This window comes from Maridesulfovibrio pacificus (SeqCode) (assembly GCF_048612815.1).
Classification (GTDB): domain Bacteria; phylum Desulfobacterota; class Desulfovibrionia; order Desulfovibrionales; family Desulfovibrionaceae; genus Maridesulfovibrio; species Maridesulfovibrio pacificus.
Window position 1 is genome coordinate 800,108 of the sequence record NZ_JBLZNE010000001.1, and the last position, 57,671, is coordinate 857,778.

Below are 57,671 nucleotides of genomic sequence, written 5' to 3' on the forward strand. Positions count from 1 at the left end.
GGAAAGCTATAAGCAGGGGTTCGAAAAGACTTTGGCTGAGGGGATGTTCCATGAAGAAGCTTCAAGGTCGGAAGAGTCGCTCTGGAGTAATTTTTGCCGGGCTGATGAGCTTTTGGACGAGCATTTTGATATCTGTGATGCTGCTGATTAGTCTGTCTATATGATGTGAGGAGTATTGTTGGATGTATTTAAAATTAAATTGGGAATTGATAATTAAGTTTGTTTTGGGAGCAGTTGCAGGAGTTGTCGTTGGATATATTGTGTATGCGTTGCCAGCAGGAGCAGGCGGTGCGATGAGTTTCAAGTCATGGCTTAAGTATCCTGTCAGCAAAGGAATTATATGGTGGGCTGTCGGCGGTGGGGGATATTTTGTGTTGTGTGCTAAATCTCGTAGGGATGTGTAATTTAGAAGATTAAATATGGGAAAAAACATAATATAGCTACCTTATTTATTAAGAAATAAATCGGCTGAGATTATAAAGTTGGTAAAATATGAATAGTAAGTATGCTCCTATAAATCCTGAAGGCGTTTTGCCGGTTTCTTTGACTTATAAGCTCGTAAAGAAAGTATATGTTAATGCTGGTTTTAATATGGCATTTGTTTTTAAAAAACTGGGTATGAAGAAGCCAACAATGAGCCCTGAGAAGAAATTGCGAGACCTTCTAGATGATTGTCGTCTTCGGGAAAAATTGTATTTGGCAACAGGGAAAAAGGTAGATGGTGGAGTTGGACTTCATGATGTTATATATCATTATTTCAAAAAGAAAAATGCCGAAGTCTTTTCAAAGTACATTGCACCATGTTTAGAAGAAGTTGTAATAGATGGCCATAGTTTATTATTTTTAGATACCGAATTGTTTAGAAAAAACATTCGAATAGATGAGTTTGACTTATCCCAGTCTATACAAGATGGCTCGAAGGAACAGGCTTTAGGCTTTTTTGCTATGTCTTTTGGTTTACTCCAGCCGGAAGATGCCCAGGAGATTCTCCTTCCACTTGTAAAGTTAGGCAAGCCCTTCGAAGACTTCTTTGAAGTCCAACTAGTTCATTTTGGTTTGCATGGAAGCTTCGAAGATTGTGTTGAAGCTATGCCTGATAAGTGTGTCTGGAATAATGAAGATATGACACCATCTTCGGTTTTAGAATATTCCTGTGAAAGGGGATGTTCAACTGATGTGTCTAAAAAAAAGATTATACAAAATGAAGCTTCTATGGCTCTACATTATAGTGAGTTTTTAGGAGAAAGAGTAAAGCTTTATTTTAAGCTTTTAGAATTAAAGGAAAATGCGAAAGCCCAGAGGATAAGTATAGGAGGGAACTCAGAGTCTTCTATACGAGTTGTGCGAAAAGTTCTTCAGGATGAAGAGAAGGCCGAAAAAGATTTGTTGTCTTTTACCGATGATATGAAGGGGCAGATAGCTTTAGTTCGTAATGAAGTGAATCAACTTGAGTCTTTTTTTAATATAACTATTGATGTTGAAGGACTTAAGATCGGAGATGTTTCTGATTTTGTTCATGTCCTTGATAAGTATGAATATTTAAATTTAAACTGTACTGATTGGTTTAAACTAGTAGAGAAAGAGATGCTTTCATGCGACGAGCGTTGGGGGAGTGTCCATGTGCTCGAAGGTCCGAAGAAAGTAACAAGTCTTAGTGTATTGAAAAATATGATGGATAACTATTTGGAAGCATGTAGGGCATATTCAAATAAGTGTAGTGAGAATATCTCTATTTATTCTGAAATAAGAGAAAGCTTAAAAGACTGTTTATTGCCTACTCCTTCTTCGGGGTTATTCCAATTGAAGGTAACTCAAGTAGAGCTACTTCTAAGTCGCCTGCAATGGGAAAAGAGGCACTATAAAGTTGTGCCTTTGTTATTTCGTCTTGCGGATGAAAATTTTGATAACGCCAGCTTTGATATGGTTAAATGGTTGTCATCTTGGTATGCGACTTTGAGCCCTGTGAAAAGTGAAATTTCAAGCTCGATTTTATTATCATTTCTTCCTCTCCAGACGATACAACGATGCCTCAAGGAAGAATCTCCTTTTTTAGAAAGAAATATTGTTAATTCTGTCTTTACCAATTCAATGCTGGCTGAGGATGCTTTGTTCTTTAATAGTGTCTGGTGTTATCCTGAGTGGAGTAGTCGCAAAGAATCAGTTGGTACACATTTGTTTAACTTTTTTGGAAAGTTATATGAAGTCTACCAAGCTAAAGGTGATAAGCTTTTTTTTAATTATATGCGGAATCTTCCGACTTTCACCGAGTCAAAGGATGTTAGTGAAGTTGTATCAATTGACCTCTCTAATTTGGTTGATAAACTTAGTTTTTGTAAAGCCAAAATGTTGGGTTTTTTTGCTAGATTGCGTAAACAAGCACATAAATTGTATTTGAGGGACGTAGCTAAGCTAATACAAATGGGGAAATTAGCAGAAGCCGAAAGTTTGTGTAAAAGAATTGAGAAAGAGAATCGTTCTGGTGTACTTTATAATAATTTAATAAATGATTTTCCAGACAAGAGTAATTTAGAGCAGGTGCATAAAAATAGCGTGACTAATTATGTAAATGATCTGATGGCGGAAACTAACAGTTTTTTTAAAAGCGAAGCAGTCCGGCATAATAATAAGGGTGCGGATGAGTTTTTGAGGGCAGAGCAGGAAGGGTATGAGTTATTTTTACTTTTAAGTGATGGCTGGGATGTTCTTGGTGAAGTTGACTGGCTTGAAAGTCAAGTTAAAGAGGCAATCATAGATTTTTCAAATGGGAAAATTAGCAATTCGCATTTATTGTTTCAGAATAGACTGCAAGTCTTTTTACAAAAATCTCAAAGCGGTGTGTTTCAACAATTTTCAGCTAAGTCTCTTGATTCATTGTATGGACCGATAGAACCTTTCTCTCCGAGAATGTGGTTGTCATCTATTGATGACAACCTTATGTGGAGAGATGTTCTTCAAGATGTGCTCGCGGATGTTTTGTTTGATGCAAGACCAACTTTGGTTGACGTTTTGAAGTCTTTTCTTGATATAGAACGCCCTGATGCCGTTGTAAAAACTATAGAGTATTGTGAAGACGTTGAGTGTAGTACAGGTGTTAAAGTTGTCTTGGATCAAGCTAGAGAAAGACTTCACAATGTTAATGAATTTAAGGCGCGTTTGCATGAAGTCAATAGTCTGCTGAATAAATATAATGATATCATCTCTAGCTATTCTAGTGATAGTTTTGAGTATCAGGAGTTTTATCGAATTTTTGAAAGTTACGCTGTAATTCCAGAATCGGCTACTTATCATGATGTTCTCGAATATGGTGATATGCTTATGTCTATAGAAGAGAGACTAACAGATCTGTCTTCCCAACTGTATTCAGATGAGCATGAATTAAACAAACTTATTTCTTGGATTGAGTTTGCAGGTGGGACCGTCCCTGCAACGCTTACCATAGATAATCTTAAGCAGCAGATCGAAATTTTAAAATCAAATAATTTAGAGCGTAGGAAGCATATCACCGTCTTAAGAAAAATATCTCAAGATAAAAATGTTCCTGAACGTCTTTCTTCGTTATGCGCAGGGTTAGTCGATAAATTTGACAAACCCGAAAGTTGGCCTTCTGAATATGTCTCTGATGATGTTGCATCATATCTTGAAATGTTTAACGAAATAACTAATAAATGGTGGGTGTTATTTAGTCTTTCTAATAGAGATATTCCTGAGCGGCATAAGTTAGAAATTGTTTTAAAGCTAATAGTTGATAAATTAGAAACTGAAATTTTTTCACTACTTTGGGATAAGTCGATTGATGAAGATAAAATAGTTTTGCTACTTATTTTGGAACATAATTGTGATGAAATTAATGTTTTTTATGATGTTTTGCTCGAGAGGAATATTATTAGTGGGAAAAGTGGTGTAAATAATAAGGTTGCAGATGGTGCAGGGATTGAGTCTACAGATGGTACAGGGGGCGCGTTTGCAGATGGTATAGAGACCAAGTCTAAGGTTATACAGCCTGTCCATGCAATGCTTATGGATGATTTGCGGGTGAAGGTTAAGCGAGAACTTGAATACAGTGTTAAGCATAAGGTTGCAGTGTGCAATGGAAAAAAAATAAGGGAGTTATATGTATCCTCAGATTATGAGGGGGTGTATGCTTATTCAATTCATAATTATAATTCTGAACATCATTTGGACTCTGAAGAGGCCGATTTTATTTTAGCTTTGTTTGCATGGAGTTCAGTAAAATGTGGCTTAGGCAAGAGTATCACAACTAGAGACGCCCTCGGTTATCTTTTGCGTTTTAGGCATAATTTAGTTGATCGGTTTGATGTTGATATCAAAAAGACTTTAGCACTTGTTTCAGATTATTTTAATTTAGGTGGTGTTGTAAGTGGGGATTCTGTCGAAAAGTTAGGAACAACTATCCGGGAGATACTTAAAACAGGTAAGTCTGCTTATTGTGAAGATTTTGCATATATTTTACATATTGCAGGTGCAAACGATTTTGGTATTGATTTATGGGAATCTTTTACAGGAAAAAAGGATAAAGGGGTTCAGTTTAGAGTAGATACTCTCTTTCTTTTATATAGAGCAAATTTAACCGACGCATTGAAAGAAGTTTTTAGAAAATTTGCATATGATAATTCAAAGTACCTTAATGCCTTATGTGATTTAGTCTCCAGGGCTGCAGTCGACCATTCTGCAACGTTAAGCAACGCCATTCGCCAAAATTTAAATTTTATACGGTCACAAAGTATTCCTAAGCCAATAAAATTATTTGCTGAAAAGCTTGTCAGTGATTTAGATTTTGGTATTGCAGAAGTCTCTTTGTCTGTTTCAAAAGAGCTTGTACCTGCGGTCAAACCTAATACATATCGTATTAATATTGTTGTTGAACCAGATAGAAGTGACCCTCCGTTAACATTGTCAATTCAATTGGAAAAATGTGATTTTGAGTTTGTTGGTGTTGAAAAGCCATCAATTCAAGTTTGCAATTCTTTGCTATTCACAACATGGGAAAAGACTCTGGAAGTTAAAGCTCGTGACCCTCAGTCTGCTCAGGTTGTTTCCTTGAGTGCTTTCGGTGAGACTTCAAGTGGACAAAAAATTTCAAAATCACTTCGTGAAGAAGTGCTCCTTAATAACGAAGTAATTAGATCTCCTAGCCTTGATGAGCTTTGTGATATCTATCAGGGCTATGATGGTCGTCCTGTCAAAGGAGATCTGTTTGTAGGGAGATCAAAGGAACTTGCTCAGCTAGAAAGAGCGTTAGCATTGAAGTCCCCGGGAGGAGTTCTTCTTTATGGAATAAGACGCCTCGGTAAAACTTCTTTGCTTGAAGAGATGAAAAGACTTTTTTGCCGTACGAGTCGTCAGAACTCACATACATTTTTTATTTTTGTTCCTGTTGATGGACTTGAAATATCTGGTGATAAGCCACTTTCTTTGGATTTTTTTAATTTTATCCTGGCTTCTTTTAGGAGAGATCCTAAGAATAAGGCGTTGAGAGAGTTGATTTTTAATAATGGTTTAGAAAAAAAAGATTTTAAAGAAAAATTTAGTAGGGTGAAGTTGTCGGAAAAATGTTCTTTTATGTATATGCTTGCAGATTTTGTAAGCAACATAGAGAAGCTTTGTGGACCTGATTCTTACAATTTTATATTTGTATTTGATGAATTCGATAAGCTTATGGAAGTCTACCGCAGTGAGCAACAAAATGCAGTTCATGAACTGGTTAATCAATTGAGAAAATTGGCGACAGAGGTTGATCATATAGGAGTAGTTTTATCGGGGTCTGACCTAATGAAACCATTGGTGTCTAGGTATAGAAGTGCTTTTTATGCATCAGCTGTTACCATAGAATTAGACTGTTTTTCTAAGGAAGATGAATTTCATGATGCTCGAAAGGTTGTCGTTCCTGATAGGATTTTATCCTACAGAAAATTTTCAGATGAGGTTGTGAGAGAGATTATTCGCATAACGGGAGGGCATCCCCTTTATTTAAGGGTATTGGGGATGGCTTGTGCTCATTTTTCAAAATTACGAGTACTTAGTGTCGGGGCGGTAAGGCAGGCTGTTGCTCAGCTTTTCTATCCAGGAGGTGTGGGAGATTATATTCCTATTCCTTCGATTGAGGATATTGCTTTACAGCCAACTCATGCTCTGAATTGTTTAGGTGAAAGGGAAAAGTTGCTTGGAGAGGTTGTGCTTTACCAGTTGAGCAATGAAACTCAACTAGAGCGTCCCTTTACTTCATGGAATAGTGTAGAAAGCAACTTAAAACAGATTATTTCAGGTGCTGAATGGTCTAATGTCAGAAGTTTTTTACATGAAGCTAATTTAATTGTTGAAGATAGAAAGCTTTGGGGGGCAAAATTTCCACTCATGGCTGAAGCAATGCGTAAAAGGTATCATTCTGAAATTGAAAATTTGTATCGGAAACTTGAAATAGTTTTGAGTGAGAGTGAAAATGGTGAAATTTAATACCCGAAAGGATCTAATTGATTTTATTATTGAGCAAAAAAGTAAGCGTTTTAACTCTAGCTTCTTAATTAGAACGATACCTGGGGCCGACGATGGACGAAGTGTTTTAAAGAAAATTATTATAGGATTAAAACATCGTGCTTTTCCAAATAAGTTGTATTCATTAATTTCGGCTGACAGTATTGAAGATGAGCTGGATTTAGTCGAAGAAGCTATTAGAGGTTGGTGCCTTGAAGACCGTGCATTGACTATGATTTGGGAGAGAGAAAAAAAAGATGGAGTTCCAGACAAAGCTGTTCAACTTTTACAAGAATTTTGTTCTGTAGCAAGTGAAGAAGGCTTTTCCTTATGTTTATTTATTGATAAATTTCATAAGATATTTACTTATATGTCTAAGTCACTACTTGGTATGATGCGTAATTTAGATAGTGATGAAGTTTTGACATTTATAAACGCAAGTGATGCTGGCTATGCTGGTCTTTATCGTATCCGCTCGACTTCAGAGCCTTCTTTTACTTCTGATTATGGCTTGGCACATTCACAGCATGATCTACTTCCTCTTTCTGAGGAAGAGGCTTGTCGCTTGTGGGAGGAGTATCATAAGCAGAGTCAATGTGGTTCCCACGAGACGAAAGTTTTTTTCCAAATTGCTTACGAAGAATCTGGAGGGTATCCATCTCCTTTTAAAAAATCATACAATTTATACATTGGACGTCAAGGTCTTACTCCAGATAGATATGCAGGAATTCTTAGATCTGAGTTGAGTTGTTTGTTCGTAAAGATGATTAAACAGGCTGAGCGTTATGAAGGCAAGGTCTTTATCGAATTGCTGGCAGCTATTGCTGTGAAGGAATTTCATCAAAAGCATGCTCGTCAATTAATTTCTTTTGACATGGCCCATTTATATACTGTTCATGATGGCCCAGAACCTAGTCTTTTGTGCAATGGTTTGGGTGTTGCTGCAATGCTGGAAGTTGATTCACGGAGACTAGACTACGGCTCTGTTGAAAAATTATACCGTAGTGAGTATTTTGATCTTTGCTACGAGATTACAGCAAATGAGCCTGCTTTGGATGTTTTGAGACTTGGCTCAAAATTGATGAAAGAGGTTTATGGTGTATCTTCACATGGGAGGCTTTTCAAGCCTTCAGTTGATTGGTGCTTGGTTGCAAAAATTGCTGAAGAGGCAAGTGCAAAGTGTGAGAATCCAGAGAAAGCTGTCGATTTTATTAATTGGCTAGTTCTCGCTAATTCTTTCAAAAAATATTCTATAAATTCACCCAAAGATACTTCGGATTTTTTTTGTTCTCTCAAGGACAAAAGTCAGGCAGAGATAATTGATGCTGTATATTTATTAGGAGCTCGTTACTGCGCTGCAAAAAGTGTAGACCATCCTACGCAAGCAGCTTATCTTGCTTTACCCTTGTTAGAAGGGATTGTCGTCTGTAGCCTAGCTCTTTATGTTGAACAATTGGGGGGAGAAGCGAATGCGTTGAATTGTATTTCTGAGCAGATGATTCAATGTTGGAAACTTCCAAGTTGGAAAGATAAAAAAGTTACAAAGAGTATTGATAAGCTGGGAGCATCAAAATTATGTTTCATTTTAGCAATGCTTTCTGATTTTGTTCATGATCCTGTTTTTAATGATGTGCAGGATCTCCATAAAACTATTGAGTTCTTTGGCGATACTAGAAACCCATTGGCCCACAATGTGATAGAGGTTGAAATGGATACTGCAATAGCAATAATGGATACAGTAGAGCATCTATGGGAAAGAAGCATTGAGAAAAAGTTAGCTATTAGTACTTCTCAAATTGTGGTTATGTTTAACCCTCCTAGCTCATTTTTGTAAAGCGATGTGTCTTTGGTGAGGTGTGGGCATTAACCCGTTTTAGTTGATTATAAAGTGGATTAAAATAAATACACCTAGAAAGACATTACGTTAAAACAAACATTGTACATAGCCCATTTTTTTCATGCACAAGGTACGTTGTTTCTCCAATTTTGATTTTAGTTCCTGGGGTCTTTTGGGGCTTGCGGTCTAATACCAAATATGTCCCTGGTTTAACATTTTCTGGAAGATTGCCATTTGAGACTAAAAGAACTTTACTATTTGGCATTGAGTATTCATATATGCCTTGCCCTAGAGATCTTGCAGGAATACCACACATTTGTTCCAGAGAGGCCGCGTGGCCGCTGATATCCCCGCTGACAACAACTATTTGAGTAGGCTCTTTAGAAGGAGGCATCAGTTCTTCCTTTTCAAGCTGTTCTCTAAGTTGTGTAGCTTTTATGGAATCCATCTGTTTTGAATCACCATAACCATGGGTTGGTGATTCCATTAGGACTAAGTGTTTGCGCCGTTTGTATTTGAGCCACTCAATATATGGAAGATTTGCTATAATTGTTTCAGGCTGATTTCTGCTGCTTCCACTTCCTCCCAGTGCGCTGTCAACATGGACAGCCGTTTGACTAATTAGTGCTCGCCATATTTTTCTTATTTCATCAAAAGATCTGGATTTTTTTTTATCTTGCGCGAAGGAGTATAGTACAATTTTTTTTCTTTTCGTGTCGATTTCTTCGATACGTATGTCAGCTCCGGATTTAATGCTCTCGAGTCTTAATCCACAAAGTTTTTCAATGTCTTGCATTAATTCTTTGAATGTCATTGCTAAGCTCCTTCAATATGAGGTGGGAATTTGAGTACAGCAGCATCTTCATCTGCATTTTCGATGGCGGCAACATCGTTAAGCCATTGCCGCAAAAAAGATTCAGTTTTAGGATCTTCTCCTCCAACACGGCAAAAGGATACTTTATTAGGAAGTCTTATTGTGATTGGTTTCCCGTCGGTATAAGGATTGTTGTCAACGAGAGAGTCTTTCAGGTCAATTCCTGCTGCAAAGCGCCTTATATCTGATACGAAATCGAGAACTAATACTTTTTCTTTTCCTTCGCTTAATCTTAAGCCTCTTCCCAGTTGTTGAATGAAGATTCTCCGGCTGTGTGTCACTCTTTGAAAGACAACAATATTTACGTCAGGAACATCTACACCCTCATTGAAAATATCTACCGCGCATACGACATGGACCGCTCCGTCGTGAAAATCACATAAAATTCTATTTCTTTCTGCCGGGTCTTGATTCGCGCCTGACTTTGTTTTTGAATAGACTGCTTCAGCTCTGCAAAAACTTAATGCATTGATTCTGTCTCTCATTGTGAGTGCGTGGTCAATGGTTCCACAGAAAACAATAGCCCGTGGATTTTGCTGCTCAGACCAGGCCTTTTGCAGTTCCAATACAACTGCATCATCCCAGTTAGAGATGAAAAGAGTTCTATTAATTTTTTTGGGAGAGAATTGTTTTCCCTTCAGTTTGTGTAGAGATTGCCAGTCAATATTGTCAGTGTACATCCGGTAGTCGACATTAGTGAGAAAACCCTTTTTTAGTCCTGTGATCAGGTCTACACAGATGACTGGATTTCCAAAGTAATCCCGTAAATCAGATTCGTCAGGGCGCCATGGAGTCGCAGTAACACCGACCAAAAAAGGTCCGCCAGGTTTTCCCGCGGACATTTTTTTCAAAATTTCTGAGTACATTCCATCATCCCCAACATGGTGACATTCATCGACAAGAACTATATCAAATTGATCAAGTTCATTGGATTTTTGAAAAAAGCTGGCAACGGTGTTAAGGCAGGCAAAAACGTAGGGAGCTCGGTTGACTTCTTCTGGTGCTTGAGGTTCATATCCATTCCATACAAGAGTTTCATGAGAAGCTTTAAGATATTTCCAGAATGATTTTTCAAGCTGGTACACAAGTGTGTTTGTGTGGGCTAGAACTAATACACGAATAGGGCGGATATTTTCAATGCGTCTAATAAACTCACATGCCACATGGGTTTTCCCCAGCCCAGTGGCCATTACAACTAAAGCCCGGTTAATCTCGTGGGTGTAAAAAGCATTCAAAAGTTGCTGAATGGCTTCTTCTTGATAAGTTCTTTTTTCTAAATAGCTGGAAGGATCGCCTTTTGGGTATTCGTCGGGAAGTTTGGAAGCTCGACTAACCAGATCATATCCATTCCATAGCTGAAGAGGGATTTGCTGTGCCATTAATTGCTGCTGTTGTCTGAGTACTATGTCTTGAAAACCATTTAGGGTTACAATTACGGGTATTTCTGCCCGGTAGTATTTTAATGCCCGAAGGGTTTCGTCAACCACATCGCAGCCAATTTTATTTTTCCATCTTTTGGCCTGTACAAGCCAGCGTCGGCCTGCTTTATGAGTAATAATGTCTGCCCCTTTATCTCCTTTTTGGCCGACCAGTCTGGTTCCCGAGAAACCAGCATGAGTCAAGTATCGGCAAATAAGCCGTTCAAATGCTTGCCAGGAGCCCCTTATGCTAGCGTCATTTAGGAACATGACTAAAAGCTCATTTTTTGTTTAAGAAATTCAATACTGTTTATAGCGCGTTGAACTCTTATGTGAGCTGGTTTTTGTGCTGCTAAAAAGCTGCAGCAATCCTCAAGGCAGTTCAGGTAGGTCCGTTTCAGCTCAGTTTGGATCATCTCCATAACTTCCCCTGGCACGTCTGCAACGGTTGAATATGATTCGTCCCATATCTCACCGTCAAAAAAGCGTGGTGAGTTTTGACGGAAAATATCAACGATAGTTGAAGGGGAAATGAATAAAAGGAATTTACCATTTTCTTTGAATTCTGAAAGGGCTGCAATGTCTTCGCCCTCTTCAACGATATTAATCGCAAGATTTTTTTTATCAGTCTCGGTAAGATTGTTGAATATATCAGGGCTATCTTTGTGGAAAATACGTGCAAGCTGAATTTTTATTTCAGTAAAAAAATCTGAAACGTCTTCTCTAACACTTTCAGGCGTTTTGGAGAGAGTCTCAGCCCAGTATTTGTTTAAAATATTCCATTTGATATTACTAAGAGAGTGCTGAGCATTAAAGGTCCCGCTTGAAAGGCGTGTCGTTGACGCATGAATATAGTGAGCAACCTCCCCTGTGACTATCTCTTCAGGTTTTATGCCTAGCGATTTAAATAAAGGGTGTTTGCTGTCTAAGAAAACTTGAATTTTATCACTTTTAAAGGTCACAGCAGGAATAGCTGTAGAAGAGAAAGGTATCATTTGTTTGTTTGAGAGATAACATTCAACATCAATAGGTATGCTTTGAGATCCGTCTGCCAGTTTAACTGAACATTCTGAAATGCATAGGCGTTCAAGCTTGCTAGAATTTTTTTGCAGATAGTCCAATGAAAGAGTGTTCACTGTCCCGCGTACAGATTCACAGCACGTGCATGTTTCAGTTGCAGCTCTATTTTTTGTTCCGCAGACGTTGCATGACCATGGTTCCTGCACTTCGGGGACTTGTGATTTCCCACAGTGGTGGCAAGTGAGTGCTGAAATCGCGATGTTTTCATTGCATTCAAGACATGGTTTACCGATTAGGATTTCTTGGCAAACTGTACATGTGTCTTCGGAAGGTAAATTTTGAGCTTCACAGGTTGGGCACACTGTAAGCTCTTGAATCGGCTTTGCATCGGCCTGTTCAACTAGTTTCCACCATTCTGTATCGTCATAATATCCAGGCTGACGTTTATTAAATCTTTCAAGGAATTCTGATTCTGTCTTTCTATCTATGCGTTGGGGCTTTCCTTTATCTTCGTCCCAGATACCCATATACATATCTTTTCTTCCAGGCTCTCTTACTTTTCTATACCCCTGATATAGCTTATAAACTGGACTGATGTTTTGGTCTGCTCCAGGTTTGGTTGGCTGCAGGGAGCTCTCTCCTCTAAGAAAGGTCATAGCGCGAAGCCATTCTTGACTGCTTGTTTGAAAATGCTGTTTTAAAAAATCTACTGGAACATGGTCTAAGTGGATTTCCCCTACAATCCTGCCGTATTGGCTATCAATAGGGTAATCTTTAATTGCTCCGCCAAATTCGTCTGTAAATTCAAAAAATGCTGATTTTTCAAACTTTCGGATAGTGCGTCCGTTTCTGATGAGGTCAATTCCAAAATCAGAGGTGTGATCATATCGCTGAATCCCAATCCAGCCATGAATTTTTTCTTCTATTGATCTGTGCGATGCAGAACCGCAGGTCTGACATTCATTTTTGTCAGAAGGAATCAACGCATAGCACTGAGTGCAACGAGTTTGCTGTCTTATGGTTTCTGAAAGTTTTTGGACCGCATAAATTTTGCCATGTTTTTGTCTTTCAACAAAGCGGTTGTCACTCCAGACGCAGTGTTCAAAAGGGGTACATTCTTCTTCATCTACAGTTAAACGGACTGGGCTATCCCTTAAAATTGTAGCATACCTACGTCCAAGTTCTTTCCGTATTTTTGGGCGTCCATAGCTAATGAGTTTTTTAATAAATCCGCAATTAGGGTTTCCCTCCGGCCACCAGTTGCTTATCTCAATAATAGTGCCGTTGGTGAAATCTGCTGGTTTATCGATAGAGATTGGAGTTACTTCAAAAGTTTGTTTCTCCTGTATGTCTAAAAGGTCCACAATCACTTCAATGGCATATTGGTCTTGTTTCCTTGCAGTAATTAACCGTGTAGTACACCCCAGCTTTCCTGTTGCGATGTTGAGTCCCATACCAAATAGTCCTAAGCTATCGTATGGGTTATTTCCCGAAAAACCTGCTTTTAGAGCCAGTTCTGTCATTTCAGGGCTCATTCCTAGTCCGTTATCGCGAATTCTAAGAATTCCTTTTTTTTCTTTGATCTCTGCTCCAGAGGGGAGGTCCAGGAAAATATATGGATTAGTTATCTCTTCGCCGGCATTACGGGCGAGTTTTATTGAATCTATAGAATTATCAATTAATTCTGATAAAGCATCAAGAGGCTTTAGAGGTGTGTGGGTAAGTGCAATTAAAACTCTTGGATCAGGAGTTAAGTCAAATGTTTTCATCGCATCCTCTTTGGATAAAATTTGAAATGGACGAAGCTAAAGCTTCTGCTAGTTTTACCGGGACACCGTTGCCAATTGTCTTAAATTTATTAGATAGAGTCATTTCAGGAGGAAGAGCATATTCTGTTGGAACGCTTTGAATCATCATTGCTTCACGGACAGTGAGTCGTCGTGGAAGAAATGGATGAAGATGTACTTCATTGTTTCCGTATGCCGCAGCAGGGCTGTATCTGTGTCTGTGGAGTCTCTTAAAACTTTTCCTTGAGACATCTCCTTCCAGTATTGTATGAAACTTAGGACTCTTAGGTTTAAAATGCTCTCCGCTGTTTGCATATCCAGAAAGATCGCGGTCACATATATGAGTTCCTACCATTAACTCCGTAGGGCAGGTTGGATGATTTGAAGTAGCTTCAGCCCCTTTCTTGCTGGGCCATTCAAAACGTTTTTTGGCATTTTTAAATTTGAGGTTTTCTGGCCAGGGGAACCAGTGGTTGTGCTTTTTGAAAAAATCTTTAGATGAAAGTTCTTCTAGCTGTAATAGATGTGAGGACGACTTGGTGATTTTTTGAATTTGTTCATGTGAGCAATTGTTTCGAAGCCATTTAAGGTTAAAGCCCACAATAAAGACTCGCTCTCTGTCTTGAGGAACACCGAATTCCAGTGCATTAAGTATTTTAATATCAAGGGCATATCTGTTGTTTAGTTTGCGCAGAAGGCTTGCTAAAAAATTGCGGTGTTTTTCTGTTCTGAGCAAACCTGGAACATTCTCAAATATGAAAAATGCGGGGTTTAATTCAAGCACTCTGTTAACGTATACTTCAGACAGTCGGCCATGGTCTCCTTCATGACCTCTGTTTTTCCCTCCAACTGAAAAGTCAGGACAGGGAGGTCCACCGATTATACCAAACAGTTTGGGTGGTTTTGCCCCATTAAATGCTTCGTCAATTATTTCGTTGGGCCCAATGTCGATTATTGATCTTGTGTTTTGAATTTTTGCTGAAGTTCCTTTGTGGCCCATGGCGGACATACCAAATTCAAACCCTTCCACAAATGGCTTATGGTATTCGTTGTGCCATATTGTGTTGAAATTATTATTTAAAAAACCAATATCTAAAAAGCCAGCTCCAGTAAAAAAGGATAGCAGGGGACAAATCGGTTTTTCATTGTTCTTGTTGCTCATAAAAAATCTACTCTCGAGAAATGGTAAGACACTCATTTGAGGTCGGAAATGCTGGGAAGTTTTGCAAAAATATTAAGAAATAACATGCATCAACTTGAACCTAATACACTGAGGGCGAGATACGTACTTAGTTAGCAGTGTTGTGTCTGTCCACTATATCTTAAGAGTTGAAAAATATGGTTTGAATGTAAATCTTCCCTATTCAAACTAAGCATAAGGCAAATCATTAAAACCATGTAGGCACATGCCAGTTCGGGGGCTCCCGGTGTCATTTTCTGTAGCCATGAAAAAATGAGTGATTAATCCATTATCTCTTGTAGTTAGTGATCTACAAAAAACAGCACGATTATGCAAGAACTAACAAGAGTTAGCATGACTTGTTGGTGTAATATGTCTTCTTTATCAGTATAGCATTACATATCCATAATTTCCTCAAACAGAGAGCCTGCAAGTCTGTCTAAATCTTTGGTCTCACAGGCCCAGACAGTGATTACATGCCAACCAGCTCCTTCAAGCTTTTCAACAGCAATCTTATCTCGTTCTGCATTGTTGTTGAATTTATTAATCCAGTATTCGGAGTTTGATTTGGGTATTTTGGAATCTTTACACCCTGGGTGCTGGTGCCAGAAACACCCATGAACAAATATTATGGTTTTATATTTGGGGAGGACAATATCAGGCTTTCCGGGCAGGTCTTTTCGGTGAAGTCGGAACCTAAATCCCATATTGTGCAAAAGAGATCTCACTATTCGCTCAGGCTTCGTATTTTTTGATTTGATCCTGCTCATATTCCAACTTCGTTTTTTTGGTGTGAGCTTGTCCATTTATATTTTCCCGCTGGATTGAATCAGCCGTTATATTCTTTTGAGTTCTGTTATTATCTCTGTCTTTAATCTTTTGCGAAATATAACGAGAATTAATAAGAGCTTTCAAGACTTAACGAGAATGAACAATAATCATCAAGAACTAGCAGTAATAATTAAATAAATTGATATTTTTTCGCTAAATCGCGTATACTCCTGCGGAGTCCGAAGGCAGGACAGGTAAGGTAGGCCCACTTTTTCAAAGTGGTCTCCCTTACGTCCTGCTCAGCCATGGGGCTGAGGTTGGCTTATTCACCTTCGGCTCAACGCAAGTTGCTGACGGAATTCAGTACTCCTGAATTTTGGACTGGCATTAATCGTTAAACTATGGAGTATATGAGATGAACAAAAAGACTTGTAAAAACAATGAAGTATCTACTGTTGTCGAATTAGTTATGGAGAAAAATCAGCCAATGGCTTCTTCATTGTTAGTGGCTGAACTGTTTGAAAAGCAGCATAAGCATGTGCTCAGGGATATTCGTGAATTGGAAATTCCTCAGAGTTTTAACGAGTCCAATTTTGAGCCCGTTGAATATGTAGATTCAAAAGGAGAAAAACGTCCTTCATTCAACATGACCCGCGATGGCTTTTCCCTGCTTGCCATGGGGTTTACCGGCAAGAAGGCTATGGAGTGGAAAATCAAGTTTCTTGAGGCCTTCAATGCCATGGAGGCCAAGCTGACGGTCCCGCCGGTAGAGGGAAAGATTCAGTATAAAAAGGCGACACCGGAAGCCGTAAAGTCATTTGAGGGAATGGCTCGGTACTGGTGCTATCTTGAGGGTTTTAGCTGGGAGCAGGGCAAACGGCAGATCGAGGGCGCAATCAGAGTCTCGGATATTTATGAAATAGATGTGCAGGCTTTAGAAAGTGCATGGATGTATCTCAACATCAGCATGAGTGTTGTTCCTCCTAAATTGCGTGGCGTGGATGTCTGCTCGGTGGAGGAGTTGGCCCCGGTTTATGGGCTGTTCGATTACTGGGCTCATTGCGGCCAACGCACTCGTGAAGAGTTACTTGCTGATACATGCGGAAAAATGTGCATTGAATCGCTGGAAGATTTGCCAAAATCCTATCTCCCCCATGCTGTAAGTCTTGTTTGGCAAGGTATTAACAGTGAATCCGGTAGAGCTAATGCCCTCAAAGAAGCAAGTCATTAAAACCTATGTATCCAAAGAGGAGTACGAGCAGATCAGCAGGACTGCACAGCAGTGCAGTTTGTCGCTGTCTGCTTTTGCCAAAGCCGTTTGTCTGGGACATGAAATCAAAAGCCGCACTGACCAGCAGGCACGCCGGGAACTGCTGAAGCTCAATGCTGATCAGGGCCGTCTGGGCGGTCTGCTTAAAATGTGGATTCTTGATGATGATAAGTATCGCATGGATGTTGAAGCTTTGCTGGAAGACCTCCGCCGGCTTCAGAAAGAAATAGGTCAGAAGGTCCGAACCATATGATTAGCCGCAGGATTTCTTGTAAGCCTCAAAACGACAATTATCGGCGGTTGGCCGATTACATTGCCGACGCCAAGCACAAGGGAGAAAAGACCTTGATGTCGTGGTGTGCCGGTTGCTGGGCTGGTGAGGATTACGAGCTGGCGATTCAGGAAGTCCTCGATACTCAGGATCTGAATCAGCGTACTCGCAAGGAGAAGACCTATCACTTAATAGTTTCCTTCAGGCCGGAAGATGAATCCGTCCTTACGGAGAAGGATTTCAAAGAGATCGAGCAGGAGTTCTCCAAAGCTTTGGGATTTGAGGAGCATCAGCGGCATTGTGGGGTTCACAAGAATACCAACAACATTCATATGCACATCGCATATAATATGATTCATCCGGAGAAGCTGACACGTTACGAGCCTTACCGGGATTTTTACAAGCGCGACCGGCTGCACCGTGAGCTGGAGCAGAAGTTCGCTCTGAAGTTCGATAACGGCAGGAAGAAAGATCAGGAGCCGAAGCGCAGCAATGACCGTGCAGCTACTTATGAAGCTCACTCCGGCCAGCAGTCCTTTGATTCGTATGTGAAGGAACGCAAGGATTTTATCTTAAAGTCTCTGGACAAGGCGCAGGACTGGCATGAATTCCATATGTCACTTGCAGAGATCGGGATCGAAGTCCGATTGCGCGGGAATGGTTGCAGCATCAAGGACCGTCATTCCAAGACGGCAATTAAGGCTAGCCGGCTTGATCGGAATTTTACCAAGTCTAAACTTGAGGCACAGCTTGGCCACTATCAGATGACCAAGGGGATCGTAGTAAATGAGAAGGATAGGTATGTTGCTCGACCGCTGCATAAGCACCGCGGTGAGCTGTATGCCGAATACCGGGCTGCTGTTGCCGGCAGGAAAAAGGCTTATGAGGATCTGCGCGAAGAGCAGGATGGTCGCTGGAAGCAGACCAGTTCCTATTGGGATGGCAAGATCAAGGCCCTTAAGAATGATAAAAAACTTAGAATCAAAGATCGTAGCCGGCTAATTGCTCTCGCTGCCGGCAGAAAGACGGAGGCTATCGAAGCTCTCAAAAATGAAATGTCCGGAAAGCGCGCAGAGCTGCGTGAGCAAACACCGTTCAACCGCTGGAATGACTTTTTGAAATGGAAGGCTGAGGGCGGTGATGAAATCGCCCTGAAGGTCCTGCGGTCGAAGAAGGAGCCAATCCAAAGTAATCCTTCTCCTGTTTTTGATTCTCCGGCATCAAAAGTCTCTGAACTGAAGCTTAAGCAGAGTCAGTTCAGATCTGATTCAAGCTTGGCGTGGAAAGATAAGCGCAGGCTATTATCCATTTCCAAAATGCTCCAGTTGCAGGCCGAGGAGGCCAAGCGCACGGATGATCCCAGAAAGCGTAATCTGGATCAAATGACCTGGCGTGTCGATTCCTCCGGTAACGTGCTTTACACGTTGAAAAGCGGAGCCATGGTCAAAGACAATGGTGATAAAATTTTCTTCAGCGTGAATGATCCTGGGGCTGCTCAGGTTGCGCAGGGATTTGCGCGGATGATGTTTGGGCGGAATGTTAAGGTTTTGAGGAATGAGATTGGGCGGAACGTTTCGCGTCAGATTAAAAGATAAAGCAAGGAGGGGGCAGGATATAAATGTACAAATATCATTTTATGTTTATTTAAAAAGGCTTTGACGTTGTTTTTGGGATAATATAATTCTTATTGTTTGAGTTTGATTAATGATCAACTGATTTGTTGAGTAATATAAACTTTAAAATAACTAGAAATTATGGTTACATACAGCAAGCCAACAGCCGTTCTTTTGGAAGAAAGAGTTTGGAAGGAACTAAGCCCTCAAATTTTCGAAAGATTTGCAGCGGACATCATCTCATGCATTTTTCCAGATTCCAAAATTGACCTGACATCACCAATCAACGACGGTGGATATGACCTGGTCGTTATTGATGATAGCAAGGTTTTTTCTGCAGTAGGCTACGGGGAAGCAAAGCATACTAAGCAAAATAGTCTTGCCGATTATGCCAGAAGTGTCGTTGCTGCCTTAAAAAGCATTGATTGCAAGTTACTGATTTTAGTTACATCTGCCAAAATAAATTTGAATTCGTACGCTGAAGCCTATACCGTCCTAAAAGACAATGGAACTGATTTCAGGGTTATTCACCGAGCCACATTAACTTCACTGCTGTCCTCTTTCCCCGAGTTGATAGATAAGTACTACATTGGTCACTTCATTGACAAACATGAATTAAATTATACCAAGTATTTTGACAACAAATTCAGCGATATTTCAACCCACTATGCATTTACAATCATATCAAATCATCACGATTCTAACCCTAAAACACGTGCTATATACATGGCAAATCCTGAATCTGAAGGACGCCAAAAAATTAAGAAAAATGAGAAACTGCGCTTAGCTGTTTTGATCGAAAACAATACTAATAAAAGCAAAGATATTGTCGTTAAGATTCAGCAAACAGCTATGTGGCATTCTCATACCGGGGCCAAAAGGACTCAACATTTGACGCCCTTTGGGTCAGCATACTGCGAATACATACTTGGCCTTAATGCTGACCGTGGTGCATCTCTGCCAAACATAGAATTATATCGTAATAGTGACAGCTCCGGCCCCATCTTAACTATTGATGCTGGCGATTTTACGATAATTCCTCATTACACTCCTCCTTATCAGGGCAAGAATGCACATTTTAATAAACGAGAATTGATTCACTTCGTTTCTGAGAGAACGACAAGCAACAACAATTCAATAGTATTTATTACTGGGCCGGCCGGCGGGGGTAAGACAAGGCTGTTTGATGAAGCAAAGAAAGAACTATCCAGTTCGCACAACATTGAATACTTTCGTTGTAACATCGAAAGAGGTAAATCATTAAAACCTCTACGTAATATTACAAAACAAATAATGACAAACTTGTGTTCTGCACCACAAAAATCACTTGATGGAGAGTGGAGCGCAGGTCAGATTGCAGATCTGTTAAGTTTACCATTGCTCGAGACATGTTGTATTTTGGTCGAAGATTTACACCATGCAGACGATGAAACATTCTCGTGTTTAATCAAATTAATTGAGAATTTAAGGCAAGCTGACAACGGTTCTCCTGTTATTCTTGTCTTCACAGGTAGAAATGACGACACTTTCTACAATAAAGGTTTTGACAAATTAAAAATTTATCTCAGTGGCTTATCGAAAACAAACAAAGAGAATGATATAGCCCAGTACAAAGAATTTAAGCTCCAGGAAATGACAGAATTAGACATGCGGGCTCTTATTACTGCTATTTTTACGAATGGAATAAGTGAAGCTGCGATAGAGAAACTGCTCCCGCTGTGTCAGAATAGGCCCTTCAACTTATTTCAAATTCTTGAATATCTGACGGAACAGTCCATCGCCGAACTGCACCAGCAAAATGGCTACTCAATCAAAAAGCCAGAGGTCTTTTATTCTAAAGACGGATTTCCCAGCACACTTATTGATGTCTTTCATGAAAGATTAAGATCGCTTGTCCAGTTCGACCCAGAAGGAGTCGTCATCCTTGCTGCGTTGGCTTTTTGGGGTGTAGAAATCCCTCATGAAACTGTAAAATCAATAATAGAAGAAACTGATTCCGAAAAAATTCTACATGAGCTTACTGCTAGAAACTATATAACATCAAAAGATGAGCACACATACCAAATAACACACGAAAATATAATACACTTTGTATTTGAACTCGCGCATAAAAGCGAATTCCGCAATTCAATTTCAAAAGCAGCAAGAACCTTACTGGAAGTAAGCGAAGATGAGGAGCTGCATTCTTTGCAGTTGAGCAAGCTGTATCATTACGCAGAAACAAAACATTATAGAAATAAATTATTATCCTTAGTTCTGGACGAAATGGGGGCAAGGGATGCTACAGATGTAAGCCAAAAGAACAATCTTATTTCATCCTATAGTATATTCAAATATGGAGAAATGTTGTTTGATCAATTAGTAAAAACAGACAACATGTACATAAATGAATTGTTTGATTTGCTTTATTTGAAGGCTTTTGTCTCAAAATTTACTCAGAATTACTATTCTACAATTCATTCAGTGAAAGAATCTTTATATAAGATGGAAGAGATTTTACGCTCTGAAGGAGTTGCCAAAACCAAAGAACATAAATTTAAATTAGCAAGACTGAATCAAATTGTCGGTCATGTGGCGCAAAACGCAACAGACATCAAAATATCTCATGCTCATATTACAAAAGTTGTTAATTTTCTGGGTAATGTCCACTCCGTCGATCCGACAGGAGAATTACTCGATTTACGGTTTGAAGCAGCTGATCGGGGGAGAAAGAATTTTCTGTATATCGGTGATTTAGATAGCGCAGAAGATAATACTGAAAATATTCGTGAAATAGTTGAGCTTAAAAATGATCCGTACCTAAGGGCTATTGCCGGCATAGGCCGTGCCGAAGTGTATTTTGTACAGAATCCAGTAAAAGCATTTTCCCTATGGCATGAAAACAATGCTGACGTTGAAGCATATGCTGAAGACAGAATAAAACTGACCGCAGCACTGGTAATGCATCAGGAAGAAATTGTTCTTCAGAAGGCTAACCCAGATGAACTGTATTTCAGCTTGAAAGAACTATTGGAAATTGCTCAAGAGAAGAGATTTGTCGGCCCGCTTCCTAAAATTCACCTGCTTAAAGGGACCTATGATCTTTTAAAGGGAGACGCTCCAGAGGCGATAAAATCTTTTGACGACTCATACAATGAAGCTGAAAAATACGGTTATGGAGTATTTCTTTGGTTATCTATGAACAATAAAGCTCTTGCTCAACAAGTGCTTGGGGATATGGAAGGAGCTTACCATTCATATCGTACAGCATGGGGTCATGCTAAGAAGCAGGGTTTTTATAAATACCCGGTAGTAAATTCGCCAAGGCCCTTATTTTTCCAGAACGCTTTGGTTTATAACTATTTATTGTTTTCTAAGCTTAATGACTACCCCAACGTTCGGTTTGAAATATTATCAACATTAGGCATCAATGACACTTCTGATCTTTATGACAATTACTTAGAACGACCTGCAGATCCTTTGTTTAAATTTGGAGATTTCGGATACTATATGACATTTATCTAATTTGAATAATGGGCTTTAAAGTTGGAGAGTTTGCGTCTGAAAAGAACAATCCGCTTACAGTATCTTTAATCGGGCTTGGTGTGAGTTCTATTGTCCTGTTTCTGCTGCTATCACTTTCAAAGCGGCCTAATGTCATGTGAGGAGAATAGTTTTTACCAAAGTTGCTAGTGTGCAAGTATTCTAAATAATCATTAGGGACTCCCTTTTCCAAGTACTGTTTTACATAAGTTTCGTGCAGGCATCCACGGAGGAGCGAAAAGAAGTTATGATGCAAAGAGACTAAATATTCACCAGGTTCAACTTCAGCTGAGAGTGTATTATACGAAGTGAGATGGTAGTTGGAATAGAATAATTCCTTAGGAATATTCATTGAGGTTTTATTTGATATAATTTTCAGGGCTTCTTCGAATTTATTATTCACAACGGGAGCATAAAGTATGGTTGTGTGTAAGCATGGATGCTCTATGGCATTTTTTAATTCTTTTAAACTGTTTAAAATTGTTTCTTTAGCTCTTTTGGACGGTGTGTAGTGAATGCATATGTATCTGGTGCTATCTAAGTATTTCTTTATCATTTTTTAACAACAATATTTTCTAAAACAACCACATCAAGATTGGAATTAACAAAAGTTCTCAAAGCATCTTCTGGAGATTCAACAATAGGCTCGTAAGCTGTATTAAAAGATGTATTCAACAGAACTGGTATATCTGTATACTCTCCAAATTGCTTTAGGAGTTTATACACAAAAGGATTGTCTTCTTCCGCTACTGTCTGCATTCGAGCGCTACCATCAACATGGGTAATGGCTGGTAGCTGATTTTTATATTCTTCAAGGACTTGGCATGTATAAAGCATATAGGGTGATTCAAAGTCGAGATCAAAATATTTACTTACTGTGTCATAGGTTGTCATTGGTGCAAATGGTCTGAAATCTTCCCTGCATTTGATCTCTTTATTAATGTGATCCCGCATTTTTGCATTTTGCGGAGAGGCAATGATACTTCTATTGCCTAACGCCCTCGGCCCCATCTCCGACCTTCCTTTCAATATTCCTAGAACCTTCCCTGCTCTAAGAAACTCAGCCAGAATAGACACAAGTTCATTTTCATTATTATATTCAGTACCTTCAAGTCCCATTTTAGTTATTGCCTGCTGACAATCAGTGTGAGTATACTGGCGCCCAAGAAATGGACTGAACTTATGGGGCGTATTAACTCCACCAAGGAAGTTGTACACGTAAAACGCTGCTCCTAATGCTTGGCCATCATCTCCTGCAGCTGGAAATATGTATATGTTTTTAAAAAGATTACTGTCTGCTATGAATTTGTTAGCAACACAATTTAAAAACACTCCCCCTGCAAGACAAAGATTGCCTGTATCTACATTACTAGCTAGTTCTGAAATACAACTTAAAATCAAATCTTCTATTGTAGACTGAATATCGTATGCAATTGAGGATTTGTTGGTATTTATAAAATTTTTATATGGGACTCCGGAATCTATGTATAGCTGGTGGATTTCTTCCAAGTAATCTTTACGGCTAAGTGAGTGATGTATGCCTTTAGTCGCTGTGTCAAATTTTATCATTTTGTCTCCATACGGAGCTAAGCCCATAGTCTTCCCAGCTTGACCAAATGCAAATCCGATTAATTTTGTGATTTGCTCATACTTACGACCAATGCTTATGGGATTGTCCTTTTCCATTTCCGGCATATAGTCATATCTAAATCCAGTGTAAGGGCTTCCATATTTAGTAGGCATTTGTTGTGTTCTAGAACTAACAAGAGAAATTTTCCCATTCTTAGCAGTGTAGTAACTTTCGGCCTCTGCATTCCCGTTTTCATCAACATCCCCGCATCCGTCTGCTACAACAATTGCACATGATGAAAATGGCGAAGTATAGTATGCACTGTATGCATGTGCAATATGATGACCAACAAAATATATATTATCTTCCGTGAGATCAAATTCTGCGCTGATACTTCTAATCCATCCCTCTACAACGTCTTCATAAATAATATTTCCGCCGAAAGTTATCCCAATATGGGTGATTTCTTGTTTAGATATCTTGGACTCATTTAGAACATATTCTATTGCTAATTCCGGCAGTAAATCTGCAGGGGAGTGCTTAACTCTATCAAGGCGTTCTTCAGATATGGCAGAAACAATTTTTCCGTTGTTGATTAATGCAGCTCCCCTGTCATGACCGATATGGAGCCCCAAGATATAGCTATTCATAATTTCTAGTTATCGATACTTTTTACCTACTTAATCTTCCTTCTTGGATGCTTTTTCGCGAGTATATCTCGCTGAGAAGAGAGGCTCACATGAGTGTAAATCTCTGTGACTGATAATGAGCTATGGCCTAGTAATGTTTGAATGTTTCTTATGTCTACTCCGTTTTCGAGTAGCATGGTTGCGATGGTGTGGCGGAACATGTGAGGGGTGATGTTTTCGGTAACGCCTGCAATTTCACTGTATTTTTTGATAATTCTCCTAACGGATTGATCGGAGAGTGGTTTGAGATCCCTGTTTAGAAAAAATGATGTAGAATCATGTAGTGCGTACTGATAAAGCAGACTGTATTCTTTTAAAATTTTCAAAGAGTTGTTTTCGCAAAGAGGGATTAATCTTTGTTTATTCCCTTTTCCATTTATGATTAATTTGTTGTTCTTTAAGTCTATTTCAGATGGTGAAATACTGCATAATTCAGAGACTCTGATCCCAGTAGCAAACAATAATTCTATTACACATATGTCTCGTGTGATTTCTCTGTATGTTTTGCTTTTATGATCAAATTTTTCTTTCTCCAGATACGCATATTTTAAAATTATAGATAGAGATGTCTCTTTTATTATTTTAGGGAGTTCTTTTGATCTATCGATTTTAATATGTAATTTTCTAAATGGAGAGAATGGGATTAAGTCTTCTCTTTCAAGGAAGTTAAAAAATGATTTTAGTGTAGCAAGCTTTCTTTTTAGTGTTTTTGGTTTATAATTATGATTTATATTTGATAGGTATGTTCTTATAGATTCTTTGTCGATATTTATTACTTCAACATTACTTAAATCTATTGTCTCACTAAATTGAGATAGGTCTTTTCGGTATGCTTGCAATGTTAATGAGGAGAGTGATCTTTCTAATGAACAATACTGCAAAAATTTTTTAATAGCGAAATTGAGTTTCATATATAGTTTCTCCTTTGATTTGTGTAGTTAATGCGACAAAAACAAAGAAGGTACAATTGATATATATGTAATCATTTTAGGGGTTAAATTTCATCTTAGAAGAGATTCGTTCGGAGGATAATCACGCAAGGCGTCCCTCGCCCATAAACCACCCTCAGAAGGCCAAATTTCTCTATATTTGACCGGTACAGAATAGGGGCAGATGTCAATATACTCTTTTATAGACTCTACATGATTCATATGATAAACCCCTCACTGTTTTCTTAATATTCTACCAAGCTATCTTTGTTCTTATTCATAATCGATTAATTCTGACGCCAGTGCAGAATTATATTCTGGATACTAGAGAGGGGGCGGAACATGAGACTGGAAGAGAGAATTGTACTTGATGGTGCGGCTGCAGTTGTGGTTGAGCATGCTGCTCAGGCTATGGCTGATGCGCATATAGTTGATAATACTGCCGACGCAAATGCCGCACAGGATTCTCATGCTGACCATGAGGCTAAGGACGCAGCGAATGCTGATTCCGGTTCTGCTGAGACCACAGAAGCACCTGATGTTGCCGCGCTTTTAAAAGCTGTTGCGCCTCAGGAGAATCAGCCTGCCAGCATTGCTGGATCAGCCAAGGATAGTATTGCACTTACTGCTCCCAAAGACGATCCCAAGCTGGAAGAAGATCCGGTCACTGTGCTGGTTGCTTCCAGCGGCCTTGCAGATGTCAATGATCTGCTAGGTGCCGCAAAGGAAAACGTGGTTGCCGTTACCTATGACGGTGATACAGATAATCCTGACGATATTTTCAACAAAATCGAATCCGCTCTCGACGGCAAACAGGCCGCGTCCATCGGCTTTGCCTCCCATTCTATCGACTCCGGTTCCATTAATCTGGGCGGAGATTATTCCGTTGATGCCGATACCCTTCTTTCCAATCCTGAAATGACCGAATTCTGGAAGAATGTCGGTTCACTTGTCGAATCCGATGGTCATATTGATTTGCTCGGCTGCAGTGTTGCTGAAGGTGAAGTCGGCAAGGATTTCATTGCTAAGCTAGAGCAGATCACCGGGCGCGAGATTGCCGCAAGTATTGATGATACCGGGAATGCCCAGTCCGGCGGCAACTGGCTGCTTGAGGAGGGCGGGGTTGATCTTGCTGAGCTGTATTTTGATAGTGGGAAGTTGGGGGAATTTGATGGGGTGCTTAGTTCCGCATCGATTACGATTTATCTTGATTCTGGTAAATCGCAAACCCTGACTGATTATAACGGAAACGGATATTACGAGATTGATAGTGTAGAAAAATTGATTGCTTTGTCTCGCAGCCGAAACCCAAGCAGAGATTGGGCCAGGAACTATGAGCTTGCTTCTAATATCGATTTCAGTTCCAGAGAAAGATATGTAGATTGGAATGGTGATGGGCGGACAGGAAGTTCTGGAGATAATGATGGTTTTAGGCCTATTGGATACGATACGGATAAAGATACCGCTGATTTTCAAGGCGTTGCCTTCACAGGTGATTTTAAGGGAAATGGAAAGACAATATTTAATCTGTACATAGATCGCCCGACTGAAAGTTATGTAGGATTGTTTGGAAATGCTTCCGGTGCCAGAATTGAGAATGTCCGTATTGTTAATGGCGAGGTCAATGGTGAAGATAATGTTGGCCTATTGGTGGGCCAACTTACCGGATCGTCAACTGTTACCAATAATGAAATTTCAGGGACTGTGAGAGGGGATGCTGCTGTTGGTGGTCTGGTCGGTATGATCAAAGGTGACCGCTCTGGCAATATTAATGTTAGTAAATCTTTCTCCACGGGCACAGTAGTTGGCGGTAAGAACGGAAACAGAGATGCGGGCGGGCTGATAGGGGCTGTATACTTATACGGATCGGAAGATGTCTTTGTGAAAGAAAGTTATTCCACAGCTAAGACAAGTGGTACTTTTGGGATAGGCGGACTAGTTGGCGGCATAAATGAATATGGAACTGGGTACGTAGTTGTTAGCGATAGCTATGCTACTGGAGAAGTGAAAGGGGATGGTTTTGTTGGTGGACTTGTCGCAGTTATGTACGGAAGTGGAAACATGGCTGTAGACAATAGTTATGCCACGGGAAATGTTTATTCTAATAATTTTCATGCAGGCGGCCTTGTCTCTTATGTTGAAGGTCTTAATAATGCGGTTGTAAGAGATAGTTATGCAACAGGAAATGTAAAAGGCAATTTATCAGTTGGTGGAGTTGTTGGTAGTGTGTGGACTGCGCAGTCTTCTGTGCGCAATTGTTATGCGCTTAATTCAAGAATTGAAGGGATATCTGATGTAGGAAGGGTTGTAGGCACTAACTGGGGCGGAACTCTTTCTGGAAACTATGCCAACCAGATAATGACTGTTGTCGGCGGTACAGTTGTAAATAAAGGACTGACAAAGGTTGATGGGGCAGATGTTTTCGGTACTCAATACTTATCGTATCAAGATTGGAGCAGAAGTCTCTGGGCGTTTCCTTCTTCTTTTAGTCGCAATCCGACATTAAAAAATGCCAAGGCTTATAACGTAAATGTTCCCAAGCCTGAACCTGTGAAACCGAAGCCAGATCCATTGCCCGATCCTGTTCTACCAGACCCTAAACCGGAGCCTAAACCGGAGCCTAAACCGGAGCCTAAACCGGAACCTAAGCCGGAGCCTAAACCGGAACCTAAACCCGATCCTGAGCATCAGAAACCAACGTCAAACAATTCTGGTGATTCAAATTCTTCTGCAAGCGCATATAAAAAGATCGCTGATACTATTAATACTATAGATACGGTTGTGTCTCCCATGGCAAAGGTTCAGCTAGTGCTCGGTTCTATGTCTGGATTTTTTAAAAATGCTGGCGCTATGTTGAAAAAAAATCCTGTTGAGCGTTTAGCAGATATATTAGGAACGGGTACAATTTTATTAGAAAACAAATTAACTCAATCTACTATAGCAGACTTGACCGGTGTTATTGACAATGCCTCTGATCTTGGTGGGGGAGTACAAGAAGATTTAGGAAATGCTCTAAATTCAATCGGAATGACTGTCGATACGATTAAATTAGCATTGGATGCAAAAGGTGCCTATGATGGGGTTGTATCTTTAGTGAAAGCTCCTACTAAAATTTCGGATGCTATTAAGAATTTTGTTAAATTACAAAAAGATGATTTGAGTAATGCTTACTTGCTTAAGGGGATTGTTGATAATCTTAACACATTGGCACTTCTTACTCTTACGCTAAGTGAGCCTAAAGGAGTTGATTTTGACCCATTAGAAGACGCAATTAATGAAATGAACATGCTTTCAGTAAGAACAGAAATGCTTGGTATTGTATCACTAGGTAAGGAAATGTATAGTGCAGGAGAGGACATACACACCGTCCAATCGTTTCTCTCGGATGCTATAACATTAATTTCTGCTGGCACTTATACAGGAGTAATGCAAGAAATATTAGCCAATGATGTTCAGAGATCTCTGTACATACAAGAGTCTATATTTAAACAGATAAAAAAGATGGATGCCTCAAAAAAAATAACTAAGGATACACTGATATACAAAATGGATTCTGAGTTTCATGATGGAATTCTTTGGGATTCATATAATGAGTCTTTAAAGAAAGTTAAAGCAAGTGAAGTGTATGCTTTTTCAAGTGATGGTCAGATTATATGGTAGCTTAAGGTTAAGTGACGAATATTCTAGGGTGTTGGGATGAGCTTTGGCTTTATGTTTGATTCGCCACATAGGCACAAAACCCAAATATGCGAAAACCTGTTTAGATCTATGAAGATTGAAAATCGATTTTCGGAGTTACCCATCAGCTAGTAGCTTCTTTTCTTTTTTATTTTGCTGCGTAGGAACAACAGAATATTAAAGTTGCAAGGACACTTCAGTTGGAAACTGAGTATATGTTCTAGCCTCTGGAAGTCGAGTTAAAAACAAGAAAATATTATGATTAGACTATTCTTTATTTCTTTTCTCATCCTCACAGCCTGCGCCCCCAAAACCGGCACAGAAATGAGGAACGAGAATCTGGCTAAGGACCTCGCCTTCACTAAACAGGCTGAGATGACCCTTTCGGGTCAGCATACAAACGCTACTTCTTCTGAAGCAGGCGAAGCCATTATGGGCAGAGCTATTTCTCTAAGGGATGCCATTGATTACGCCCTTAAGCATAACCTTGATGCTGCTGTGTCCGAACATCAGGTTGCTGTGCAGCGTGAAGTGCTGACCGGGTCATACTGGCGCATGCTGCCTTCTTTAATGAGTAATGCGGAATTTTCCACTCAGGACTGGCATACCCCCAGCTCTTCCAAAAGTTTTGAAAGTGGGCAGCAGTCTTTAGAACCTTCCATTTCTCATGATCTTGAGACTTCCACCCAGTCTGTGGAGCTTTCTTGGAACCTGCTTAACCTGGCGGTGGATTTCCAGCGTACCTATCAGTCTGAAGCACAGCTGGGCATGAGTAAGCAGCAGCTAAAGCGTGTGAAGCAGAATCTGATTGTGAGCGTTATTCAGGCTTACATGCGTTGCGCCATTGCCAAGGATGCCAAAGGCAAGGCTGAAAGTATTATTGCCCGTGCTCTTAAGCGTCAGGAAATAATCATTAAGCAGAAGAATGACGGAAGCCAGAAAAAGAAAGATGCCCTGAACGGTCAGATTTCTATCATTAAGTTGCGCGATAGTATCCGCCGTTATGAATATGATTACCGTCAGGCTAAAAAGGAACTTGCTCAGTTGCTGGGACTTGCTCCTTCTGCGGAATTTACCATTGAAGGAATCAACCTTGCGGATGTTCCCAACGAAATGGCTATGAATCTTCCGGCATGGGAAAAAGAAGCACTGGCATCGCGTCCTGAAATGTTTGAAATGGACCTGAAGGAAGATGAAGCCGTGCGTGAAGCGGACATCGCTCTTACCCAGATGTTCCCGGCCCTGACTCCCTTTGCCCGCTACAGCCGTGATGACAACTCCTATATGTCCCGTCATCAGTGGTGTAATGTTGGACTGCGTGTATCATGGGACCTGCTGACCATTCCCCGTCTTTCTTCCGAGCAGCAAACCGGAATGAAACGGGCAGCGGTCGTTCGCAAGCAACGTCAGGCACAGGCTCTGGCAGTACTGGTACAGTTGAATCTGGCTACTATCGAATACCGCGATGCCTATGAATCTCTTGGCATAGCTACCGAGCTGGAACAGAGCCAGAAGGAACTTCAGGATGTAATTGACCGGGGAGTTAAATCCCGGGCTGAAAGCGAAAGTCTTCTGCTGCAGACCAACCAGCAGTATCTTGAAGCCCGTGTAAAAAGACTGCGGGCATATTCTGACCTGATCATTGCCAAGGCCAAGATTTACAACTCCATGGGCCGTGATTTTGATCAGCAGGATCTGACCGCGACCAGCGGCATCAGCACCAAGCATGCTGAAGTCACAGATGAAATGTCTTACGCCTTGAAATAGATAAAAACCAAACCGAACAGCCGAGTGAGCCTTCTGGGTTTCCTCGGCTGTTTTTTATGATCGAATCAATATGAAAAAACTGCTCCCAGCCATAGTATTGCTCGCATTGCAAGTTCTGATTGTCCCTTGTGCTCTTGCTTATAATTCCACCTTGCCTACTTTCCCTGACTTTTCGGAACAGGGAACCGATAATGAGCCAGATCTCCATAAAACTATGCAGGGCACATTTAAGGTGGTTTTTTCCCCGCGCAAGGAGGTTATACTTTCTGCGGAGGTGGATTCCACCGTCAGCTTTATTGCAAAGGAGTTCGGGCAATCCTTCAAGAAGGGGCAGGTACTGATCAAACTGAACCCGGAAATGTTTATCTGGCGACAGGATAAGGCCAAAGCCCTTCACAAAAAGGCAGCAGAAACCTTCAAGGTCATCGAAAATCTGTACAAAGACAAATCCCGTTCCATCATTGATTTGGAAGAAGCCCGTGCAGATTTGACCATTTCCAAAGCTAATATGCGTATTGCCAGTAAGGAAGTAGGGTTTTGCACCATCAAGGCTCCTTATTCCGGCCGGGTTGAAAGGCTGCTGGTGGATGAACGGGAATGGGTGGAAGCAGGCACTCCGCTGATTAAAATTGTTAGCGATTCGGTGTTGCTGGCCCGCACATTGGTGCCGTGGAATGAGCTGAAGTCCTTTCCCATTGGGAAACAGGTAGATATTGAGCTGACTAGCGGTGAGATAGTGAAAGGGAAAGTCTCCCACGTAGGCGCGGTTATGGATTCCGCCAGTCAGACCTTTGAAGTGAAGATCGAAGTGCCCAACTCAAAACGAAAACTCAAATGCGGCATGACCGGACACATTCCCACGCCCGTAGCCAAGGTTGCTGAGCGATGAGTAATGAACAGCACCCGGCAATGATCTTGCACCAGCTTTCCACGGAATTGCTGGCTGCGGAAAACCTGAAGCAACTTTATTTTCGACTGCTAAACCGTTCTATTTCGCTTTGTCCTTATAAACGGGCCGTGCTGTTCAAGGTTGATGGGAAGCGTGTAAACTTTTTGGCTGTATCCGGTAAATCCGGAGTGGATGCTTATTCCGAAATGGTCGAAAAATGGGAATCTTTAGCCTCGTCACTTTCTGGCAAAGATAAACCGCAATTGCTGAACGAAGGCGTATTTTCCGATCAAGAAGCGCAGAATTGGAAATTTATCAGCGACCATACCAACGGTCTTTCCGTATATTTGCTACCGATCAAACCGTGGGGAAAGACAAAATATGTCCTCTGGTTTGAACGCTGGGAACAGGAAGAGTGGACTGAACGGGATTTACAACTGCTCAGTCTTGTCGGTGTCAGCGCGAATTCGGCTTTTGAAAGATTGGAGCCGGAAACCTTTTGCCGTCGTATGAAAGATAGAATTTTTAGCTGGCACCGTTTTCTGGTTGCAATCGTTATCTTGCTGGCGATACAGCTCTCATGGCGTGTTCCGCTCCGGGTAGTCTCTCCTTGTGAAATTATTCCGGAAGATCCTTTTATCGTTACCGCGCCTCTTTCTGGTGTCATTTCCGAGGTAACGGTCGAATCAGGTGATAAGGTCAATGAAGGAAGCTCTCTTTTTTATTATGATCCCCGTGTGATTACTGAAGAACTCAAAATTGCTCAGCAACAGGTAAATATTCTTGAAACAACCATGATGACCACGGAGCTCAAAGCTCTTGATAGTACAAAGGCCAAAGCTGAACTCTCCATTTTGGATTACCGTCTGAAGCAAGAGAATATTCGCTTAAAAATGGCTGAATACCGAGCTTCCAAGTTGAACGTCCGGGCGGAGGTATCCGGTTCAATCATCGTGGATAATCCTGATGAATGGCGGGGCAGGCCGGTCGAAGTGGGGCAGAAGGTACTCATGGTGGTTGATCCTGAAAATATCAACCTGCGTATCTGGCTTCCGGAAGCTGATAACGTTAATTTCAGCAACAGCACTGAAGTTAAAGTACTCTTGAACGCATTTCCTGATGATTCATTGCATGCGCGGATTAAATACGTGGCCCAGAGTGTTTCCGTAAGCCCGGAAGGTGTTCCCTCGATAATGGCCGAAGGAGCCTTTGATGACCAAGCCAATATCGGAGAAGGAAAGCTTAGGATGGGGTTGAAGGGATCTGCTGTGCTCTATGGCGAAAAGGTTTCTGTTGCCTACTGGTTGCTGCGCAAACCATGGGCATCAGCTCGAAGAATAATGGGAATTTAAAGGAGAATAGACATGGCTGATGAAAGTAACGATCTCAAAGTGGTTATCCCCAACGATCTTGATTACAAATTTCGCGATTTTTTCAATGTAAATGCTTCCGCCACGGAAGTGGTTATTGAAATGGGCAATGTACACCGTTCGGTAAAGAATGAAGCCGTGCTGCGCGACAGAGTCGTTTTTTCCGTTCCCGGAGCAATCCAGCTTAAAGACGCCCTTAATTCCGCCCTTGCTGAAGTGGAACGCCAGATCCGGGAAGCAACAGAAAACAATAAGGCTTAACATTATGATGCCAGGGGATACTCCCCTTCCGATTTTACGCCCGGATCTCGATATCATTCCGGGCCCGAAAGCCCACGACGGCTCACCCACAACGGTTGTTTATGATCCTCTTGCAAGATCATACAACCGTTTTTCGTGGTTTGAGTTTGCGGTGATCAGGTTGCTGGGGCAGCCGCGAACTCTGGATGAAGTGGTTGATTTACTGAAGCAGAATACAACCATGGACCCGACAGCTGAAGAAATTCTGAGCGTCTGTCAGGAGTTGATTCGGGAAGGGCTGACCGTAAACACACTTATTCAGCAGCCTGAGCAGCTTGAGAAAGAAGTGAAAGCCAGAACTCCGCATTGGTTCAAATGGCTGCTTCATCACTATCTGTACTTCCGCATTCCGCTTTTAAGGCCCGATGAATTTCTTGGGAAGACAATCAATCATGTTCGGCCGTTGGCATCTGCTGCGGCCTTTGCCATATATTTTCTTTGCGGAATTATGGGCTTGATTATGGTCGGCATGCGTCATGAGCAGTTCTTCCATACCTTCCAGTATTTTTTTAATTTCCAAGGATTGCTCTATTACGGCACAGCCATAACACTCGTAAAAATTATCCATGAGTTCTCGCACGCCTATACTGCCAAAGCTCATGGACTTCGAGTCCCGGTCATGGGCGTGGCCTTCATCGTACTCTGGCCGGTGGCCTATTGTGACGTAACTGATGCATGGCGTATCCCCAAACAGCGGAAGCGACTTCCGGTTGCCGCTGCCGGGATAGTCGCAGAACTGGTTATAGCTGGTTTCTGTCTCATGGGCTGGGCTTTCACTCAACCGGGATTGTTGAACAGTCTGTTTTTCGTAGTCTCAACGGCATCGCTCATTTCCACACTGCTGGTGAACCTGAACCCGGCTATGAGTTTTGATGGTTACTACATATTCATGGATGTGTCCGGCATCGATAACCTGCGTTCAAGAGCCTTCAATTACCTAAGATATTTATTTAGAACTTTCTGTCTAGGGATGAGCCTTACCGCTCCAGAAAAGCCCATAGGTTGGCGCAAATTTCTTTACGTCACATATTCCATATACTCATGGGCTTATCGCTTTTTTCTGTATATCGGTATCGCCGTGTTGGTTTATTACAAATTTACCAAACTGCTGGGGATCTTTTTGTTTCTGGTAGAAGTGTGGTGGTTTATCGCTCTGCCCATCGTTAAGGAGATTACGTCCGTGATAAAAATGCGCAAAATGCTTACATTCAATGCCCGATTGGCAGCCTCGTTGTTGCTGCTCACTTCGTTGGTAGCATGGCTTGTCTGGCCTCGTGCTCACACCCACCATTTTCCTGCTGTGGTCGAAGCACGTAATTTACAGCAGATTTATGCTCCTTTCTCTGGGGTAGTAACTAACATCAAGGGCAGCCGAGGGAAAGAAGTCAAAGCAGGCGATGAAATATTGAGCATAGCGTCTGTTCCCCTGCGGGCCGAGATAAGCGAGCTTTCTCTGCAAGAGAAGATTTTGGATAAAGAAGCACAACTTCTGTTCATCCAGCACAATTTTTCCGCTATTCCTGAGAAGGAGGAAGAAAAGCATCAAGTCGCTTCCAGATTGCAGGGAATAAAAAAGAGGCAGGAATTCTATAATATTTCCGCACAGGTTTCAGGGGTAATTACTGAATGGGATCGCAATCTTAAAGCAGGACAGCACGTTCGTCAGAATCAGGTTTTTGGCCGCATTGTTAATCCTGAAGATTTCTATTTCGCAGCCTATATTCCAGAAGACAAAGTAGACCTTCTATCTGAAGAAGGGACAGCTTTATTTTACCCGGAAACCGGAGCTGAAGCCATTCCGGGTACCATTATTAAGATTGGAAAGAGCAAAACCGACTCGACACGCCATATAGCCCTTACTTCACTTGCTTCAGGAGATATTCCGGCAACCCGGGATAGCTACGGCAACATTTCCTTACTAGAAGCGCGGTATGTGGTTGAAATCAGTCCAGATAGCACAATAGGACTACCGTTGGGAAAAAGCGGTAAAATGCGTATGCAGATGGTCCCTAGATCCTATCTGATTGACATGTGGCATAAAGTTTACCGGACTTTGGTGAGAGAGAGTAATTTTTAAAGGTAGTCGCAAAATTAGGCACTTATAATAAATAGCATAACGTGTTTAATTTTATTTCAAATTAACAGGAATCCCCCCTCAGAGTTTCCTGTTATCCAGTCATAGGCTTGCCCTTGATATTCCCAGTGCCGAGGGCTTTTTTCTCGGCGTATGAGCCGTGTTTCTCAATCATCACGTTTCCTGAATGATTTTGAATTGTTAATTACGGGTCATTTTTGCCATGTTTACTCCGCTGACTGGTTGGTTTTTATGTTGATTTTGTGTCCATGCCTACTGATTGCCGAACACCACCATTGGGCTGGCAGGGGCGGGAGGTAACCGCTTGATTCAGCAATTTTAAGGCAATCAAGTATAGTCTGCAAGCTCAGTGAGAATTTATGAAACTGGTCCTGAATTGCGAATACAAGTTCTGAATGATTGTCAATTGATGCTGTATTGTCTTTATCTTCAACTAGTTCAGCAGGGTTGTCGAATGGTTTGATGGTGTCTGGTATTTTTGACGTGTGCAGTTGTTCTAGAAAATTTGAAAGTCGTTTTTTTGAACTATTTGGTAACTCGACATCGTTGAGAGCGTTTTCGATCTCTGTTTTAAGTCCGGCAGTATTGTAGCCCTGATTCATGTAATTCATGAAGCTGAAGGTGTTATTTCCTGAAATTAACCAACTCAGGTCTACATTAATTTCGGATGCCAGCATATATAGGGAGCTACAGCTGATGCTATCCAGCATACCACTTTCATAACTAGTCAATGTATCTGTCCCTAATGAGGTCCGTCTTGAAAGTTCTGCGATACTGATTTTCTTTTCAGTCCTTGCCTGCTTCAGCCTTTGACCGATTTGTTTAGTAAGTTGCCTACGATATTCTTTGTGATGCCTTGAAAGACGATCAAGTAACTGCTGTGATGCTGTTCGTTTCATTTATATATTCTCGCTGTTGATTTTAAGCGGCCCCCCTCAGACCCGCTTGTTAATTTACATTGCCATAGCCTTAGCTGTCTGTTGCTTCTTAGCAACTTTATTTTGTTGTTTAAAAAGTCCGGAAAGCTGTCTCCTTACCTCTCCAAGCCCACTGGATTGATGCAGGTCATTGAAGTCGCTGAGACCTTGTCCTCGTTCCGCTTCGGTAAACTTGGGAACAATGGTTGTTCCACCGACAGCTCTAGCTGCTTTTTCGGCTTTTTCGACACCTACATTGTTATTCAGGTGATGGTCGTTGTCGCCTGCTATCACAATCTGGCATTGCGGGTAGCTTTCTTTCAGGGCTTTAGCTACTGGCTCAAGATTTGAAGCATCAAAAGCCACAATTGTTGGCTCATTAGTGGCCATATGCACGCTTGCAGCAGTGGCGTATCCTTCAGCGATAATAATTTTACCACTACCGTTGAACTTGTTTTCAGGATCAATTGCGTGGAACATACCTGCCTTAAGCCCTCCTTTTTCAAAGAGTTTGCCTTCCGGAGTTATGGTTTGAAGCGTGTGGATATGACCGCGTACGTCATGACCGGGTACAAGCAGATCCCCGCGCTCGTTGACCTTGACCCCGTAGGCCGGAACACCTTTTTTAGTAAGGTAGTCTTGCTGCTGGGTGGCCCAGTTGGCATTGGTCCACTTGGCAAAAGAACGCTTTGAAGCCTTTTCTCGCTGCTCGGCGAGGGCCTTCTCGCGCTCGATCCTTTTCTGGGCAGCTTGTGCCTTGATTTGGGATTTCTCTTCAGCGGTAAGTTCAAGGCCGTCAGCCTTCCAATTCATTTTCAGACCGGTTTTGTGGTTCTGAATGAATCCTGCAGGATGAGCATCAAGGAATCCTTTGTATGCGCCGTCTCTTGAATTGGGCTTGCCATCAATGACCGGCACGCGCTGGAGTGTTCCGTCCATGATCGGTTGCTGGCCGTGAAGATCAAGTCCTGCCTCCTGCAAGGCCTTGGCAAATTCTTGCACGGCGTTTGTCTGCGGAGCGTTGACCTTTTTCTTAGGCAGCCATTTGGCTAAGGGGTTGAGGTCTGTTCCGGTGGGAGCAAACCACAGCTTCTCGGATTTATCCCAGCGTGCGCCGAGCTTCTTGGCCTGTCCTTTTTCCCGGTAGGGGACATTGAGATAGGTTTTCTCTGTGGCAAGCCGGGGCTCTTGCTCTTTTTCCTTATGCTGCGCTGCGGCTTTGTTCTCCGGTAGCCATGCAGCGAATTTTTGGACGTCTTCTCCTTCTGGGGCGAACCACATCTTTTGGGTCTGGTCCCATTTGGCTCCCAGTTGCTTCGCTTGATTTTTCTCAGAGAAGGGTACTTTGAGCCAGGTCTTGCCGTTCTCCGGAACTCCATATTTTGATTCGCGCTGTTCCAGCTTTGCCTTGTCCGGGGCAGAAACTGACATGCCTTGCTCCTTTGTTGCTTCCTTGCCGCGTTCCTTCTCAAATCCTAGGGTGTAATCTTTGATCTTTTCAGCACTCTGGCAGGCCCGGACGATCTCGTAAGGATCTTCCTTCAGAACCTTGACCCAGCTTTTCACGTAACTGGCGTGTTGTTCCGGATTATGGCTGATGCCGAGTTCTGAACTGGTCATCCAGCTTGCGATTTCTGCGCGCAGTTCTTCTTTGGCGTAGATTTCCGAGCCGAAAGGACCGAATTCACGGTCCAGCCGTGATTCATGGCCAGTCCAGTGTCCCAGCTCGTGCAGGGCCGTGCTGTAGTATTTGTCGGGACTATCAAAGGCCGCGTGCGGGGGAAGATGAATTTCATCAGACGAAGGTCTGTAGAATGCTCGGTCGCGTTGATCATGGGTTATGTTTGCGCCGGAATTCTCCAGAATGGCTTCAGCTCGTTCGTCCGGATTCCACGAGATTTCCCGGCCATCCCATTCAGGTATTCCGTCAATCTGGCTGGCGTGGAAAACATTGGAGAAACGCAGGATTGGCTTCTCCAGTTGGATACGTTCGGCCTTTACGTTGCCATCTTCATCTCGTTCCGGCTTGCCGTCTTTGTCCTTCATAACGCTGACTTGGGACATCTGCCAAAAGACGATGGTCTGAGACTTTGAGCCCTTACGGACCTGCCAGCCTTTTGATTCAGCCTGTTTGTAGGTCATGAATCTAGGATCATTCAGTCCGTCTGAACTGAGCATGACCTGATTGATTCCCCGATAGATTGCTCCGGATACAGGGTTGAAAGCCGGCTGGAATTCACCAGCTTTCCATGGCCTTTGCCAGGGTGCGGTTCCCTTTTCCAGTTTATCGATGATGTCGTCGGCAAACCGCTGATAATATGGTGCCTTAGCTTTTGACATGCTGTCATTCCTCCGTTTCAATTTCTTCAGGGTCGAAGGGATCAAAAGAAGCGTCTTCCGCTTCTTCAAGCGTGAGCGCATCTTCTTCGAAGGCTCCCATGTGGTCGGCCAGTTCCGGATCAACCTCGATGGCAGCGCCGGGATTTTCAGTCATTTCCCGGTCGAGCTGGTTGGCTTGATCGTTCAGGTGTTTTTTGATTTCGTCGTTGTCGGGCATGTCTACTCCTTGGGTTTGTGGGTTAGTCTTCAAATTTAGGTTTCCCTTTCTCATCAAAGCAGCGGAATTTGCACTCAGGGAATCCACTGCAACTCCACCAGAACAAGCCTCTGCGCTTGGCAGGTCTGCGGATCAAACCTTTGCCGCAATCCGGGCATTTGTGTTCTTTGGATGTTTCAAGCTTCTTGGCAGGCTTGGTTTTGAGATCCGGCTTGCCTGCTTTGTTGGGAAAGGTTGCGTTGCAATCGGGATATGCGGAGCAGCCCCAGAACTTACCCTTCGGTCCTTTGCGGGGCTTCAGGAATCCGGTTTTGCATTTGGGGCATTGAACGGCGTTGCTCTTGATATTTATGCCTTCGCGTTTAACGCGTGCGATCTCCTGAGCAACGGAACCGTCCACCTCCTCGATGAGCTGGAGGTAATTCAGTTCCCCGGCTTCAATCTGCTTTTGCTTCTCGTGCCAGAGGGCGGTCATGTCCGGTTTGACTGCGAATTCCGGCAGGGCATCATGGAATTCTCGGCCCAGCTCGGTGCTGATTACCTTCTTGCTTTTCTCCGCCACAAAGCCACGTCTGAAGAGCGTTTCAATGTGTGAATCGCGTGTGGCTGGAGTGCCAATTCCGCCGGACTCGTCTTGCTTGTCGCTGTCCTTGTCCATGAACAGCTTCTTGATTTCAGGGTCGGTCACATACTTTGCGACCGAGGTGAGATCCTTGAGCAGGCTTTTCATGGTGTAGCGTGCCGGTGGCTTGGTGAATGACTTCACTGATTCGGCAGATTCTACGGTGCCGGAATCATTCTGCTGGAGCTTGTGCAGCTCCGGCTGCTTCTCGGCTTTTTTGTAATCTTTGAGATATTGCTCATCCAGCAGCCGCCAGCCCGGTGAACTGTTCAGCCTGCCTTCAGCCTTGAATTTGTGGCCGGCTATTTCCAGTTCCACTTTTGTGGCCACAAATTCTGCCGGAGGATAAAACTGGGCAACATAGAGCTTCACGATCAGTTTATAAATGCGCCGTTCGTCTTCGGTCAGCTTACCCAGCTCCGGAACATTCATGGTTGGAATTATGGAATGATGCGCAGTGACTTTCTTGGAATTGAAAGCCTTGGATTTGAGGTTCGGAGCAGCGTATTCGGCCATGTCTCCAAAAGCCGGAGTTAGAGCCTGCAACAGCTCCGGTGCTTCAGCGTGTCGCTCATCATTGAGGTAACGGCAATCACTGCGGTTGTAGGTGATCGCCTTATGCTGGTCGCGCAGCCGCTGGGTGATCTCCAGCACCTTTTTAGGCTTGTAGTTCCAAAGTCCGGCAGCATCGGCTTGTAAGGCCAGCAGGTTGTAGGGCAGGGGGGGATCATTCTTGCGCTCGGAAGTCTGCACGGAAAGAACCGTGGCCGGCTTGCCTTGAACTTCGTTGGCAATCTTTTTCCCAAAGACTGCATCCGCGATCCGGCCTTTTTCATCCACCGGCGCATCTTCGGCGGGAATATATTCGGCTTCAACCAACTGGCTAGGCATATCAATCTGTGCTTTGACAGTATGATAAGCCTGTTTTTCGTGTCCTTCATGGGCGCGGTCACGAGCCACCACTAAACCAAGGATTGGAGTCTGAACCCGGCCAACTGAAAGCACGCCCTGATAGCCTTTTTTCTGGGCCAGCGTGGAATAGCAGCGGGTCAGATTGTAGCCATACCGCTGATCACAAACCGCACGAGCCAGCGCGGACATGGACAGCCCATGGTATTTGCTGTTGTTCTCCATGTGCTCAAGAGCTTTGAGAATTGCAGAGCCGTTGTTGTCGTTGATCAGCAACCTTTTGGTCGGTTTTTCCAGTAAACCTGCAAACTCGATAACTTCATCGACCAGCCGCTGACCTTCCGGGTCCGGGTCGCCGGCATTGACCAGCTCGTCAGCTTGATGAGCGAGATCAATTATCTTTTTGAGATGGTCGACGTGTTTACTTTCCGGGGCATAGGTAACCGGCCATTTCATGGGCAGGGTATTCAGATCCCAGAGCTTGTAACGCTCGTCGTGTTCTTCCGGATCAGTCAGTCGCAGCACATGACCCCAGAGCCAAGTGATACGATCGCCGTTTACTTGAAAGGCTGCTCCGGTCGGCCTATCGGGGCCGCCCAGAGCTTGAGATATGGCTAAGGCCACATCTCGTTTTTCCGCGATGAATAGACGCATTTTTTACTCCTTGTTAAACAGGCTGTTAAAAAATGGTGAGATGCAAGGCGCAAGAAAAATACAAGGCCGAAGCGTATTTGACATACGCGAGGGTTTGGATTTTTCGCAGCAACGCAGCAGATCGCTGTTTTTCAACAGCCTGAAGGTTAAAATGGGTATGACCCTCCGTACTTGATCCATATCCACCAGCCCGAAGTAACGGCCATCAAAGCTGTTTTCGGTGTAGGTGGACAGGGCCAGACTTTTGGAAGAGGGGATAACAGTTGAATTCAGAAAAATTGGAAGTTGGCGGCCGTAGCGGTCGCTGGATCTTGCTTGTGTGTGCGGGAGCAGCTCGGAATTAATGCAGACTCCTTCAGCGGAGATATCAACCGAATCTCCGGGAAGGCCGGCTAATGTCTTGAGCAGCGGCCTGTTACCATTCAGGCCCAGATAGTTCCGCTCAAGGGAAATTTGGAAATAGGGATTGTCTTCAGTGATACTGAAGGTGATCAGGTCGCCCCGACCAGGCTTGCCGGGGACAATCTGGTAAATTCCATGGGGCATGGAATCAGTGAAGTTGAAGCGAAAGCCCAACTCATGCAGCAGAAAGACGACTCCCAGCGCATGGAGAAAGAACAGGATCAGCAGTAGTTTTTTCATGCTGCATCCCTGTTGATATTCTTGGTCCAGTAAGATTTACGCCATGAACGTTTTGTTGCCTCGGTACTGATGGGCATGGAGCAGAGAGCATCAATTTCTTGCAGCTCTTCAGGAGTCTGTTCAGACAACCATGCTTCAAATTTTTCATCACGGGCAGCCTGTTCAGCTTCTTTTGATTTCTTTTTGTCTAGCTCCTGCAATTCACGAATGACGGCTTTTTCTTTCTTGGCATTAGCAAGGGCCTGCTCGTTGGGAGTCAGGAAGCCCACAGGCCTACGCCATGTGCCTTTGCTATTCAGAGTCGCAAAGAGGTAATTGCAGGGGCCTTTGCGCGCTTCCGGGAAAGTGTCGTATTCCAGTTCCCATTCAGCGGCATGAAGGGAGTTCTCGATATCGAGGATTGTTTCATTGAAAGAAAGCCGGTGCTGAATGATCTGGCGGATCTGATCCGGACCGAATCTTTCTTCATGGAGTCGGGGCCAGAGGATCTGAAATTCGTCTGTGCTGATTGAAAGCAGTCTGCGCGCCCAACGTTCTTCTTCATTCTCTTCAGAACCAGATAGACTTTTTATCTGTCTATCTAATAGTACCGGGTTTTGATACCGATCAGCATTGGTATCAGGCTGCTGAGCTGAATTGCCTTCAGCCTTTGATTGGCAGGGCTTAACGGCTTGTTTGGCTGCTAAAATAGCATTGGTAACAGGATACCGATCATGTTTGGTATCAAGATCGGTATCATTGCGGTCATGATACCGGTCATGTTCGGTAACACCGTGTTGATACCGATCAGCATTGGTAACATCCTGAACCGGAAAGGCTTGCAATAGTTCCTTCATGCGTCCCATGGGATCGCTGTTCAGCTTTAGGATGATACCGAAGCGGGGGCCGCGTTCGTGTGTCCTTTTGGTGTATATGCCTGCTTCGTGTCCCTGTTTGATGACCCGCCTAGCTGTTACTTCGCTGCAATCTGCATCTCTGGCAATAGATTGAATTACAAGGGATATTTCATCCTGTTCAGTCTGGTCGGCAATTGATGAGATGATACCGAACACGCGCTTGCCCTGATCGGATAAGCGGGAAAAGAGAGTGTCTGTATTGTCGGCAAGGTTCAGTGATTGGGCTGTCTCGGCCTTTTGAACAGACCTGTTATCAAAGTTGATTTGATACCGGTCAGCATTGGTAACACCTTGCACCTGATACCGATCATGATCGGTATCAAGCAGTAGTCCATATTCCTGCTTGTATAGACTCAGGAAGAACTCGCAGCGTTCTTTATATAAGGTAATGATGCTTCCATGCCTGCGGCCAGCTTCATGATCCTCACGAAGGAAAAGTCCTGCCTTCTCTCCTTTAGGAAGACTGCGCAGGACACTCAATTTACTGCATTTTATACTGTGTTGCAGACTTGAAATCACAAAAGGAAACGGTTCATCCATAGTCGGCGCAGCTTGAATGAGGGCGGCAAGAATCCTTTTGCCGGTCACGGAAAGACGGTTGTAGAATCCGGCAATATCACGGCGCATAAGCTTTTTCAGATGATTGGTATCAGCTTGATTCTGATACTGATCACTGTAGTTACTAGAGCCCTGAGGTTCGTATTTTCGTGCCGTTGCATTCATGGACTGATTCCTTAGAAGTCAGGTCAGTTGAAATTAAATCGCCTGCGTTGATTTCTTTAGGCATTACGCAGAGATCATCACAGCCAGGGCAGCGTACTTGCTTGCCCATTTTCATGGCTCGGTGTTGACCAGGCTCTTTGCATTCTCCAAAGAGCGGTTTCAAGAACGGAATTCGTCCCTGATCCACTTTCACCAAGGCGCGTCCAGAAACTTGTTCCGGAGGCAAAAACATGTATGGAACGCGCCCATCTCCATGGCAGACAGGACAACCGGGACGACCTGTCTTTCTGCTTCCATTGGCAGCCATCCATGCGGCGCAGGCCGGACAGGTCCGGCAGGCCTCGCGCGGGAAGCGCACAGGGAGCAGTGTTTCAATTTCAGCATTCTTCATAGTCGGTAGTCTCTTCGATGAGCTCTTCCATCTCAGCATCCAGATTTATTGCCGGCTCATTAGGAATAGGTATTTCTTCAGCCGGATCATGAAGAATGTCTGATTGATCAGGGGCTGAAATCTTCGACCGCTCAAGGAATTTAGGATCAAGGAAGAAAAGGATTTGCTTGCCGTAGATAGGAGCAAAACCAGCGGGGAAGATAAGCATATCGCCTGCTTTGATTATCATTCCGTTATGATCCTTTTCCGCGCCGGGAAGTCGCATGCATTCGTCAGGAGTGAGCAGGGCGCGTTTTGCTTCGGAAACGCTTACGTTGGTTCTGCTTAATCGACCGGCTCTTGTGCCGGAAATTGAGGTTTTTCTTTGTACGACTGTTGCTTCACCGGTCATCTTGGAAAGGACTTGTGCTGTTTCAATTTTGTTAGGAGCGTAAGCCATGCGCAGATGGCAGTTGCTCATGATGGATTCTTCTTTTCCGTAAGCAGACTGGAGCTGTGTAAGATCCTGCACGATGATGTAGGCCTTGATTCCGTACCCGGCCATGAAAGCCAGGGCTCGTTCAAAGATTTCCATTTTGCCCAGGGAAGTGAACTCATCGAGCATAAGCAGAAGGCGATGCTTGTAGCCGGCTTTGACCGTTCCGTTTGAAAATTCCATTTCCTCAGTCAGCCGGCGCAGGACGATGTTCAGGATTAGCCGCACTAGCGGCCGCAAACGGTCAATATCAGAAGGACGAATGACCAGATAAAGTGAAACCGGCTGCTCGGAGTTCATGAGGTCGGCGATACGGAAATCGCATCCGGATGTAGATCTGCTGACAACCGGATCACGATAAAGAGCCATGTTCGCTACGGCAGTGGATACGACTCCGGAGAGTTCGGCATCGGCTTTGTTGAGCATTTCACGGGCTGCTGCAATGAATTTTCTGATGGCGACCTTTGAATCGAGATCCATTTCTTCGCCAAAGAGTTTTTCAAGCTGAGCTACATGATCTTCGTTCAGCATTTCCTCAAACAGCTCAGACATCTCTCTGCTTTCGTCGGCAAGCATTAGAGACAGATCATTTAAAGTGGCGTGTGTGCCGGCATTGATCCGGAAATAGATAAGGCAATGAAGGATCGTTCCCCCAAGAAATGAAAAAGCAGCTTTGTTCCAGTAGTCCCGCAAACCTTTACCGTCCGGGTCAACAATCATGCTGGCAATATTCTGGGCATCGGGAATGGCGTGGGGGCCACCAAGCCTGATCTCAGAAAGAGGATTGTAGCGCGCGGAGCTGCCAGTTGTGTCAGTGGGGTCAAATTTCATAACCTTATGCCCCTGAGCTTTGCGCCAGCCGGAAGTTAAAGCCCAGTTCTCGCCTTTAATATCAAGGACAATTGAACTTTCATTCCATGAAAGAAGAGTAGGCAGAACCAGACCGACACCTTTACCGGAGCGGGTAGGCGCGAAAGCCATGATGTGTTCCGGGCCGTTGTGACGTAAGTAGCGGAGTACTTTCTTATCTTGCCAGCCTCCTACGTAGACTCCGGAGCCTTCAAGCAGACCGGCTTTTTTGATTTCTTTTTTCTCGGCCCAATGCGCAGTTCCATGGATGTCATCAACACCTTTGGGCTTGCCGGAGAAAAGAGCGACCAAGCCCAATACAAATATTTGTGGAGCTACAAAAATGATAAGAGAAGTTGATATGATACGGTCAAGATACTCACTTGGCTGAACAATTTTTACCCAGTGAAAAATCATCCACGGCCAGTAGAATTGTTCATATGCAGTCTGACCAAGAGCCTTATGATGACCATATAGAATAGCAGTGTTCTGGGTGGCGTAGCCCATGGCGACGCAGGCCAGTACCAGGAGGAAAAGGAGATAAAGCAAACCGCTCCATTCACGTCCTTTCTTTTTACCAAGTCCGTATACGTTATTAGTCATCTTTAGATCCTGTATGGCTTGTAAGGACGCGCGAAAACTATGTCCTTGGTCACGACCATATTGAAACGTTTTCCCGGAGCGGTGCTGATAGCCGGCTTAATGGCCATGTTGCTCTGTAAAAGCGAAAGGGTGGACTGGCCGAGCTGGCTGGAGAGAGCCGAGCCGAGTTCATCCTGAAGACTGGGATTTTCGCTGGAAGATGAGCCTTTATTGAAGGAGTCCATAGCGAAGGCCATGCCGCCACTAATCAGGCTCATGATGGCAGAAGAGCCGAAGATGCGTAGATAGTGATTATCTACATCCCCGGAATAACCAGCATAGCCGCCGACATCGGTTCCGGGCATGATACCGAGGGTGATGGATGAGCCGTCTGGGAAGATAATTCTGTTCCAGGCAACAAGAACACGAGTCTGGCCGGCAGCGACTCTGGAGTCATAAACCCCGATCATGCGCGCACCTTGCGGTATGAGCATGTATTGCCCGGTGGCGGTGTCGTAGATATTCTGGCTGACCTGCCCGATTATCTGGCCGGGGAGATCCGAGTTGATGCCGGTGATCATTATCCCGGCAATGACTGATCCGGTTTTTAACTCGAACTGTTTACCGGGAACCCGCTCATAAGGGAGTTGCCAAGAACCGTCTTTTGCTGCGCGACTATTGAGGAAGGCTTCTTTGTCCTTTTGGTCATTACCTTCAGTTGGAGCAGTATTGGACATGTTCGGTAAGGTTATGGGGTGGCGTGAGCGAACATCGCCAATGTCAGTTTGTATGACTTTGACGTTTTTCTTTTCCGGCATGGAAGCTTGGATCTTGAGCGGAGCAGCGAGGGCCGCTTTCATCCGCTCAAGTTTGAATGTCCGCAGTTCCTGAAGCTCTTTTATATGCTGCTTTTCAGCTTCGGTTGGTTCGATCGGGCGAACAACCGTAACTGAGACTTTATCTTGAGCCGGTTGCTTTTTTTCTTCTTTCTTTTCCTCTTTGGGAGGGACCGAAAGACCGAATGTCTCAGGTTCGGTCAAGGTTTGCCTGAGATCCGATTCGGTCACAGCGGCTTTTTCTTCTTTTGCCGCTTTGTTTTTCTTGCTGGAGTTGTAAAGCGAGTATGCCATGACGGAGACAATCATCATTGCCATAACAACGCAGATGATAATTATCCTGTTATTACGTTTGCCGCTCATAGACTGCTGTACAAGGCTGTTAGGAGAATCTGACATGATGTAATCCTATTGTGCCTTGATGATGTACATGAGGGCTACGTTGCGCGGACGGTTCTCGTCAGCATCTCCAGCAGTAGTTGATGTGCCGGTCCCTGAGCCAGAAAATGGAAAGTTTAAGTATGCTGGACTACTCGTTTTGCTGTAGCCAATAAGAGTTTGGCCCCCACCAGAATTAGGATTACGATAAGTTATACGGACATTTCCAGATACAGTGATAGTGGTCTGATGCGAATGTTTTTCCATTGCGTCAGCTTGTGCACTTCCAAGTGTCCGGCCTGCATCTACACCGCGACCGCTGTCCAAACCTCGGATAAATTCTCCGCGTAAGTCAGGAACATTTGCGCCCACTACGGCAGCAAGTTCAGGGTGTCCGGCTGTCGATTGGCCGTTGCATTCCAGCCAGCCGACAGGGGGAGTGTCTCCTCTATATGCGGCGACTGCTCCAATCGGGTAGTCGCTGGCAGCGCGAGCCTGAACAGCAACGGACGTAGGATTGAAGCTTGTTGCATCTCCTGCAAAAGCGTTGGGTGCGTAATTGAGGGCAATCAGTACCGCCACCAGCAGAGCGATGCAGGCGGAAACTGCCATGACAAGAGTTCTGAATGACATTGGCCTTTTTTCTTCTGTCTTCATGATATTCTCCTTTAGTTACAGGTGGTCAGCACCATTACTCTGCCGTATCCGGCGGGAGGGGATACCCATGTATCTGTGACGTCTTTGATGCGCAGATGAACGCGCCAGTTGTCTCCTTCATCCGTTGCCCATGACTGAACAGCTACGAAGGCTTGCGACTCTGGTCCCTCAGCAAAGACTGCCGGAGCCACGAAAATTTGCGGTACTGAAGTAACGCCCGGAGGGCAGGTCGGTTTGGGAATCAGCTCACCGTTTGTGGCGTAGGTCGCATCTTTGAAAAGTTGGGAATTGCCGGTATCGGCGAGGAGTTGCGGTTCTCCTTTGCGGCAGATGTAAAGACCGACGGCTGAATCAAAGAAGACACGGCCTTCTTTTTCCGGATCTCCGCAAAAGCCGGTTGCATCGATGTCAGCGATGGTGTGCTCTTCGAATTGGATTTCCTTCACATTCTCAATGGCGTGGTCGGTCATATCCAGCTCGGTGGACATTTCATTCAGCTCCGGATGACCGGGAACTTCCACGCGGTAGAGGAAATCTTGACTGAGATCGCCTTCACGCAGGAAAGCACGTCCGCCGATGTGGCCGGGACTTGGAACCGGGATATTTGTGCTGGCAAGATTCACGGTCCAGCCACCGTAGGAGCCGCGCAGCTCGGTTGAGCTTTGGCCGGGCAGGTCTCCAGTGGGGATGTAGCCACCAGCACCGCCGACCATGGCAGCGGCTGAAGGAGCTGAAGCAGTGCCGAAACTTTTGTCATTTGCGGCCGTGCGTCCGTCGTAAGTCAGGACGATGACTTGCAGATCGTCGGTGTTGGGTTCGAGTACATAAATTCCGTACCGCTGCCCCCAGCCGTTACGGTCTTGGAATCCTGAAGGCAGGAAGTTTCCGGAACGGAGCTGGGCCATGGTCACAGTAGTTGCACTGCTGGCTGAGGATGAACTGATCAAATCCGCATAGTGCTCTTTTGCATAATCAGAAGCCGCATCAAGCATTGTTGCGAGATGGCTGCTGACATTCTTTTCATTCACATACTGAAAGCCACGATCCATCATGTCCGAAAGCATGGGGACCATCAGGGCAATGATGAATAGTGCGGCAATCGCATCCACCATGCCCATTCCGGATTGTTTATTTTTAGGGTTAATCTTCATCTTTGCTCCTATGGGGTGATCACGCTGACGATGTTGCCGTTAGGTATGAATGTAGGCAGGGCTATGCCGGTTCCATGGGTGTTAACCAGTGACCCGTTGCGCTTGATTCCTACTGCATAGGAATTCATGAACAGCTTCATAATTTCCGCTGCTTCGCCTTCTTTGATTGGACCCCAGATGTATAAATTCCCGCCGTCTGGTCGGTTGGTCCACGCACGCATGGATTTCCAACCGGACGGCAGGTCAAGGAGTGATATGGGAATGGGGATTCCTGTGAAAGCGTTGGGGCGGGCTATGGCAAACTCATTCACTGCGTTGCGGTAGACGCCGAAATTAACAGCTACTGCACGCGCTTGAGGCTCATTGGAATGAGTGGTCAGAAGCGTTTCCGGTGTGACCATTGTCAGCACGCCAAGCAGGGTGAAGAGTGCTGCGAGGGTCTTCATATGGAACCGATCCCCATGAACTGAATTGTGTTTTCCTGTTCACGCATTTCTTCCTGTAGGCCGATCATTTCACCGTTTTTGATCTTGGCGCGCAGGCCTGCATATTTGTCAGTGAACGGAGCCAGCAGGAATTGGGGAACTTTAAGAAACTTCTTGCCGTCCTCACCTTCTTCAAGCTGTTGATGCACAACGGCAAGGAGTCCCTGAGCAAGGTTCTGGCTGGCTATTTCCCCGTCGATTTCGCGGGCCATAGTCACCAGCCGATCAAGGGCGGTTACGAGATCGAAACCATGCATGGTTGCGATGACAATTTGTTTGTCTGAACCAAGGCAGACCCGCAGGGCCTCGCTTGCTGCGTGTTTGCTGCGGATCTCGCCGATGTAGATGATGTTGGGGGATGCGAAACGGTGCGACCGTTCAATGCCTTCAGCCAGATCCTCTTCGCGTTCGATCTCAGCTTGAAAGCAGAAACCGAATTCGCCGTGCTTGCCATCAAGAGGCATTTCAGCAGGGTTTTCAAAGCTGACTCCATGGCCGCCTAACGTTGCAAGACGGGTTGCCACCAGTGAGGAAGCGCTGAATGTTTTGCCGGAGGCCTGCGCGCCGGTGAAAAGCACCAGACCTTTGCTCTGTTCTTCAGCAAGAAGCCACTGCGCAATTGGTTCCGGCATACCGATCTTGTTGAAGTTTTCAACCTGCTCCTGAATGCGGCGCAGGAAGAAAACCTTGCCGCTTCCCCAGTCCACGCCTTCATACAGGGCGACCCGGTAGCCGATATCTTCATGAATGACCCGGAAAGTGTGTCTTTCACTCTCTTCATGGACTTTGAGGACTTTTTCATGAAGGAGTTTAATTTCCTTCTTGATCCCGTCCTCGCAGGGAACAAGTTTCTGGCCGCAGCTATCGCAGCCTTTCATGAAAGCCTCCCCGCTTTCATGAAGAATTAAATCTGTGAATGATGCACTTTTGAGTTTCATGAGTTCCATTGAGAGCCTCTGTTAGTTGGAGGTGAAGACGATGGTGTTGCTGTCCTGAAGATTGTCGTTGATAGCTGAGATCACTCCAGATTCCAGATCAATTTCAACTCCGTTTATAGAAAGAGCTTCCCATGATCCTGACCTTGCCAATTTTACGCAGGCATACTTCGGAATATCGTTTTGTGTGATCACGAAGGTTGTCGGATCAGCTCCGGCAGCAAGGGTCACAAGTCCGTTCCATACGTTGCGAACATCTCCATTGCTTTTGAGCATTTCGTCCGGGACAATCTCATTGTTGACTGCAACAGCAGTAGTAAGCCCTGTAAAATCAGGTTCTCCCTTGTAGAGGTTTTTGGCATCAAGACGAAAAGTCGAAAGGTTCTGTACAGCTCTATTTATTTTGTCACTTTCAATCGCTTTCTTAGTCATCAATATTGAGCCTCCAACTACGAGAATGGCTATGAGCAGGCAGCTAAGTGTTTCAAGTAAGGTCATTTTTTTCTCCTTAATAAGTTATGGTTTGACCGAGTTGTTGGTAAATTGAAGAAAGAGCTAAAACTACATTTGACACAATGAAGGTCATGCATATGATGCAAAAATAGCTAATAATTTGAGCCTGTTTTTGTACGTTTTCAATCCCTTCAGCCAGCATTTCCTCAGCTATGAGGTGCAGCTGGCTATCGAAGTTGGGAAGTCGTGAGTAAATGCGCAGGTCCTCAATGATTTCTATGGTCGGAAACTGGTAGCCGGAATCGTCCAATGCCTGTCCGAGCCCTTTACCGAGATTGAGCTGGGCCTTTACAGACTGGAGCCGTTCTTTGAGCCATGGACTTGTGCCCGGAGTGGACATCATTTCATTGATAGCTTGTGAAAGCTGGATTCCCGATTTCATGAGAGTTGAAAGGGTGAAGAGCCAGAGGCTACCGATGATTAGCCGATAGAAGGACCATGGCGGAAGTGAGTCAAAGCGCACGCGTATTTTACCGGTCCAGACTTTGATGGTCGCCAGCGAGAGCAGGAAAGCCACGATGATTCCAACGAGAAGAATTGTTCCCGCAGTGGAGTCAATAAAGTTGGATACTTGGTAGAGAGCTTTTGCTCCACTTTCCCAGTGTTCTGGGTTGGAAAGTTGAGCAAATTTGGGCATGGCAAATCTGGAGATAACCAGTAGTAGGACAACTAATGCGCACATCCATAGCGTGGGTTTAGTCAAAGCTTTACGCATGGAGTTGATGATCTTTTTCCGGGCCTGAATTAAGCGCACGGCAAGATCAAGAGCTTCATATAGTTTGGCGGAATTGACTCCGCTGTTGATAAGCATGACCTCTTCAGCGGGAATGAATCCGTGCATTGCTTCATCAAGCTTACTGCCGGAATCCAGCCTGGAGGATACTTCTGCTAACACACGGGCTAAGGGACTCCGCTGTTTGGCATATCTTTCTTGCAGTTCCGTAATACTGTCTACCGCGCTCACACCGTGGCGGGTCAGGGCAGCCAGCTTTCTGTAGAAACGGATACGCACTGACTCCCCGAAGAATAATCGGGAAATGATTATGGTCAGATCAGTTTGCTGCATTCGGAGCCTCCACTGTCTGAGATCCGGCCAGCTCATCTAGGTCTGATGCGGATAGGTTGAAGTCGTCAAAGGCCTTGGCGTAGTTCAACGGAACTCCAAGTCTTTTTTCGGTGAGGTATGGGTCAATAAGGCCCTGTTCAACGAGATCTATTGCATGATTCACAAAGGTCTGGCCGTTTTGTTCATAACGCCAGTGCTTGTATGCCCCTTCGGTGTTCCCTGCCCGGATGTTGCGCAGGATCACATGGTCGGTGGTGACTATTTCAGAGGCTACAGTTTGGCCGATGATTCCCATTCCGGCGCATTCTTTACATCCTTCTCCCCTGATATGGACGTTCTCCATTTCATTTACTGCTCTGAAAAGGCGGTTCAGTACCGGCTTTGGTAGGTTTTTACGGCGTAGTTCGTTATCTTCCGCAAGTTTGGTAATTTCCCTGATGGGCATTTTGCAGTGAGGGCAGAGCACCGGCACAAGTCGCTGATGGTGCAAACCGGAAAGAACCGTGTGGTCGCAGAGATATTCAAGCGGGTCCGGGTAATTGGCTGCGCGAAGCAGGGAAACCATTCTCTGGATGATCCCGAAGGCACTGTTTGCATGGACTGTGGTCCATACCCCATGACCGGTCTGGGCTGCATCAAGAGCTGCTGCAGCTGCTTCGGCGTAGCGGATCTCACCGATCATGATCACATCCGGGTCACAGCGCATTAAGCCGGCTATGCCTCTGCTGTATTCTTCGCCCCGCTTTCCTTTGTCTCCAGTCCTGACCCTGATCTGTTTGATTCTCTCAAGCGGATATTCCACCGGATCTTCAACCGCCAGAAAGTTCTTTTCCGGATTGTCCCTGGCCATACTTTCCATGATGTGTTTCAGCGCGGTTGATTTACCCGCACCAGTCGGTCCGGAAAGGAGTACTAGTCCTGAACGCTGGGTAAGGAACTGGAACCGACGTATATGCCTTTCCGAATAACCGAGTGTTGCCAGTCTTTCTTGAAGATTACCCTTGGCCGTGGTGCGGTCATAAAGCAGTCGCAGTGCCATCTCCGTTCCGCTTCCGTTTTGTGCCATAGCCTCTTCAAGGGATTCAGTGTGGATACGTATAGAATGAACGTCGTTGGGAAGATACTCTCGGTTTGAAATTCTGGCATCCTGACTTTCAGTGGCCACAAATGTCGAATCTGCCTGGTTGGACATTGTTTGATAAATGGCGACGATGATCTTCCGGCCTGTTTCCCCCATCAGTTGTTTGTAGTCCTGAACCATTCCCAGTTTACGGAATGTTATGGAGGTAAATGGGCCATGATCTGTGATATGAATATCCGAGGCTCCCTGTTCGTGAGCTTCAGCAATTATCTGAATGGCCAGTTTCTGGATGTCACTGTTTGTTTCTGCTCTGGTGAAGTGTTTATTACGCAATTTCTGAAATTCGTCGGACTTCATCCTTTCCATTTCAGTAAAACCCTTACGGGCTGCGTAGCTGAGAAAAGACATAAGAGTTGCATCATCTTCCACTTCTGAAGAGATGATAATTTTGCCGTCCAGAAACAGAACCCGTTCCTGAAGGCTTGCGGGGATTTCAGTTTCAGTCATCATTTACTCCTTGAACTTCAAGGCAATGTTCTTACCGCCAGAGCGGACCAGAACTTTATTGGGGGTTATGGATACGACCTTGCCGGGACCGGCGTTATTGCCGACCCGCACAGTCTCGATACCTGCGGAACTGGAAAGGGTAGCGGAAAGCCTGCCGTCCACGCCCTGAATGGAAACAACCTTGGGCCATGTGGGGCGGTGTTTCTTCTTGGTTGTGGACTTTGAACTTGAGGCTTTAGTCGGAGCCGGGACCGGAACGGTCAGCTCAAGCAGCTTCTGGTTTTCTTTGGCGAGAGCCACCTGAAGCTTTTTGTAAGCAATCAGACTGCGCAGGTAGTTTGCATCGCCAAGGCTCACCGCAGGTCTTGCAAAGACGGGAGTGGGCTGCGCAACCTGTTCTATTGCTTCAGGTTCAGTTGTCTGTTCCTGTTTAGCGGTCGCGTTTTCAGCAGGCACAGCTTCTTGTTTTTGAGCTTCATCAGTGCTGTTTGAGCCGGTCATGAAAGCTACGATGGCCGTGGCATTTGCAACGCTGGAGTTAGAAGCTCCGTTTGTAGCGTTGGCCTGTGCCATGGTTCCGGTCGCATTAGCTGAATTGGTACTATTTCCTGTAACCACGTCGATCAGAAGTTCTCCCTCCGGATTCAGGTCGGCCAAGTCATCGGCGAAGACCGGAATGGCGATAAGTAAGAGCAGAAAAAGCAGGCTAGTAACTCGCATAAATCTGGCCCTCCAAGGTGCATTGGTTGTTGGTGAAGTCGATCTTTGAAAGGACCAGACAAGGGATGGAATCCATTGCTGTGAAGAGCGCGTCCTCGATCGTTACCCCGACCGGGAGAGCGGAAAGTTTCCACTCTCCCTTGACCCATGGAGCTGTGACGGCAACGGCTTTTTTGAGGATCTTGTTATTCAGCTTCTTGGTTTCCGGAGCTTGCCAAGTGAGGTTCAGCTTGGCTCCGAGATTGCGGGTCAATTCGTAGAGTCGAGCAGTGGCAGCACCCTTTTTGATAAGGTGTTGTTCAGGACGTTTTTCTGCTTCGGGGTAATTGATGGTCAGGTCCGCCAGTTCAGGCTTTGCGCCGAGAGTGGAATTGATTTTCTTAACGGTCGGGCGGTTGGTGAAATCCGCTCCTTCCTGATGTAGCCAAGCCATGTAGATGCCATCTGCATCACGCACTATGGAGTTAAGTTCCCAGCCAAGGGTGTATGGTTCTGTGTTACGCACGGCGCGCAGGAATTCATGAGCAAAGGCTGACGGCAGGGGAGTTTCTTTCCAAGCCATAGCAAAAAGCTGTTCCGGATCTTTTTGGACGGTTTCTTGTTTCTGGAGTTCCTTCTGCCGAGCTTCACGGGCAATCCTGCGTTGCTCAGCTTCACGCAGATCCTGTTGGTGAGAATCCCACATGTACCAGCCTGCGCAGGCTGTAAGAATGACGGCAACTCCAATGATGAGTTTTAAGTTGGAGTGTTCCGGATAGAGCGATTGAACCCGTTCAGAAGGTTTGAGCAGTCCGTCAAAATGAGACAGGGATTCATCCACTGACTCGCAGATGTATTCATTGTCTTTGTTCCAGCTAGACATGGACTTCAGACTACTAAGATGGGCTTGTGCTTCCGTGCGTGAGCTGAAGAACTGATCACCTTCAGCAACAATTGTTTTTTTACTAACCGCGCAGACCCACCAAAGATCGTCTGCAAGGCAGAACATACCGATCCAAGTGTCGGTAGACCTTTCCACCAGCGCGCAGGCCAGAGAGGGCAACCGTTTGATCTTGTCTCCTTCGCAGGAACCAAGGCCATACTGCTGCTTGCGAGGAACAAGGCAGTTGTATTTGCGATCCTTGAAGTCTTCGGCGACAGAGCGAGCCTTTGCAAAGAGCTGCTTCTTTCCTTTGCCGTCGAGTATCTGCCACCAGAAGCCGATGGCGTATTCTTTCTTTTTAATCTTGATACTACGCATGGCTAAACTCCGGCACTTTCCATCTCAATGGTGATGATGATCAGGCTTTTGCCGTATTTCTGGCTGTGTCCGCCTGCGCTGATGCCGATCCCTTTGGATTGCTGGTCGGTTTCCTGCTCGAACCCGGCAAGGACCAGAGTCTGGCCGCATTTCATTTTGACTCGCTGGCTGAAGCTGCGGGTGGAAACCTGCGGAAGCTGGATAGTCAGATCTCCGGAAGTGAACTCGTCCATGGAATCAAGGGATGAAAGGGTGATGTTGTATTGCAGGATGGCCTTACGGTTGTTCATGATGTGCGGGATCACAGTCATGGAAAAGCCGGTGGAAACTTCACCCGGTGTCAGCTCGGAAGTCTGCATGGAATTTTCCGTTGTGGTGGAGCTGATTCCGGCAAGGTAGGTGTCGCGCTTGACCACCTGAACAGGCAGGGCCTGATTGTTCATTACAATCCCGGACCCGGATGTAAGCAGGGTGGTGCGGCCGCGCTGCTTGAGTGCGCGGAGCATGAGCTTGGTATCTTTCCAGTTGCCGTCCAGAATTGCAGCGGTGAGTGTCCCGGCCCCTGAAAGAGTGGTGTAGGGCTGGCCACCGAGGATGCTGAAGCTTGATTGTCCGGCTTTGAGCATGGATTCAATGTCAAAACCGACATCAGCATTACGGTTCATTTCCAAGGCCCAAACCTTGACGGCCAAGGCAACCTGCCTGCCCATCTTGGTGTTCAGGGATGTGATATAGTTTCCGACTCTGCGCAGGACAGTGGCGGTGTCGGTAACAGTGACCATTCCGGCGGCTTCGTTAACTACAACTCGCCCATCCTTGGAAAGCATCGCTTCAATGGATTTTTCGGTGTCTTTCCAGACATTCCCTTCAAAGCTGGCTTTGTTGGTCTGTGAAGTCTGACTGACGCTGTCCGAGGTCTTGGTGGTCTGACTCACTCCTTCCATGCTGCTGGAATCGGAAGAACTGCCGGAAGTCTGGGATTTGTTGGTGATGGTCGATTCGTATTTGATGCTGCCCGGAGCAACTGCAAGATTGAATGACTTGGTCTGCAAACGCGCAATCTCAACTTTGCCGCTAAGTTCATCATATTCCCAGCCCATGCCGAAATATTCACACATGGTGTTCAGCAAATTGGAGAGCTTGCCATCGTAGTTGATGCGCATGCGTTTCTGCTTTTCTTTGCCGGTGCTTTCTGCGGCTTCCACTTCAATGTGCAGCGGTACAAGTTCGTTGATCCATTTGGCGATCTGAGAAGCTGTGCCGACCCGATTGGTCAGGGTTACGCGCCGGTTGAAGATTGAAGGAAGTCTGTTGTCGTCCAGCTCCACCGGAATAGCTCCGAGGTATGGAGCATGGACAATTGAAACAGTCTTCTTGCTGCTGGCCGCTCTCATGGAAGCCGCGCGGCTTTTCACCGAGCGTTCCTGCTGGGAAGGCTGGAGCGGTGCGCAACTGCAAAGGGTAAAAGAAAAGATGAGTATGAGTAGCAATGTGCGTTTCATGCTTAATCCTCGCTGACAACAATGTGTTTGTTCTTTTGGTAGAGAGTCACGCGAAGGGAGTTCCCGTTGGCGTGCATTCTTGAAAAGAGGCGTTTAACAGCCCGTGGAAATGTGTCTCTGAAAGTGGCGTGGGCCTGCATTTCAAAATCGTGATTTGCTTTCCAGACCAATGTGTATTCTGCGCGACCGGCCCAGCGTTTGAGCTGGTCACGAAGACCGCCGGGAACAATGGACCAATCTTCATTGAGGGGTGATTCAACCTGCTCGGCATCACCGCCCACAAATTCAAAGAAAGCCGGTGTCTGGGTTAGCAGGCCGGACTTTTCAAATCCTTCGAAGGTCAGGTTGTAGACCTGTCCAAAGGACCAGCCATCCGAGGAACCGAGATAGAGGTAATAGAGCGTGCTGTTGGTGATGGAATCGAAGACCATATTCATGTCCAGCACATTGGGATCAGTGGTTTTAGGACTGAATTGAAATCCCTGTTCGCGCAGGTTGGCTTCAAATTTCCAGCCGCAGGGATTGTCGGAAACAGTCAGGTGCAGCACGGTACGGCCCGGAGGATAATGAGCAGCAACCTTGAGCGCGGCCTCCTCAACGATGGAATCAACTTCATGCTCCTCGTACATGGGCGCAGCCTGTTCAACTACTTCGACCTGCTTGGTCATGGAACGCCAAGAATTGCAGCCGGTGGGGAAGAGCAGCAGGATGATCAGAATCAGGATTCTCATTTGGTCACCTCAATTCGTGTAATCTCCACTTTGGCCTGATCCATTCCGGTTCCAGCCACGAGGATTGCTTTTTCAAAGATCTCATCAACGATCATGGCGTTGCCTTTGACCCGGTAATTGACGATCGCTTCCTGTCCTGCCTTCTCAACCAGCAGCACTGGGATCTCGGTTTGGGTGGAAGTCCTTGGAAGCTGAATGAAAGTGCGGATTCCATCATTGTAGACGCGCATGGGCTTCCAGCTCGCATCATCACCGCTGATGGTGTAGCTGAAATCCAAAGTGGAAAGGTCCACGGTCTTGCCTTCAATCTGGG

At 44.5% G+C, this 57,671-nt stretch carries 43 protein-coding genes (2 of these 43 running past the window's edge); 14 read left to right on the top strand and 29 right to left on the bottom strand.

Annotated features, from left to right (window positions below):
• The 4 genes from ACNI23_RS03890 to ACNI23_RS03905 all read left to right on the top strand — a co-directional run.
• Positions 1 to 151, top strand: the 3' portion of a protein-coding gene (locus tag ACNI23_RS03890; RefSeq protein WP_420246893.1) for a hypothetical protein. The gene continues 62 nt to the left of window position 1, outside the view; 151 of the gene's 213 nt are visible here — the last part of the coding sequence; the start codon falls outside the window, past its left edge; the stop codon is at positions 149 to 151.
• Positions 152 to 182: 31 nt separating this feature from the next.
• On the top strand, positions 183 to 404 hold the full coding sequence (locus ACNI23_RS03895) for a hypothetical protein (RefSeq protein WP_420246894.1): 222 nt from the start codon (positions 183 to 185) through the stop codon (positions 402 to 404).
• A gap of 88 nt (positions 405 to 492) precedes the next feature.
• Positions 493 to 6,471 carry an ATP-binding protein gene (locus tag ACNI23_RS03900; protein ID WP_420246895.1) on the top strand — a complete coding sequence of 1,993 codons (5,979 nt, stop codon included), beginning with the start codon at positions 493 to 495 and terminating at the stop codon, positions 6,469 to 6,471.
• Positions 6,458 to 8,323: a hypothetical protein gene (locus tag ACNI23_RS03905; RefSeq protein ID WP_420246896.1), complete on the top strand. Its 1,866-nt coding sequence runs from the start codon at positions 6,458 to 6,460 to the stop codon at positions 8,321 to 8,323. The genes ACNI23_RS03900 and ACNI23_RS03905 overlap by 14 nt, the downstream gene beginning before the upstream one ends.
• Positions 8,324 to 8,408: 85 nt before the next feature.
• Here the strand turns inward: ACNI23_RS03905 and ACNI23_RS03910 are convergent, their stop codons facing one another.
• The 5 genes from ACNI23_RS03910 to ACNI23_RS03930 form a co-directional block, all read right to left on the bottom strand.
• The gene (locus tag ACNI23_RS03910) at positions 8,409 to 9,140 is read right to left on the bottom strand and encodes a hypothetical protein (RefSeq protein ID WP_420246897.1); all 732 of its coding nucleotides are present in this window, start codon (positions 9,138 to 9,140) and stop codon (positions 8,409 to 8,411) included.
• Between the two features lie 2 nt (positions 9,141 to 9,142).
• Positions 9,143 to 10,888 (bottom strand): DEAD/DEAH box helicase family protein, encoded by a 1,746-nt coding sequence (locus ACNI23_RS03915; RefSeq protein WP_420246898.1) that lies wholly within the window; start codon positions 10,886 to 10,888, stop codon positions 9,143 to 9,145.
• A 2-nt stretch (positions 10,889 to 10,890) separates the two neighbouring features.
• Positions 10,891 to 13,407: an ATP-binding protein gene (locus ACNI23_RS03920; RefSeq protein ID WP_420246899.1), complete on the bottom strand. Its 2,517-nt coding sequence runs from the start codon at positions 13,405 to 13,407 to the stop codon at positions 10,891 to 10,893.
• Entirely contained in the window at positions 13,394 to 14,587 is a 1,194-nt protein-coding gene (locus ACNI23_RS03925; protein ID WP_420246900.1) for a DNA cytosine methyltransferase, read from the bottom strand. Before ACNI23_RS03925 ends, ACNI23_RS03920 begins: the two co-directional genes overlap by 14 nt.
• A gap of 413 nt (positions 14,588 to 15,000) precedes the next feature.
• Positions 15,001 to 15,411 (bottom strand): very short patch repair endonuclease, encoded by a 411-nt coding sequence (locus ACNI23_RS03930; protein WP_420246901.1) that lies wholly within the window; start codon positions 15,409 to 15,411, stop codon positions 15,001 to 15,003.
• Between the two features lie 380 nt (positions 15,412 to 15,791).
• Here ACNI23_RS03930 and ACNI23_RS03935 point away from each other — a divergent pair, with 380 nt between their 5' ends.
• From ACNI23_RS03935 to ACNI23_RS03950, 4 genes are all read left to right on the top strand, one after another.
• Positions 15,792 to 16,607: a Rha family transcriptional regulator gene (locus ACNI23_RS03935; RefSeq protein ID WP_420246902.1), complete on the top strand. Its 816-nt coding sequence runs from the start codon at positions 15,792 to 15,794 to the stop codon at positions 16,605 to 16,607.
• Positions 16,582 to 16,899: a plasmid mobilization protein gene (locus tag ACNI23_RS03940; protein ID WP_420246903.1), complete on the top strand. Its 318-nt coding sequence runs from the start codon at positions 16,582 to 16,584 to the stop codon at positions 16,897 to 16,899. Before ACNI23_RS03935 ends, ACNI23_RS03940 begins: the two co-directional genes overlap by 26 nt.
• A gap of 47 nt (positions 16,900 to 16,946) precedes the next feature.
• Positions 16,947 to 18,512, top strand: a complete 1,566-nt coding sequence (traI, locus tag ACNI23_RS03945) for a TraI/MobA(P) family conjugative relaxase (RefSeq protein WP_420246904.1) — start codon at positions 16,947 to 16,949, stop codon at positions 18,510 to 18,512.
• Positions 18,513 to 18,671: 159 nt separating this feature from the next.
• Positions 18,672 to 22,034 carry an AAA family ATPase gene (locus ACNI23_RS03950; RefSeq protein WP_420246905.1) on the top strand — a complete coding sequence of 1,121 codons (3,363 nt, stop codon included), beginning with the start codon at positions 18,672 to 18,674 and terminating at the stop codon, positions 22,032 to 22,034.
• On the opposite strand, the gene ACNI23_RS03955 is transcribed toward ACNI23_RS03950, so the two are convergent.
• The 3 genes from ACNI23_RS03955 to ACNI23_RS03965 are packed head-to-tail and all read right to left on the bottom strand — an operon-like array spanning position 22,027 to position 25,222.
• The gene (locus tag ACNI23_RS03955; protein WP_420246906.1) at positions 22,027 to 22,608 is read right to left on the bottom strand and encodes a hypothetical protein; all 582 of its coding nucleotides are present in this window, start codon (positions 22,606 to 22,608) and stop codon (positions 22,027 to 22,029) included. The two genes, ACNI23_RS03950 and ACNI23_RS03955, sit on opposite strands and share 8 nt — an antisense overlap.
• Positions 22,605 to 24,272 (bottom strand): carbamoyltransferase family protein, encoded by a 1,668-nt coding sequence (locus ACNI23_RS03960; RefSeq protein ID WP_420246907.1) that lies wholly within the window; start codon positions 24,270 to 24,272, stop codon positions 22,605 to 22,607. The genes ACNI23_RS03955 and ACNI23_RS03960 overlap by 4 nt, the downstream gene beginning before the upstream one ends.
• Positions 24,273 to 24,298: 26 nt before the next feature.
• Positions 24,299 to 25,222 (bottom strand): tyrosine-type recombinase/integrase, encoded by a 924-nt coding sequence (locus ACNI23_RS03965; RefSeq protein WP_420246908.1) that lies wholly within the window; start codon positions 25,220 to 25,222, stop codon positions 24,299 to 24,301.
• Positions 25,223 to 25,582: 360 nt separating this feature from the next.
• On the opposite strand from ACNI23_RS03965, the gene ACNI23_RS03970 reads away from it, so the two are divergent.
• From ACNI23_RS03970 to ACNI23_RS03995, 6 genes are all read left to right on the top strand, one after another.
• Positions 25,583 to 28,900, top strand: a complete 3,318-nt coding sequence (locus ACNI23_RS03970; RefSeq protein ID WP_420246909.1) for a DUF4347 domain-containing protein — start codon at positions 25,583 to 25,585, stop codon at positions 28,898 to 28,900.
• A 276-nt stretch (positions 28,901 to 29,176) separates the two neighbouring features.
• A complete protein-coding gene (locus tag ACNI23_RS03975) occupies positions 29,177 to 30,685 on the top strand; it encodes a TolC family protein (RefSeq protein ID WP_420246910.1) in 1,509 nt (502 codons plus the stop codon).
• A 70-nt stretch (positions 30,686 to 30,755) separates the two neighbouring features.
• On the top strand, positions 30,756 to 31,574 hold the full coding sequence (locus tag ACNI23_RS03980; protein WP_420246911.1) for an efflux RND transporter periplasmic adaptor subunit: 819 nt from the start codon (positions 30,756 to 30,758) through the stop codon (positions 31,572 to 31,574).
• Positions 31,571 to 32,926 (top strand): HlyD family efflux transporter periplasmic adaptor subunit, encoded by a 1,356-nt coding sequence (locus ACNI23_RS03985; protein WP_420246912.1) that lies wholly within the window; start codon positions 31,571 to 31,573, stop codon positions 32,924 to 32,926. The genes ACNI23_RS03980 and ACNI23_RS03985 overlap by 4 nt, the downstream gene beginning before the upstream one ends.
• Positions 32,927 to 32,938: 12 nt before the next feature.
• The gene (locus ACNI23_RS03990) at positions 32,939 to 33,205 is read left to right on the top strand and encodes a hypothetical protein (protein ID WP_420246913.1); all 267 of its coding nucleotides are present in this window, start codon (positions 32,939 to 32,941) and stop codon (positions 33,203 to 33,205) included.
• 4 nt (positions 33,206 to 33,209) lie between these two features.
• Positions 33,210 to 35,321 (top strand): site-2 protease family protein, encoded by a 2,112-nt coding sequence (locus ACNI23_RS03995; RefSeq protein ID WP_420246914.1) that lies wholly within the window; start codon positions 33,210 to 33,212, stop codon positions 35,319 to 35,321.
• A 224-nt stretch (positions 35,322 to 35,545) separates the two neighbouring features.
• Here ACNI23_RS03995 and ACNI23_RS04000 read toward each other — a convergent pair whose 3' ends face one another.
• The 21 genes in view from ACNI23_RS04000 to trbG are tightly spaced (at most 54 nt apart) and all read right to left on the bottom strand, a layout consistent with a single transcriptional unit that may run on beyond the window.
• Positions 35,546 to 36,238 carry a helix-turn-helix domain-containing protein gene (locus ACNI23_RS04000; RefSeq protein ID WP_420246915.1) on the bottom strand — a complete coding sequence of 231 codons (693 nt, stop codon included), beginning with the start codon at positions 36,236 to 36,238 and terminating at the stop codon, positions 35,546 to 35,548.
• Positions 36,239 to 36,292: 54 nt separating this feature from the next.
• Entirely contained in the window at positions 36,293 to 38,596 is a 2,304-nt protein-coding gene (locus ACNI23_RS04005; protein ID WP_420246916.1) for a zincin-like metallopeptidase domain-containing protein, read from the bottom strand.
• A gap of 4 nt (positions 38,597 to 38,600) precedes the next feature.
• Positions 38,601 to 38,813, bottom strand: a complete 213-nt coding sequence (locus ACNI23_RS04010; protein ID WP_420246917.1) for a hypothetical protein — start codon at positions 38,811 to 38,813, stop codon at positions 38,601 to 38,603.
• Positions 38,814 to 38,835: 22 nt separating this feature from the next.
• Complete coding sequence (locus ACNI23_RS04015) at positions 38,836 to 40,998, bottom strand: DNA topoisomerase (protein WP_420246918.1); 2,163 nt, start codon at positions 40,996 to 40,998, stop codon at positions 38,836 to 38,838.
• Between the two features lie 3 nt (positions 40,999 to 41,001).
• Entirely contained in the window at positions 41,002 to 41,640 is a 639-nt protein-coding gene (gene traF, locus ACNI23_RS04020; protein WP_420246919.1) for a conjugative transfer signal peptidase TraF, read from the bottom strand.
• Positions 41,637 to 43,259 (bottom strand): hypothetical protein, encoded by a 1,623-nt coding sequence (locus ACNI23_RS04025; protein WP_420246920.1) that lies wholly within the window; start codon positions 43,257 to 43,259, stop codon positions 41,637 to 41,639. Before ACNI23_RS04025 ends, traF begins: the two co-directional genes overlap by 4 nt.
• Entirely contained in the window at positions 43,219 to 43,650 is a 432-nt protein-coding gene (locus ACNI23_RS04030) for a hypothetical protein (protein WP_420246921.1), read from the bottom strand. Before ACNI23_RS04030 ends, ACNI23_RS04025 begins: the two co-directional genes overlap by 41 nt.
• Positions 43,637 to 45,577 (bottom strand): type IV secretory system conjugative DNA transfer family protein, encoded by a 1,941-nt coding sequence (locus tag ACNI23_RS04035; RefSeq protein ID WP_420246922.1) that lies wholly within the window; start codon positions 45,575 to 45,577, stop codon positions 43,637 to 43,639. Before ACNI23_RS04035 ends, ACNI23_RS04030 begins: the two co-directional genes overlap by 14 nt.
• 2 nt (positions 45,578 to 45,579) lie before the next feature.
• The gene (locus ACNI23_RS04040) at positions 45,580 to 46,791 is read right to left on the bottom strand and encodes a TrbI/VirB10 family protein (RefSeq protein ID WP_420246924.1); all 1,212 of its coding nucleotides are present in this window, start codon (positions 46,789 to 46,791) and stop codon (positions 45,580 to 45,582) included.
• Positions 46,792 to 46,800: 9 nt separating this feature from the next.
• Positions 46,801 to 47,427, bottom strand: coding sequence for a tail fiber protein (locus ACNI23_RS04045; protein WP_420246925.1), 627 nt, complete (start codon positions 47,425 to 47,427; stop codon positions 46,801 to 46,803).
• Positions 47,428 to 47,438: 11 nt separating this feature from the next.
• Positions 47,439 to 48,578 carry a shufflon system plasmid conjugative transfer pilus tip adhesin PilV gene (pilV, locus tag ACNI23_RS04050; protein ID WP_420246926.1) on the bottom strand — a complete coding sequence of 380 codons (1,140 nt, stop codon included), beginning with the start codon at positions 48,576 to 48,578 and terminating at the stop codon, positions 47,439 to 47,441.
• Positions 48,579 to 48,586: 8 nt separating this feature from the next.
• Positions 48,587 to 49,024 carry a type IV pilus biogenesis protein PilM gene (gene pilM, locus ACNI23_RS04055; protein ID WP_420246927.1) on the bottom strand — a complete coding sequence of 146 codons (438 nt, stop codon included), beginning with the start codon at positions 49,022 to 49,024 and terminating at the stop codon, positions 48,587 to 48,589.
• Entirely contained in the window at positions 49,021 to 50,010 is a 990-nt protein-coding gene (locus ACNI23_RS04060; protein ID WP_420246928.1) for an ATPase, T2SS/T4P/T4SS family, read from the bottom strand. The genes pilM and ACNI23_RS04060 overlap by 4 nt, the downstream gene beginning before the upstream one ends.
• A gap of 12 nt (positions 50,011 to 50,022) precedes the next feature.
• Positions 50,023 to 50,496, bottom strand: coding sequence for a type 4 pilus major pilin (locus ACNI23_RS04065; RefSeq protein WP_420246929.1), 474 nt, complete (start codon positions 50,494 to 50,496; stop codon positions 50,023 to 50,025).
• Positions 50,497 to 50,506: 10 nt separating this feature from the next.
• Positions 50,507 to 51,577 carry a type II secretion system F family protein gene (locus ACNI23_RS04070; protein ID WP_420246931.1) on the bottom strand — a complete coding sequence of 357 codons (1,071 nt, stop codon included), beginning with the start codon at positions 51,575 to 51,577 and terminating at the stop codon, positions 50,507 to 50,509.
• Complete coding sequence (locus ACNI23_RS04075) at positions 51,564 to 53,165, bottom strand: GspE/PulE family protein (RefSeq protein ID WP_420246932.1); 1,602 nt, start codon at positions 53,163 to 53,165, stop codon at positions 51,564 to 51,566. The genes ACNI23_RS04070 and ACNI23_RS04075 overlap by 14 nt, the downstream gene beginning before the upstream one ends.
• A 3-nt stretch (positions 53,166 to 53,168) precedes the next feature.
• Positions 53,169 to 53,885 (bottom strand): type IV pilus biogenesis protein PilP, encoded by a 717-nt coding sequence (pilP, locus tag ACNI23_RS04080; protein ID WP_420246933.1) that lies wholly within the window; start codon positions 53,883 to 53,885, stop codon positions 53,169 to 53,171.
• Positions 53,872 to 55,125 carry a type 4b pilus protein PilO2 gene (gene pilO2, locus ACNI23_RS04085; RefSeq protein ID WP_420246934.1) on the bottom strand — a complete coding sequence of 418 codons (1,254 nt, stop codon included), beginning with the start codon at positions 55,123 to 55,125 and terminating at the stop codon, positions 53,872 to 53,874. The genes pilP and pilO2 overlap by 14 nt, the downstream gene beginning before the upstream one ends.
• 2 nt (positions 55,126 to 55,127) lie before the next feature.
• On the bottom strand, positions 55,128 to 56,627 hold the full coding sequence (locus ACNI23_RS04090) for a secretin GspD/PilQ domain-containing protein (protein WP_420246935.1): 1,500 nt from the start codon (positions 56,625 to 56,627) through the stop codon (positions 55,128 to 55,130).
• Between the two features lie 2 nt (positions 56,628 to 56,629).
• Positions 56,630 to 57,358, bottom strand: coding sequence for a TcpQ domain-containing protein (locus tag ACNI23_RS04095; RefSeq protein ID WP_420246936.1), 729 nt, complete (start codon positions 57,356 to 57,358; stop codon positions 56,630 to 56,632).
• Positions 57,355 to 57,671: the end of a P-type conjugative transfer protein TrbG gene (trbG, locus tag ACNI23_RS04100; protein WP_420246937.1), read on the bottom strand. The gene runs 688 nt beyond the window's last position; 317 of the gene's 1,005 nt are visible here — the last part of the coding sequence; its start codon lies off the right edge, out of view; its stop codon occupies positions 57,355 to 57,357. The genes ACNI23_RS04095 and trbG overlap by 4 nt, the downstream gene beginning before the upstream one ends.

Coding starts and splice junctions, on each gene's coding strand:
- ACNI23_RS03895 (WP_420246894.1), top strand. CDS start 183: ATGTATTTAAAATTAAATTGGGAATTGATAATTAAGTTTGTTTTGGGA.
- ACNI23_RS03900 (WP_420246895.1), top strand. CDS start 493: ATGAATAGTAAGTATGCTCCTATAAATCCTGAAGGCGTTTTGCCGGTT.
- ACNI23_RS03905 (WP_420246896.1), top strand. CDS start 6,458: ATGGTGAAATTTAATACCCGAAAGGATCTAATTGATTTTATTATTGAG.
- ACNI23_RS03910 (WP_420246897.1), bottom strand. CDS start 9,140: ATGACATTCAAAGAATTAATGCAAGACATTGAAAAACTTTGTGGATTA.
- ACNI23_RS03915 (WP_420246898.1), bottom strand. CDS start 10,888: ATGTTCCTAAATGACGCTAGCATAAGGGGCTCCTGGCAAGCATTTGAA.
- ACNI23_RS03920 (WP_420246899.1), bottom strand. CDS start 13,407: ATGAAAACATTTGACTTAACTCCTGATCCAAGAGTTTTAATTGCACTT.
- ACNI23_RS03925 (WP_420246900.1), bottom strand. CDS start 14,587: ATGAGCAACAAGAACAATGAAAAACCGATTTGTCCCCTGCTATCCTTT.
- ACNI23_RS03930 (WP_420246901.1), bottom strand. CDS start 15,411: ATGGACAAGCTCACACCAAAAAAACGAAGTTGGAATATGAGCAGGATC.
- ACNI23_RS03935 (WP_420246902.1), top strand. CDS start 15,792: ATGAACAAAAAGACTTGTAAAAACAATGAAGTATCTACTGTTGTCGAA.
- ACNI23_RS03940 (WP_420246903.1), top strand. CDS start 16,582: ATGCCCTCAAAGAAGCAAGTCATTAAAACCTATGTATCCAAAGAGGAG.
- ACNI23_RS03950 (WP_420246905.1), top strand. CDS start 18,672: ATGGTTACATACAGCAAGCCAACAGCCGTTCTTTTGGAAGAAAGAGTT.
- ACNI23_RS03955 (WP_420246906.1), bottom strand. CDS start 22,608: ATGATAAAGAAATACTTAGATAGCACCAGATACATATGCATTCACTAC.
- ACNI23_RS03960 (WP_420246907.1), bottom strand. CDS start 24,272: ATGAATAGCTATATCTTGGGGCTCCATATCGGTCATGACAGGGGAGCT.
- ACNI23_RS03965 (WP_420246908.1), bottom strand. CDS start 25,222: ATGAAACTCAATTTCGCTATTAAAAAATTTTTGCAGTATTGTTCATTA.
- ACNI23_RS03970 (WP_420246909.1), top strand. CDS start 25,583: ATGAGACTGGAAGAGAGAATTGTACTTGATGGTGCGGCTGCAGTTGTG.
- ACNI23_RS03975 (WP_420246910.1), top strand. CDS start 29,177: ATGATTAGACTATTCTTTATTTCTTTTCTCATCCTCACAGCCTGCGCC.
- ACNI23_RS03980 (WP_420246911.1), top strand. CDS start 30,756: ATGAAAAAACTGCTCCCAGCCATAGTATTGCTCGCATTGCAAGTTCTG.
- ACNI23_RS03985 (WP_420246912.1), top strand. CDS start 31,571: ATGAGTAATGAACAGCACCCGGCAATGATCTTGCACCAGCTTTCCACG.
- ACNI23_RS03990 (WP_420246913.1), top strand. CDS start 32,939: ATGGCTGATGAAAGTAACGATCTCAAAGTGGTTATCCCCAACGATCTT.
- ACNI23_RS03995 (WP_420246914.1), top strand. CDS start 33,210: ATGATGCCAGGGGATACTCCCCTTCCGATTTTACGCCCGGATCTCGAT.
- ACNI23_RS04000 (WP_420246915.1), bottom strand. CDS start 36,238: ATGAAACGAACAGCATCACAGCAGTTACTTGATCGTCTTTCAAGGCAT.
- ACNI23_RS04005 (WP_420246916.1), bottom strand. CDS start 38,596: ATGTCAAAAGCTAAGGCACCATATTATCAGCGGTTTGCCGACGACATC.
- ACNI23_RS04010 (WP_420246917.1), bottom strand. CDS start 38,813: ATGCCCGACAACGACGAAATCAAAAAACACCTGAACGATCAAGCCAAC.
- ACNI23_RS04015 (WP_420246918.1), bottom strand. CDS start 40,998: ATGCGTCTATTCATCGCGGAAAAACGAGATGTGGCCTTAGCCATATCT.
- traF (WP_420246919.1), bottom strand. CDS start 41,640: ATGAAAAAACTACTGCTGATCCTGTTCTTTCTCCATGCGCTGGGAGTC.
- ACNI23_RS04025 (WP_420246920.1), bottom strand. CDS start 43,259: ATGAATGCAACGGCACGAAAATACGAACCTCAGGGCTCTAGTAACTAC.
- ACNI23_RS04030 (WP_420246921.1), bottom strand. CDS start 43,650: ATGAAGAATGCTGAAATTGAAACACTGCTCCCTGTGCGCTTCCCGCGC.
- ACNI23_RS04035 (WP_420246922.1), bottom strand. CDS start 45,577: ATGACTAATAACGTATACGGACTTGGTAAAAAGAAAGGACGTGAATGG.
- ACNI23_RS04040 (WP_420246924.1), bottom strand. CDS start 46,791: ATGTCAGATTCTCCTAACAGCCTTGTACAGCAGTCTATGAGCGGCAAA.
- ACNI23_RS04045 (WP_420246925.1), bottom strand. CDS start 47,427: ATGAAGACAGAAGAAAAAAGGCCAATGTCATTCAGAACTCTTGTCATG.
- pilV (WP_420246926.1), bottom strand. CDS start 48,578: ATGAAGATTAACCCTAAAAATAAACAATCCGGAATGGGCATGGTGGAT.
- pilM (WP_420246927.1), bottom strand. CDS start 49,024: ATGAAGACCCTCGCAGCACTCTTCACCCTGCTTGGCGTGCTGACAATG.
- ACNI23_RS04060 (WP_420246928.1), bottom strand. CDS start 50,010: ATGGAACTCATGAAACTCAAAAGTGCATCATTCACAGATTTAATTCTT.
- ACNI23_RS04065 (WP_420246929.1), bottom strand. CDS start 50,496: ATGACCTTACTTGAAACACTTAGCTGCCTGCTCATAGCCATTCTCGTA.
- ACNI23_RS04070 (WP_420246931.1), bottom strand. CDS start 51,577: ATGCAGCAAACTGATCTGACCATAATCATTTCCCGATTATTCTTCGGG.
- ACNI23_RS04075 (WP_420246932.1), bottom strand. CDS start 53,165: ATGACTGAAACTGAAATCCCCGCAAGCCTTCAGGAACGGGTTCTGTTT.
- pilP (WP_420246933.1), bottom strand. CDS start 53,885: ATGCGAGTTACTAGCCTGCTTTTTCTGCTCTTACTTATCGCCATTCCG.
- pilO2 (WP_420246934.1), bottom strand. CDS start 55,125: ATGCGTAGTATCAAGATTAAAAAGAAAGAATACGCCATCGGCTTCTGG.
- ACNI23_RS04090 (WP_420246935.1), bottom strand. CDS start 56,627: ATGAAACGCACATTGCTACTCATACTCATCTTTTCTTTTACCCTTTGC.
- ACNI23_RS04095 (WP_420246936.1), bottom strand. CDS start 57,358: ATGAGAATCCTGATTCTGATCATCCTGCTGCTCTTCCCCACCGGCTGC.